Source organism: Pantoea sp. B566, from assembly GCF_024793925.1.
Lineage (GTDB): Bacteria > Pseudomonadota > Gammaproteobacteria > Enterobacterales > Enterobacteriaceae > Pantoea > Pantoea ananatis.
On the sequence record NZ_JANUQL010000003.1, the window covers coordinates 4251852 to 4308756 of the forward strand.

Below are 56905 nucleotides of genomic sequence, written 5' to 3' on the forward strand. Positions count from 1 at the left end.
TGCTGTCGTCACGTGAAGATCACATTGTCGATTACACCTATTCCAAATCTTATATCGAAAACAAGATCAAGCAGGAGTTACCGCACCTGCCGCTGGTCATTGCCCGTCCGTCCATCGTTGTTGGCCATTCTCAGGAAGGTTGTACGCCGTCAGGCAGCATTTTCTGGGTATTTAAAATGGTGATGAAGCTGGAGAAATTCCTCTGCTCGCTTGATGATCGTGTCGATGTTATCCCGGTGGACTACTGTGCAAAATCCCTGGTATTTCTGATGGATCACGGCTGCACCAAAGAGATGGTCTACCATATTTCTGCCGGTGAGCGCAGCAGCAACACCTTCTCTGAGATCGATTCGGCCTTTGCCACCGCAGAAAAAAGTGCACCGCTGGCACCTAACTATCTGCAAGTTGATTTCAGCGAAATCGTTAAAGAGCGTAAGAACTTTAAAAAGATTTACGGGCCTTGCAACGAACGCCTGATGCTGCGCGCGATGCGTCTGTACGGCGAGTTTGCCCGTCTGAATGTCGTGTTCTCTAATGATAAGTTGCTGCGTCTGGGAATGAGTTCGCCCCCGGGCTTTACCAGCTATATCGATCGTTGTGTAGAAACGACGAAAGGGATGCCCATCCAGGATTTAATGCGCGTCGATTTTAAATAATCCCGCATTCGTACGTCGCGCCGCCAGCATGATGACTGGCGGCGCGCATTTTGCTCTCCGCTCATGCTTTTCCCTTCTTCTGCCTTTTATTCGCTTTGCCAAACACCTTAAACAGCGATTCGCCTGCATAACGTCACCTGGCTTGCCCGCCATAAAGTCTGCTTTCAGCCGAGAATGCTGTTTATTTTCTGCCAGTCACAGCGTATTGTACGCGCGCCTGAAAACATGAGAGAAAGTATGAAAAAGTCTGCCAGCCCGTCGCTCTTCCACGCCCGAAACCGCCATCAGGGTGAATATGATTTTGCTGCCCTCACGGCGGCGCATCCACCGCTGGCAGCAAAGGTCCGGCCCAATGGTTATGGCGTCATGTCGGTTGATTTTGCCGATCCCGAGGCCGTGATGCTGCTTAACCAGGCGCTGCTTAAACTCTTCTACGGACTCGACTGGCAGCTGGCGCCGGGATCGCTGTGTCCGCCCGTGCCGGGGCGCGCCGACTACCTGCATTATCTGGCGGATCTCCTGGCGCTGGATAATCAGGGCAGGGTTCCCTCGGCCGACGTGCTGGATATTGGCTGCGGGGCAAACTGCATTTATCCCCTGATTGGAGCCGCAGAATACGGCTGGCGTTTCACCGGAACCGAAATCGACGACGCTGCCCTGAAAGCCGCAGGTAAAATTGTCGCCGCCAACGCCGGTATGTCGCGTCTGATCCGCTTACGTCGGCAAAAAAATCCTCAGGCGGTGCTGAACGGCGTTGTGAATAAAGATGCGTTTTTCCATGCGGTCATCTGCAATCCGCCATTTCATGCGTCGGCTGCAGAGGCGGCGGCGGGTTCACAGCGTAAATCACGGAATCTGGGCTTACAGCAGTCGGCGCCGCTCAACTTTGGCGGTCAGCATAATGAGCTCTGGTGCGAAGGCGGTGAAAAAGCGTTTGTGGGGAAAATGATTGCGGAAAGCGCCGGCCTGGCAAGTCAGGTGGTGTGGTTTACCTCACTGGTATCGCGAAAAGAGCATTTGCCTGCGCTGGAAAAACAGTTACAGGCACTGGATACCGCGGTGGTCCGGGTCGTCAATATGGCGCAGGGGAAGAAGCAGAGCCGTTTTCTGGCGTGGAGCTTTATGTCCGCCGGCCAACGCGCACAGCGTCTGTCACGATGAGACAGCAGCCCGTTATGGGCTGCTGTGTTAATCACTCAGGAGACGTGCTGTAAAAATTCGCGCAGACGTTCACTTGGCGGATGGCTGATCAGCGTGTCAGGATCGCCGTCTTCGGCAATGCGACCTTTATCAATAAAGATCAGCCTCGATGCGACTTTCTGTGCAAAGCCGACTTCATGGGTGACGATGACCATCGTCATGCCTTCTTCAGCCAGATCCTGCATCACCTTCAAGACTTCATGACGGAGTTCCGGGTCCAGCGCAGAGGTCGGCTCATCGAAAAGCATCATCTTGGGCTTAACCGCCAGCGCGCGGGCAATTGCGACGCGCTGCTGCTGGCCGCCGGACAGCTCAGAGGGAAAGTGACCGGCGCGTTCGGCCAGGCCCACTTTAGCCAGCAGGCTTTGCGCCAGTTGACGAGCCTCTTCTTTGCTGGCACCCCGTACCCGAATCGGACCAAAAGCCACGTTATCCAGGGCGCTCATCTGCGGGAAAAGGTGAAACTGCTGGAACACCATGCCCGCTTCCTGACGAATCAGGCGATCGTCTACTTTCGGATCGTTAACTTTCAATCCATCGACAATCAGCTCACCGCTGGTGATCTCTTCCAGCTTGTTAATACAGCGCAGCAGTGTGGATTTACCGGAGCCGGATGGGCCAATAATCACCACCACTTCTCCCTGCTTAATTTTCAGGTCGATATTGTGTAGCACCTGGGTTTTGCCAAAATGCTTTGAGACGTCTTTAAATTCAATCACAGGATTTTCACCCTTTTCTCAATGCGGCGCAGCACAAAGCTCAACACCAACGTAATCACAAGATAGATAATCGCTACCGCACTCCAGATTTCCAGCGCGCGAAAGTTACCGGCAATAATTTCCTGGCCCTGACGCGTCAGTTCGGCCACGCCAATCACGATAAACAGAGAGGTATCTTTGATACTGACGATCCACTGGTTACCAAGCGGAGGGAGCATACGGCGCAGCGCTAACGGCATAATCACATAGCGCAGGGTTTCACGGCTCGACAGGCCCAGCGCCAGGCCGGCTTCGCGAAAACCTTTATTAATTGACAGCACGGCGCCGCGCGTGATTTCCGCAATATAAGCGCCCGAGTTGATCATAATGGTCACCACGGCAGCGGTGAAAGGATCGATACGTAAATCCGGGAAAGCCATTGGCAGGGCGAAATAGATAAACATGACCTGCACAACGATTGGCGTGCCACGAATGATTTCAATAAAAACCAGGGCAATATGATTGCTTATCCAGCCGCCGTAAGCGCGCGCAAAACCCGCGACCAGCCCGATGATCAAACCGCCCACCAGGCCGATAATGGAAATAATTAAGGTCATTTTTGCGCCTTCGAGCAGCGCGGGCATGGCTGGCCAAATGACGCTCCAGTCAAACTCCATGGTGAAACTCCAGTTGTTGCGATGGAAAAAAGCAGGGAAATCTTCCCTGCTGAAAAAAGTAAAACCGTTTCAGTTATTATTTAGGATCGGTGCCGAACCATTTTTTGTAGAGCTGGTTATACGTACCGTTCTCTTTAAGCGTTTTCAGGGCGCCATTCACTTTTTCACGCAGGTCGTCACTGCCTTTCGGGAAGGCAATACCGTACTGTTGTGCTTCAATGGAATCACCTACTGCCTTAAAGCGGCCTTTGCCCGCAGTATTAATAAAGTAGAGGATGTTTGGCGTATCGTGCAGCACGGCGTCAGCACGGTTGGTGCCCAGTTCCATATAGGCGTTGTCGATGTTAGGGAACTGACGCAGATCTTTGGTTTTAATGTGGCTCTTGGCGTAATCCACCGAGCCGGTTCCGCTCTTCACCGCGACCACTTTGCCGTTCAGGTCATTGATGCTTTTGATGTCGTTTTCGTTATTACGCACCATCACCAGCAGACCACTTTTGTAATAGCCATCAGAAAATTCGATCGCTTTTTTACGTTCATCCGTAATGGTGATACCGGCTAAGGCCAGGTCAACGTTGCGCGTTTGCAGTGCAGGGATGATGCCACTGAAATCCATTGGCTTCAGGGTGTAATCCAGTTTTAATTCTTTGGCGATGGCGTCCCACAAATCCACATCAAACCCAACGTACTTATCACCCTGTTTAAATTCAAACGGGACAAAGGCGGTATCAGTGGCGACAATCAGTTTCTTTTCGGCTGCGGTAGCGGAGAGAGAGAAGGCCAGCGCCAGGGCGGCCACAGAGACGTTAAACAGCGATTTCATTATTTTTCCTTTTTACAACCGGGCTCAAAGCCAGGTTTGCGAGCTATCGTTTGCGGGCTATCATATGAAAAAATTATGCCAACTTTGCAAAAACCGCAGAATTCACCGCCTGTGACACAATCGCTGACACGATTCTGCACAGGTCAAACGGCGCGCACTGTTTTGGTGCTCTGTGTTGGTGCATCGTGCTACGGTGGTGCAGAGGTAGTGTGCATCAGACGGGAAAAACAGGAAGGGCAGGAAGTAAGAACTGTTAACAAAGTCATAAAATTATAATTACACAGACGTAAAAAAGGCGGGTTTCCCCGCCTGCTGACACCTCAGTGTCTGACTTTATTCGATATTGGATTCGATAAACCACAGGAATTTATCAAGGTCACGCGAGGCGGCAGTGAAAATATCTGCAGTATCTTCGTCTTTAACTTCCGAAATCGCTTTACGTGTATCGTTAGCGACAATGCCGTAACGATCGGCCAGCGCTTTCAGATGATCTTGTACGCTGTGAATATTTAACGGATAGCTTTTCAGCGGCGTTTTGTCGTTCACAACTTGGGTGGTACCCAGTGCCACACCGCCCAACTGCACAACACGTTCAGCGATAGTATCCTGGTGATCGGTAATCGCGGTGCGGAAGCCATCCAGCATCTCATGCACGCCGATGAAGTTTGCACCACGCATGTTCCAGTGGGCTTGCTTGGTGATCAACGACAGATCAATGAACTCCACTACCAGGCGGTTGAGCACCTCAATGGTGGCTCTCTTTTCGTCATCTGCCACATCATTACGGGTGTAAAGTAGATCAGAAGATTTTGTTTTAACCAGTTTAGCGGTACTCATTGTTTCAGTCCTCTCATTCAATGGTTGTCCTAATCAAGTACGAAACTAAGTATAGCAGCGATTCCAGGGTTTGCAGGATTGGCCTTATCAATGGCTGAAATAGCATCTGCCTTAGCTCTAACGACGTAAACACCGAAAGAGTTAATAATATGTTAAATTTACAGCGCTTTAAAGGTAATGAAAATCAGTTGGTTAGGTGGGAGTTCTGGAAAGAGGTTTTGTGTGTTTCAAAATATTAATTTTCAATGACATTTCTAATGAAATAATTATCAAGATGATTTTTATTGTTATTTAGCCTGTTTTTCAACAGGCTAAAGCGGATTATTTTTTTGTGTTGTCGGTCAATTCAACTTCATTTAACTGACTCTTTCTTGGACGCATCGTCAGTGTGGCGCCTGCGGAAGCCAGAATGATGGCCAGCAACGCCAGACATTGCTTACCCGAAAGGCTTTCATGCAGATACATCATCCCCGACAGGGCTGCCACTGCAGGCTCAAGGCTCATCAATGTGCCAAAGATGCGCGCCGGCAAACGCGTTAATGCCACCATTTCCAGCGAGTAGGGCAGTGCTGTAGAAAGAAACGCCACCAGAATCGCGACGGGAACCACGCTCCACTGCCAGATGCCACTGGCGGCAAACGTCAGACCCACGGGAACAAAAACCAGCGAGGCAATAAGCGATCCAATGGCCACGGTCGCAGCACCATGTTCTGCCCCTGCGCGCTGGCCCGATAAGATATATATCGCCCAACAGGCGCCGGCACCCAGCGCGAACAGCGCGCCGACCGGATCCACCGAGGCAATGCCGGTGCTAAACGGCAGCAGGAACCACAGCCCTGCCACGGCAAGCAGGACCCAGACAAAGTCCAGCGCGCGGCGCGAACCGAGCAGCGCCAGCGTCAGTGGACCGACAAACTCCAGGCCCACCGCAATGCCTAAGGGCACGGTACGGATAGAGAGGTAGAACAAGAAGTTCATCGCGCCCAGTGACAAACCATAAATCAGCAGCGGCGTACGTTGTTCCCGGCTAAAACGCAGTCGCCAGGGTTTGAAAATAATGCACAGGATCAGGGTGCCAAATCCCAGACGCAGCGCAGTAATGCCGGTTGCGCCCACGGTGGGAAACAGGGTTTTCGCCAGCGAGGCACCGCCCTGAAGTGACAACATTGAGACAAGCAGAACAATAACGGGAATAAAAACGGGTGTAATGGACTTTAATGAGGTGGCTGACATCCTGTAGGCACTTCCCAAACATGAGCTAAAGATGACCAGTGTAATGGAAGTGGCGGTCAAAAAGAGGACGTAAACCGATTTTAATTTTGTCTGTTTGCCTGGATTTTAGGCACATTTGCGGCTGCAAAAGTAAATTAATGTCAGGATTTTTTAGGAATTAACTTAAAGCATGAAAATTTATTAAGCAGGTTTGTTGCAATCATATGACGTATTTTATAAGAAAAAAGAATGACATACGAAACTTCATTAACTTCCTGTTACACCAAACTATGTGTTAGACAACAAAATGCGGGCAGAGTTTCTCGCTAATTTTTGTTATATTTTTAGCGTTGTCAGGAGAGAAGTACTTTCACATTTGAGGTGGTTATGAAAAAAATTGCATGTCTTTCAGCATTAGCCTGTGTGTTAGCAGTAGCGACAGGTTCCGCCATGGCACAAAGCACTGTAACCGGTGGCTACGCACAGAGCGACTACCAGGGCGTTGCTAACAAAGCAAACGGCTTCAACCTGAAATATCGTTATGAAGACGGTTCTAACCCACTGGGTTGGATCGGCTCATTCACCTACACCGAGAAAGATCGTACCGAAGATGGCATTTACAATAAAGGCCAGTACTACGGCATCACCGGTGGTCCAGCATTCCGTCTGAATGACTGGGCAAGCATCTATGGTGTAGTCGGTGTTGGCTACGGTAAATACCAGCAGAACGACACTGCTTCACGCGGCAAAACTGATACCAGCGATTACGGTTTCTCTTACGGCGCAGGTATGCAGTTCAACCCAATGGAAAACGTTGCACTGGACGTGGGCTATGAGCAGAGCCGCATCCGTAGCGTTGACGTTGGCACCTGGATTGCTGGCGTAGGTTACAGCTTCTAAGTGATCTTAGTCGAGTTTAAAAAAACGGCCCTGTTAAGGGCCGTTTTTATTGGTGACAAAAAAACAGCCCGCCAGAGAGCGTCAGCCTGGCCTTCACGCCTTCCCAATATCGTCCATTACCCTGACTCCCTGCCGGATGCGGCGCCGCAGCCTGTCTCCCTCTGAGCTTACCGGCTTGCTCGTGCTGAAAACGACGGCTGCACAATGAAAAAAGCGATCCGCCAGGCGATGCCGGAGACAGCCACGTGGTCGTGGGTGGCAAAATAAACGTGGGATTGCCACAGACAGGGTGATGCAAAAGTGTGAAGCGCTGGAGGTGTGTAAACGGGCGACAGCAAAAGGCAAATCGTGCGCGAATGGCACAGCCAGACAGCGAAAAAGAAGGCCGTGCAGCCTAAAGATGGCACCTTCAGGCTTGCAGCCAGAAGGCGGTATCAACGATTAGCCGCGCCAGATCAGTTTCTGGCAGTGGCGTTCTTCAGGTTCGTGACCCAGGAGTTTGTTGATCAACATCAGGCGCAGCGTAAAAGGGGAACGCGTCAGCAGGCACCACCAGGATTTCATACCTGATGTAGATTTTTCTGCCTGAAAGCATTTGCCGCAGTCGATGCAGCTTTTCAGGGTGCTCATAACATCACCTCCCAATTAATTTAACGCAACGGTAAGCAGACTGGCCTAATCGTGCTTTAATGCACCACTCTGTTTACATTATCAACAAATATAGCATTGGCTATATCGTTTAGCCAAGGCTAACGACGAAAAATTTGAGCTTATTTGCGCCTGGTTTACAATGAGCGCAGCTAAATCCATACGGCAGGGCTGGTGTGGAAAAAAATAAAGAGGAAGCTGAATGAGTCGTCGTGCCAAAAGCGTGGTTTCTGCCCCGCAAGGACCACTAAAAGATATTGAAGAGCATGTCGAAGGGTTTCGGCAGGTGCGCGAGGCGCATCGCCGTGAGCTGATTGATGATTATGTTGAGCTAATCTCTGATTTAATTGGTGAATTTGGTGAAGCACGTCAGGTCGATATGGCGGCGCGCCTGGGGGTTTCGCAACCCACCGTCGCAAAAATGTTAAAGCGATTAGGTACCGCCGGGCTGGTAGAGCAGGTCCCTTATCGTGGTGTCTTTTTGACTCGTGAAGGCGAAAAGCTGGCTGAAGAGAGCCGCGCCCGCCATCATATTGTTGAAACCTTTCTGTTAGCGCTTGGCATCAGTCCGGAGACGGCACGGCGCGATTCAGAAGGCATTGAACATCACGTGAGTGATGAAACCCTGGCTGTATTCCAGAAATTTTACGAAAACAATTAACCCTCAGGTAAGGCGCCGGACATCATGCCCATCGTGCTTCGCTCATTTTTGCATGACCATATATTGCACTTGTTAGTCGTTGTTGGGGTTGTTCTGCTGTTTCTTGCTGACTATCGCTGGCCGGATCTTCCCGCCGCGGTGGACTGGCATACCATCATTACCCTGAGTGGATTACTTATCCTCACAAAAGGGTTAGAAACCAGCGGGTATTTTGATGTTCTCGGGGCCAGGTTAATTGCGCGCTTCAAACACGAACGCACGCTGGCACTCTTTATGGTGCTGGCGGCGGCGCTGCTGTCGACCTTCTTAACCAACGATGTGGCGCTGTTTATTTTGGTGCCGCTGACGCTGACGTTACGCAAATTTTCGCATTTACCTATCTCGCGCCTTATTATCTTTGAAGCGCTGGCGGTTAATGCCGGTTCGCTACTCACCCCGGTGGGCAATCCACAAAATATTTTGTTGTGGAGCCACGGCTCTTTGAGCGTGGGCGGTTTTATCTTGCAAATGACGCCGCTGGCCGCCTGGCTGCTGCTGAGCCTGATGGTGGTGACCTGGTTCAGCTTTGCCAAACGCACGATTGACAAGCACGAGACCAGCGAAGAGCACAGCTGGCAGAAACCCCTTTTTGCCGTCAGTGTCGTGCTGTATCTGCTTTTTATTGCCGCGCTGGAATGGCATGTGACCGGTTGGGCCCTGTTGCTGATTATGGTGTGTTTCCTGATTATGGCGCGTCAGGTCTTGCTCAATATCGACTGGAGCCTGCTGGTGGTCTTCATCGTGATGTTCCTGGATGTCTTCTTGCTGACGCGTTTACCGGTCGTTCAGGCGCATTTCGATGCCATTACGCATCTGGGCAAAGGCGAGCTTTATCTGCTGGCCATCGGTCTGTCCCAGGTCATCAGTAATGTGCCGGCCACCATCCTGCTACTGCAAAAAGTGCAGCCGACAGAAGTGCTTGCCTGGGCGGTCAATATTGGTGGCTTTGGTTTGCTTCCCGGCTCGCTCGCTAACCTTATTGCGCTGCGAATGGCCAAAGATCGCGCCATCTGGTGGCGTTTTCATCTCTTCTCCGTGCCCTTACTCGCCTGGTCAATGCTCACGGGTTGGCTGTTGCTGAAACTGGTCGCCTGACTCAGACACATCCTGCCGCGGTGCAGGATGTGCTGCCTTTCTCAAGTTACGTAAAGTTGTACTGGATTTTGTCAGTTTTCGATCTAATGTTTAGTGGACTTTCTACGCCCAGGACAGAGGGCCTTAGCCAGCGACGGACACTATGAGCGAGAACAACAACCGCGATTCACATCAGGAAGACGCAGAAAACGCGCCAGATAAAAACAGCCAGCCACATGACAATCAGGATCATGACGACGAAAAGCCGCGCAAACGCCCCGGCAAAAAACCGTTAATCATCCTGGCCGTTGTCGTGGTTGTCATGCTAATCGTGGCCTTTTTCTTCTGGTTTACGACCCGTAACGAAGAAACCACTGACGACGCCTTTACTGAAGGCAATGCGGTCACCATTGCCGCAAAAGCGTCCGGCTATGTTGTTAAACTGCTGGTTAACGATAACCAACGCGTCAGGAAGGGCGATCTGCTGGTTGAAATCGATCCGAGTGACAATGAGGCCCAGCGTGCTCAGGCTAAAGCCCAGTTGGGTCTGGCCACGGCACAGCTGCATCAGGCGCAGGCGCAGTTAGCGCTCTCTCGTGTTCAGTATCCGGCCCAGCGCGATCAGGCGCTGGCCGACCAGGCGAAAGCCGAAGCCAACTACATGAACGCCCAGGCGGACTACCGGCGCCAGCGTGGCGTCGATCCGCGTGCCACCAGTCAGCGAAACATCGACTCGGCATCTGCACAGCTCCGTTCTGCGCAGGCACAGCTGCAAAGTGCAAAAGCCCAAGTGGAAGTGGCCTCGCAGGTTGCCCTGCAAATCCGTCAGCAGGAAACCAATGTTGAAGCGCGTCAGGAGCAGGTTGAGCAGGCTAAAGCGCAGCTCAACGTGGCTGAGCTAAACCTCTCTTACACTCAGGTTCGTGCGCCTTACGATGGCTTTGTCACGAAGCGCAATGTCCAGATGGGCACGCTGGTCCAGGCGGGAAGTGCTCTGTTCTCGCTGGTTTCTCCGGACATCTGGATCACCGCAAACTTTAAAGAGTCTCAGCTTGAGCGAATGAATCCCGGCGACAAAGTGGCAATCAGCGTAGATGCCTGGCCAGACATGAAGCTGGAAGGGCATGTCGACAGTATTCAGATGGGCACAGGATCGCGTTTCTCCACCTTCCCGTCTGAGAATGCCACGGGTAACTACGTGAAAATTGTCCAGCGTGTTCCGGTGAAAATCGTGATTGATAAAGGGCTGGATCCAAACCGACCGCTGCCACTGGGATTATCGGTTGAACCGAAGGTAACCGTGGAATGAGCGAATCGCAGAGCTGGAAACCCGCCAGTAACCCCTGGCTAGTGGCCATTACGGTCACGCTGGCGGTATTTATGGAAATCCTGGATACCACCATCGTTAACGTGGCCCTGCCGCACATCGCGGGTTCACTCTCTTCCAGTTACGATGAATCAACCTGGGTATTGACGTCGTATCTGGTAGCGAACGGTATCGTGCTGCCCATCTCTGCCTTTTTCAGCCGTCTGTTTGGCCGCAAACAGTTTTTTTTAATCTGCATTGTGATGTTTACCATCTGCTCCTTCCTGTGCGGTATTGCCACGGAACTCTGGCAAATTATTCTGTTTCGCGTCCTGCAGGGCTTTTTTGGCGGCGGGCTGCAGCCGGTACAACAGTCGGTGCTGCTCGACTATTTCAAACCCGAAGATCGGGGCAAAGCGTTTGGCCTTTCTTCCATCGCGATTATCGTTGCGCCGGTTATTGGCCCGACGCTGGGTGGCTGGATCACCGATAATTACAGCTGGCGCTGGGTATTCTTTATTAATATCCCGGTCGGCGTGCTGACCATCATGGCCATTTTACCCTTGCTGGAAGATCCGCCGTGGGAGCGTAAATGGGCCAAGGGCAAACTCAAGATCGACTATATCGGCATCAGCCTGATTACGCTCGGCCTGGGATGTTTGCAGGTCATGCTGGATCGTGGCGAGGATGAAGACTGGTTCGCCTCGCACTTTATCGTCCTGTTTGCCGTGCTGGCGCTGGTCGGGATCGTGGGGGCCATTTACTGGCTGATGTATGCCCGTAAACCGGTCGTTGACATTCTGGTCATGAAAGATCGCAATTTCTGGGTCGCCGGTTTATTAATGGCCGGCATGGCGATGATACTTTACGGCAGCTCGGTGGTTCTGCCCCAGCTGGCACAGCAGGATCTCGGCTACACGGCGACCTGGTCGGGACTGGTGCTGTCTCCCGGCGCGGTGTTGATCGTCTTGACCATCCCGCTGGTCTTGAAACTGATGCCGGTGGTGCAGACCCGCTACATTATTGCCTTTGGTTTTAGCTGCCTGGCGCTGGCCTTCTTCTATTCGGCGTCCTTAACGCCTGATGTCGATTTCACGACGCTGGTCATGATGCGCAGTGCGCAGTCAATTGGTTTGGGCTTCCTGTTCGTGCCGTTGACTACCATTGCCTTTATTACGATTCCCCAGCGCCTGAATGCGGACGCCTCAGCCCTGTTCACCATGTTCCGTAACGTAGCGGGTTCGATTGGTATCTCGTTGTCCACCGCGGCGATTACTGAACGGGAGCAGGCGCGTTCGGCCCATATGGTGCACAACATGACGCCGCTGAACGAACAGTTCAACATCACCGTTCAGCACTGGGCACAGGCGATTCGCGACTTCACTTCTGCGGTGGGCGATCCCGTTACGTTGGCAACGGGTCAGCTCTACAAAGAGATGATTGTCCAGTCCCGCATTCTGGCTTATATCGACGTCTTTTCAGGCTTGAGTATCGTTGCCCTGATTTTGATTCCATTTTGTTGGCTGCTGTCGCCTGTCAAGAGCGAAGGCAGTGCAGGAGCACACTGACATGAAAGTTATGACTACGCATCGCCTGAATCCACTCAACCTGATGCTGTTGTTCGCCCTGACGGGCTGTAGCGTTGGCCCGGACTACCAGGCGCCAAAGCCCCAGCTCCCGGGCAGCTATCACGCGCTGGATTCACAGGAAACCTCAAGGCCGCAAACGTCAGCGGTGGATTCGCGCTGGTGGCGCAATTTCGGGGATCCTCAGCTCGATAGCCTGATTGCGCGCGCCATCGAAGGTAACCTCTCATTACAACAGGCTGTATTGCGCATTGCCGGGGCGCGCGAGCAGTTATCACAGGCGCAGGGCGGGTTGTTTCCCAGCCTTAACGGTTCGGCCAAAGTCACCCGTCAGCAGCTTGGCCTGGAAGGGCTACTGAAAGCCAACGGTGCCGACCAGCTCGACAGTAATGTCGCCAGCCAGCTGAACGGCCTGACACAGCCCGTCACGCTGTATCAGGGCAGTTTCGATGCCAGCTGGGAACTGGATCTGTGGGGCAAGGTGCGCCGCCAGATCGAGTCAGCGAATGCCCAACAGCAGGCGGCGATTGAGCAGCGCAACGACGCGCTGGTGTCGCTTGAGGCCGAAGTGGTGCGCGCGTGGTTACAGCTGCGTGGCGCGCAGGCAACGGTAAAAACGTTACAACAACAGATTGCGGTGGCGGATCAGACCTGGCAACTGACGGAAAGCCAACAGCGCAACGGCTTAGCGCCAGTCACGAATGTCGAAAATGCCCGCGCGCAGTTAAGCAGTCTGCAGGCGCAGTTGCCGCAGTATCAGGCACAAACGCGCCAGGCGATGAACGGGCTGGCCGTGCTGTTGGGCAAAACGCCGGGCGCGCTGGATGCCGAGTTAAGCGAGCCGAAAGCGCTGCCTGCACTGCCTGCGTTTGTTTCTGTGGGCATTCCTTCCACACTGGCGCGACGTCGTCCGGATATTCGTCAGGCAGAAGCCACACTGCATGCACAGACCGCCGAGATTGGCGTGTCTGTTGCGCAGCTGTTCCCCAGCCTGTCGCTGACCGGTCAGTTGGGCGTGCGTAACACTGACGTCAGCTATCTTGATAACTGGAGCAGTCATTTCTACAGCGTGGGACCGTCGTTATCTATTCCCATCTTCCAGGGGGGAAGGCTGGTTTCCAGCGTCAGGCTGGCGCGGGCGCAACAGGCCAGCGCGGCACTGAACTACCGTCAGACGGTGCTGACTGCCCTGCAGGATGTGGAAAATGCCCTGGTCAGTTACCGTGCCGATCAGCAACGGGTAACGGCACTGGATGAAACGACTGGCGCGCTGCAGCGTACCTTCGATCTGGCCAGTGACAGTTATCGTCAGGGATTATCCACTTTCCTCGAGGTGCTGGATGCACAGCGCCAGCTGGCGCAGGCCCAGGAACAGGCGACCCAGGCGCGCATGCAAAGCGGGCTGGATCTCGTCGCCCTGTATAAAGCCTTAGGGGGCGGCTGGGAGACCTACCAGAACGTGCAGTTGCCGCAGTACGATGTATTTGGTCCCGCCACGCCGGTGAACTAAGCGTTCAGGCCGTGCCCCCTGTTAAAAGGGCGCGGCCTGACAATCCGCTCTACTGATACCCATGATTTATTATTTATGCGTTTTATCGTCAAATAAAAATCATCAAACGCCTCATGTTACTCTGTCGAACTCGCCGCCCAACGACGCTCCGCTATTTATCTTTTACGCCCGACGTTAAGAGAAGGAATCACGTCCTCGCCGAAGTAGCACTCACCGGGTCTGTAAACGCGCGCGTATTTTTTTACGTCAGAGAAACGCAGGAACGCGCGATACAAACGCCGGAATGATAAAAAAGCATCCCGATATTGTCCCGGGTAACCGGATAACTTTGCCGTTATATGCAGGTTAATTTTGTGAGCGGCAGAGCGGCCGTGGTGAGAAAAACAGACGGGAAGGCAGCGAATTTAATGCAAATTCTTTAAAGACGATAAAATAATCGACCGGAGCGTTATAAAGTTTTGGGGGGGATTCATGCAGCGTGCGTAATCAATGAAATCGTTTACATTGTGCAAGGATAGCAGGCGTTTAGTGTTAATTCGTGGTTAATAATCTCTCCACATAAGGATTCTGAATACTTCACGGCCATTTAAAAAAACACTCGGAATTATCTGTAGTAATAAATTAATTTATTTTTTTATTTGAATTAGGTAGTCTTGTCGCTACAGTTTAATTAAACCCCCTTAATCAAGGATATTGTGATGAGTGACGCATTTAAAGTTCTAAACAACATTCGCACATTACGTGCCCAGGCTCGTGAACTGCCACTGAGCGATCTGGAAGAGATTCTTGAGAAATTGACCGTCGTTGTGACTGAACGCCGTGAAGAAGCTCACGCTGAAGAGCAGCAGAATCGTGAAAAAGAAGAGAAGTTATCTAAATATCGCGAAATGTTGCTGGCTGACGGCATCGATCCTAATGAATTATTAGGTGCCCTGGAGCAGGGTAAAAAACGCACTAAGCGTGCGCCGCGTCCGGCTAAATATTCTTACACCGATGAAAACGGCGAGAAAAAATCATGGACCGGCCAGGGCCGCACCCCAGCAGCTATTAAAAAAGCGCTGGATGAAGGTAAAAGCCTGGACAGTTTCCTGATCGATTAATCGACACAATCCTTGTAAGCGGTAGCCGGGTGCATTTATGTTCCCGGCTTTTTTTATTTAAAAAACCCTGCGTGCCGTTTCCCTGTTTACGATCTCCACACGTTAATTAATCTCGTCGTGCGTGACGGCAACGTCTGTGGCATGCGTGGCAACCCGATGCGACCTGCGCGCCAGCTGCAGGAAACCGTGCAGGACGATAATTAAAAGTTGCGCGTTTTCAAGGGACACTCAGGCAATCCTTGCCGGAGACTGGCGTGCGCTACGTCACATCTGGCATAATAGCCGCCGTTTTTCCATCCACTCTCTTCACTAAGGTCAACGCCGTGTTAGTTAGCAGCAATATCACCATGCAGTTTGGCAGCAAGCCACTGTTCGAAAATATCTCCGTAAAATTTGGCGGCGGTAATCGTTACGGTTTAATCGGTGCGAACGGCAGCGGAAAATCCACCTTCATGAAGATTTTGGGTGGCGATTTGGTGCCATCAGGCGGCAATGTCTCTTACGATCCTAATGAACGTATTGGTAAATTACGTCAGGATCAGTTCGCCTTCGAAGAATATAGCGTGTTAGATACGGTCATCATGGGGCACCATGAATTATGGGAAGTGAAGCAGGAACGTGACCGTATTTATTCCTTACCTGAAATGACAGAAGAGGAAGGCTACAAAGTCGCCGACCTTGAAGTGCTGTATGGTGAAATGGATGGCTACAGCGCTGAACCGCGCGCCGGTGAATTATTACTGGGCGTCGGTATTCCGGTAGAGCAGCATTATGGCCCAATGAGCGAAATTGCCCCGGGTTTTAAATTACGTGTTCTCCTGGCTCAGGCATTGTTTTCCAACCCGGATATTTTGCTGCTGGACGAACCGACTAACAACCTGGATATCGATACTATTCGCTGGCTGGAGCAGGTCCTCAACGAACGCGACAGCACCATGATTATCATTTCGCACGACCGTCACTTCCTCAATATGGTCTGTACCCACATGGCTGATTTGGACTACGGCGAACTGCGTGTTTATTCTGGTAATTATGATGAATATATGACCGCTGCCACCCAGGCGCGTGAGCGACTGTTATCGGATAACGCCAAGAAAAAAGCACAAATTGCCGATCTGCAATCCTTTGTCAGCCGTTTTAGTGCTAATGCCTCTAAATCACGTCAGGCGACATCGCGTGCGAAACAGATGGACAAAATAAAGCTGGAAGAGGTAAAAGCCTCCAGTCGTCAGAACCCGTATATTCGATTCGAACAGGATAAGAAACTGTTCCGTAATGCGCTGGAAGTCGAAGCGTTGACGAAAGGGTTTGATAACGGTCCGCTGTTTAAAAATTTAAATCTGTTGCTGGAAGTGGGCGAAAAACTGGCGATCCTCGGCGCTAACGGTATTGGTAAATCCACGCTGTTAAAAACGCTGGTCGGTGAACTGACGCCGGAAAGCGGCAGCGTTAAATGGTCTGAAAACGCGAAGATTGGTTATTATGCCCAGGATCATGCAGACGATTTTGCTAACGACCTGACGGTATTTGACTGGATGAGCCAGTGGAAACAGCAGGGCGATGATGAACAGGCCGTGCGTGGGATTCTTGGCCGCCTCCTGTTTTCACAGGACGATATTAAAAAACCGGCTAAGGTGCTGTCGGGTGGGGAAAAAGGTCGGATGCTGTTTGGCAAGCTGATGATGGAAAAGCCCAACATCCTGATTATGGATGAGCCGACAAACCACCTTGATATGGAATCCATTGAGTCATTAAACATGGCGCTGGAAATGTATGAAGGTACGCTGATTTTTGTATCTCATGACCGTGAGTTCGTCAGTTCACTGGCGACGCGAGTGATGGAAATCAAAGCCGATCGCATTGTGGACTTTACCGGTAATTATGAAGATTACCTGCGTAGCCAGGGCATCGTCTAACGATAACGGGGTAGCGATGGCTACCCCGTTATCGTTTGGGTCCGTGCGTCAGGGTGGATTGCCTGCGGCGATCCGGCTTAAAGTCCTTTCTTTACCTGACCTGTAGCCCCCTCCGCTTTACGCATGAACCCTATCAATTAACGGCTCAGTCATGATGTCCGCAGACTTCACAATGGGGATCCTGCGCGACCTTCAGGGTACGAAACTCCGCGCTCAGCGCATCGTACATCAGCAAACGTGAGCGCGCAGGTGAGCCGAAGTGCGTCAGCAGCTTCAGGGTTTCCATCGCCTGCATGGCGCCGACGACGCCCACCAGCGGTGCCATTACGCCGGCCTCCACACAGCTCAGAACCTGGGCGCCAAACAGCCGGCTGATGCAGCGATAACAGGGCGTATCGGGTTGCCAGTCAAATACGCTGAGCTGGCCTTCCATACGAATCGCCGCGCCTGAGACCAGCGGCACTTTCAACTGGTAGCATAACCGGTTAATTTGCTCGCGCACCGCCACATTGTCCGTGCAGTCCACCACCACCTGCTGCCGGGCAATCAGGGCGTTGAGCGCCTCATCGTCCAGTTGACCCTGCACAGCCTGTAACTGGCAGTGAGGATTAATGGCGGCCAGCGTTTCCCGGGCGGATTCCACCTTGGCGCGGCCAATATCGGCATCGTAATGCAAAATCTGTCGCTGCAGATTAGAAAGTGAGACCGTATCAAAGTCCACTAGCGTAAGATTGCCTACGCCCGCTGCCGCCAGATAGGGCGAGGCCGCACAGCCTAAACCGCCCAGCCCGACAATCAGCACATGACTGGCTTTTAATCGTTCCTGACCGTCAAAGTCAAAACCACGCAATACAATCTGTCGGTTGTAGCGCAGCATCTCTTCGTGGCTCAGTTCGGGCAGCATTTACCCCTCCAGCAGCGTATTAAAGGGTTCGACATCCACCCATTCACCTGCTTCAACAGGGCCGCGATCGCGTTCCAGCACAATAAAGCAGTTGGCCTGAGAAAAAGAGCTGTAGACATGGGAGCCCTGCGCGCCGGTGCTGACAACCTCTGGTTCACCCTGGCTGTTTTGCCGCAGAACGCCACGCTGGAAATCCAGCCGGCCAGGCGATTTTTTCAACGCGGTTGCCGTGCGTACGCGCTGGCGGGGCGGCAGCGCGGCAGCCGTTTGTCCCGTCAGGGTGGACAGCAGCGGCTGCACCAGTTGATAGAAGGTCACTACGGCAGAAACCGGATTTCCGGGTAAGCCGCAGAACCAGCTGTTCGCCAGACGACCAAAAGCAAAAGGTTTACCGGGTTTCATCGCCAGCTTCCAGAAGCGAATCACGCCGAGTTCTTCCAGCATCGTTTTGGTGAAATCGGCTTCGCCCACCGAAACGCCGCCGGTACTGATGACCACATCAGCCTGGCGATCGGCTTCGGTAAAGGCCGCACGCAGTGCAGCAGGATCGTCTTTGATAATGCCCAGATCGATAACCTCGCATCCCAGCTTGTGCAGCATCAGCGAAATCGCAAAACGGTTGGTGTCATAGATTTGCCCCGCCGCTAACGGCTGGCCCACAGGCTGAAGTTCGTCGCCGGTGGAAAAAATCGCGACGCGCAGTTTACGCAGCACCCGCACGGTCGCGATCCCCAGCGAGGCCAGTAAGGGCAGTTCGGCAGCACCCAGACGCACGCCCGCCGCCAGCACCTGATGGCCGGCCCGAATATCGTCACCCGTCAGCCGGATATTTTGTCCGGCGTTGACCGGGGCGGTGATAATCACCTTCTCATCCTGCAGACGGGTTTCCTCCTGCATAACGACCGCGTCACAACCGGCAGGTACAGGGGCGCCCGTCATTATTCTGATCACGCTACCCGCCGGCCATTCACCGCTAAACGGGGCCCCGGCAAAGGCTTTACCCGCAACCGGCAGAGGCTGGTTACTCTCAATATCAGCCAGCCTGACGGCGTAACCATCCATCGCCGAGTTGTTGAAAGGGGGAACATCGATCGGTGACGTGACCGCGCAGGCAGTAATGCGCCCGGCCGCGTCTGGCAGGCTCAGCTCAAGCGAGTCTGTGATGGGCGTTAGCGACGCCAGCATCTTTTGTTGCGCGTCCTCAAGGGAAATCAGTCCGGCAGTAAAGCTTTCCATTCTATTCTCAGCTTGTCTGTTGCAAGGGCTGTCTATTATGGTGACTTTTCCCTTCAGAGTCACATCGGCATAAGGCACAACGAAAGGTTATTAGCGCATTGTCAGTTTCCGCTTTACAACCTATAGCGGGCTTTCTATATTCAAAAATGGTCCAAACCGAGTTAAAACCATTCAAAATCAGTGTTTTTCCTTCTGATGCAACCACAGGGTAACGCAGTATGGCTAAAGCAGCGATCGCCATTCATGGCGGTGCGGGGGCAATTACCCGCGCCGCCATGAGCGCAGAAAAAGAGCAGGCATACCGACAGGCGCTTTACGACATTGTGACGCACGGGCAGAGCATGCTGGCTCAGGGGGCTTCTGCGCTGGATACGGTGACTGAGGCGGTGCGCAGGCTTGAGGAGTGCCCGTTATTCAATGCGGGTAAAGGCGCGGTGTTTACGCGGCAGGGCACCCATGAACTGGATGCCTGCATCATGGATGGCCGGACGTTACAGGCCGGCGCAGTGGCGGGCGTATCCCGTATACGCAATCCGGTGCTGGCGGCCCGCGCGCTATTGGAAAACAGCCCGCACGTGTTGTTGGCGGGCGAGGGCGCTGAAGCGTTTGCCCGGGCACAAGGCCTTGAGCAGGTTGAGCCTGATTTCTTTTCTACGCCTGAACGTTGGGAGCAACTGCAGCGCGCGCTCGGCAGCGATACCGCGCTGTTGGACCATGATGGTGCGGCCCAGGGCGGCGATCCCCTTGATCCGGACCGTAAGTTCGGCACGGTGGGCGCGGTTGCGCTGGACAACGACGGCAATCTCGCCGCCGCGACCTCTACCGGCGGGATGACCAATAAACAGGTTGGCCGCATTGGCGACTCGCCCTTACCCGGTGCGGGTTGCTATGCCAGCAACGACAGCGTTGCGGTGTCCTGTACCGGCACCGGAGAAGTGTTTATCCGCACGCTGGCCGCTTACGATGTGGCGGCGCAGATGCGATACGGTGGACGCACGTTACAACAGGCCAGCGTAAATGTTATTCACGACAGCGTGCTGGAGTTAGGCGGCAGCGGCGGGCTGATTGCGGTTGATCGTGAGGGCAACGTCGCGCTGCCTTTCAACAGCGAAGGCATGTACCGGGCTTATGCCCGCACAGATGAGGCCGCAGAGGTGGCAATTTACCGTGAAAGCTAATCGTGAGGCCCTCCACAACAGCCTGTCTGGCACAACAGTATTGACCGACGAGCAGGTGCTGGCCGTACGCGATCTCAACGTGCGTTTTGAAAACGACGGCGTAGTCACCCAGGCTGTACGCCATCTTTCCCTTGACGTCTACCGGGGTAAAACCCTGGCCCTGGTGGGCGAGTCTGGTTCGGGCAAGTCAGTGACCTCGCTGGCGTTGATGCGCCTGATTGAGCAGGCCGGCGGAGACGTCAGCGGCGAGATCCTGTTGCGCGGTCGTAACGGCGAGGTACGGGATCTGATGCGCATGCCGCGCGGTCAGATGCGGCAGGTGCGCGGGGCCGATATGGCGATGATCTTCCAGGAACCTATGACGTCGCTTAATCCGGTGTTCTCTGTTGGTGAGCAGATTGCCGAATCCATTCGTCTTCATCAGGGCCAATCCCACGCGGGGGCGCTGGCAGAAGCGCGTCGAATGCTCGACAGGGTACGTATTCCCGATGCGCAAAAGATCCTGCGCCGCTTTCCCCACCAGCTCTCGGGCGGCATGCGTCAGCGCGTAATGATTGCCATGGCGCTGTCATGTCAACCTGCGCTGCTGATTGCAGATGAACCCACCACCGCGCTTGACGTGACGATTCAGGCGCAGATTCTGCAACTGATTCGCGAACTGCAAAAAGAGATGCGGATGGGGGTGATTTTTATCACTCACGATATGGGCGTTGTGGCTGAAATGGCTGACCGGGTACAGGTGATGTACCGTGGCGAAGTGGTGGAAAATGCCGAAACGGCTCAGCTGTTCAGTGCGCCCTGCCAGGCTTACACGCGCGCCCTACTGGCCGCCGTACCGGCGCTGGGTGCCATGCGGGGCCAGCCGCTGCCCGCCAGGTTCCCGCTGATTGGCAGCGACGACGAACCGGCAGTACCACAGAATACCGTACGCCACGATCGGCCACCGATTTTACAGGTACGCAATCTGGTCACGCGGTTTGATATCCGCTCAGGGTTATTTAACCGGGTGAAAAGTCGGGTACACGCGGTCGAGAATGTCAGTTTTGATCTCTACGCAGGTGAAACGCTGGCGCTGGTGGGGGAGTCCGGATGCGGAAAATCCACCACCGGACGCTCCCTGCTAAAGCTGGTTGCCAGCCAGGGCGGCAGTATCACCTTTAACGGTCAGCGCATAAACGATCTCTCCGGTCCTGCCCTGGCCCATCTGCGGCGCGATATTCAGTTTATTTTTCAGGATCCCTATGCGTCGCTGGATCCTCGCCTGACCGTCGGCTTCTCTGTTATGGAGCCACTGCTGGTCCACAAGGTGATGCCGCGCCATGAAGCAGAGCAGCGCGTCGCGTGGTTGCTGGAAAAGGTCGGGTTATTGCCGGAGCATGCAAGGCGCTATCCCCATGAGTTCTCCGGCGGCCAGCGGCAGCGTATTTGCATTGCGCGGGCGCTGGCGCTGAACCCGAAAGTGGTGATTGCCGATGAGTCGGTTTCGGCGCTGGATGTGTCTATTCAGGCACAGATTATTAACCTGATGCTGGATTTACAGCGCGAGTTTGGCATCGCATTTTTGTTTATTTCCCATGACATGGCGGTCGTTGAGCGCATCAGCCATCGTGTTGCGGTGATGTATCTTGGACAAATCGTCGAGATGGGGCCGCGTCAGGCGGTGTTTGAACGCCCGCAGCATCCTTACACCAAAAAGCTTATGGCCGCCGTGCCGATTGCCGATCCGTCGCAGCGGCAGCGCGAGCGCAGTTTATTGGTCGATGAGATCCTCAGCCCAATTCGTTTACTGGGCGATGAACCCGAAACGGTTTCGCTGATGGAAGTCGCGCCCGGCCATTTTGTGGCACGTCACGCCAGCGCGCGACCCGAATAACTAAGCCGTCGCTACGGCGACAAATCAGACAGGGATAACAAGGAGAAGACAATGCAGATAACGATGCGAAAAGGCTTACTGGCAGCGGGCGTACTCAGCAGTGCAATGGCGTTACCCGCCTGGGCCGCACAGGATGCGGTCATTGCCGTGGCCTCTAATTTCACCACCCTCGATCCCTACGACGCCAACGATACGCTGTCGCAGGCGGTCGCAAAGTCGTTCTATCAGGGGCTGTTCGGCTTTGATAAAGACATGAAGCGCATCAACGTGCTGGCCGACAGCTACCAGGTGAGCGAGGATGGTCTGACCTATACGATTAAACTGCACTCCGGCGTGAAGTTTCAGGATGGCACCGACTTTAATGCCGAGGCGGTGAAGGCCAACCTCGACCGTGCCAGTAATCCCAATAATCATCTGAAACGCTATAACCTGTTCAAATATATCGCCAGCACGGAAGCCGTCGATCCTGTGACGGTAAAAATCACGCTCAAACAGCCTTTCTCGGCCTTTATCAATATTCTGGCGCACCCGGCCGCCGCGATGATCTCGCCCGCTGCGTTGAAAAAATATGGTAAGGAGATTGGGTTCCATCCGGTGGGAACCGGGCCGTTTGAATTCGTCACCTGGAACCAGACCGACTTTGTTAAGGTAAAAAAATGGGATGGCTACTGGAAGAAGGGCTATCCAAAACTCGACAGTATCACGTGGCGTCCGGTGGTGGATAACAACACCCGTGCGGCCATGCTGCAAACGGGCGAGGCGAACTTTGCATTCCCGGTGCCCTACGAGCAGGCCAAACTGCTGGAGAAAAACAGCAAGCTTGACGTGGTGGTCTCGCCCTCGATCATGCAGCGCTATATCAGCCTGAACGTGACACAAAAGCCTTTCGATAATCCCAAGGTGCGTGAGGCGCTGGAATACGCGATTAATCGTCAGGCCCTGGTCAAAGTCGCGTTTGCCGGTTATGCCACACCGGCTACGGGTATTGTGCCGCCATCGATTGAGTACGCTCAAACCTATCCGCCCATTCCCTATGATCCTGCCAAAGCAAAAGCGTTGCTGAAAGAAGCCGGCTATCCGAACGGGTTTGAAACCACGCTCTGGTCCTCTCACAACCACAGTACGGCACAGAAAGTTCTGCAGTTTGTGCAGCAGCAGCTGGCACAGGTGGGCGTTAAGGTGAAGGTTACCGCCATGGATGCGGGACAGCGCGCGGCGGAAGTGGAAGGCAAAGGTCAGAAAGAGAGCGGCGTACGCATGTTTTATACCGGCTGGTCTGCCTCCACCGGGGAAGCTGACTGGGCATTAACGCCGCTGTTTGCCACCACCGCCTGGCCGCCAGCGATCTTTAATACTGCCTTCTACAGCAATCCGAAAGTCGATAAGGATCTGGCCGATGCGTTGAAAACCACCGACAGCAAGCAAAAAGCCGAACTCTACAAAGATGCGCAGGATACGATCTGGAACGATCATCCCTGGATTCCACTGGTGGTGGAGCAGTTGGTTTCAGCCCACAGCAAAAACCTGAGTGGCTTTTATATGATGCCGGATACCTCATTTAGTTTTGACGATGCCGAGCTGAAGTAACCCGGCGGACCCGTTCAGGTTGACGCGAGGGGGCACAGCCCACAGCCAAACCTGAGCGGTTCGTGTAATGCCCGCTTTTGCCGTGTGTGCTGAAGCGGGCGGGCAGGCCAGCCGCGACGGCTGGCGGCTGTGTAGGATCTGACATGTTTAACTATTTTCTGAAACGACTGCTGGGCCTGATTCCCACGCTGTTTATCGTGGCGGTGCTGGTGTTTATGTTTGTGCACTTACTGCCGGGGGATCCCGCACGCCTGATTGCCGGCCAGGAAGCCGATGCCTCCGTCGTCGCGCTGGTACGCCAGGAGTTGGGGCTGGATCAACCGCTGCCACTGCAGTTCTGGCACTTTGTCGTCAATGCCCTACAGGGGGATTTTGGCCAGTCGCTGGTGTCGAGGCGGCCGGTTTCACAGGAAATCGCCACCCGCTTTATGCCAACCTTGTGGCTGACCTTAGTTAGTATGGTATGGGCGGTGATCCTGGGAATGGCGATTGGCATTGTTTCTGCGGTGTGGCGCAATCGCTGGCCGGACCGCCTGGGCATGACGCTGGCGGTTTCGGGCATTTCCTTTCCGGCGTTTGCCCTTGGCATGCTGCTGATGCAGGTGTTTTCTGTCCAGCTGGGCTGGCTACCCACGGTGGGAGCCGATAGCTGGCAGCACTACATTTTGCCTTCCGTTACCCTGGGGGCGGCCGTCGCCGCCGTCATGGCGCGTTTTACCCGGGCCTCTTTTGTTGAGGTGATGCAGGAAGATTACATGCGCACCGCGCGCGCGAAAGGGGTGCGTGAATCCGGAGTGGTGATTAAACACGGATTACGGAATGCCATGATTCCGGTAGTGACCATGATGGGCCTGCAGTTTGGTTTCCTGCTGGGCGGGTCGATTGTGGTGGAGGTGGTTTTCAACTGGCCGGGGTTGGGGCGTCTGCTGGTGGATTCAGTGCAGATGCGTGACTATCCGGTCATTCAGGCGGAGGTGCTGCTGTTTTCGCTGGAGTTTATCCTGATTAACCTGTTTGTCGATATGTTATATGCCGTCATTAACCCGGCGATTCGCTTTAAGGACACCTGATGAAAAACTGGCGACGGGAAGCGGCATTAAAAAGTATGCCGCTGTTAAACGGCAACCGGGTGAGAACACCGTGGCGCGAGTTCTGGCGGCGCTTTCGCCATCAGCCCGTGGCGTTGCTGGCCGGTCTCTTCGTGCTGGTGCTGATTGTGTTGGCATTCACGGCACCGGCCATTGCGCCGTTCGACGCTGAAAATTATTTTGACTATGACCGCCTGAATGACGGGCCGTCCCTGATGCACTGGTTTGGCGTGGACTCACTGGGCCGCGATATTTTCAGCCGCGTACTCGTGGGCACCCGAATTTCGCTGATTGCCGGTTTTGTCTCCGTGGCAATAGGCGCGTTTATCGGCACCCTGGCGGGCCTGCTGGCGGGCTACTACGAAGGCTGGTGGGACAGGATAACCATGCGCGTTTGTGACGTCCTGTTTGCCTTTCCCGGTATTCTGCTCGCCATTGCCGTGGTGGCCATTATGGGCACCGGTATCAGCAACGTGATTATCGCCGTGGCGATCTTCAGTATTCCAGCGTTTGCCCGTCTGGTGCGCGGCAATACGCTGGTGCTGAAACATCAAACCTATATCGAGTCTGCACGCAGCATCGGGGCATCCGACTGGACGATTATCCTGCGCCACCTGTTGCCAGGGACGGTATCGTCCATTGTGGTGTACTTCACTATGCGCATCGGTACCTCGATTATCACGGCGGCAAGCCTGTCATTTTTGGGACTGGGCGCGCAACCGCCCACGCCGGAGTGGGGTGCCATGCTCAACGAAGCGCGGGCCGATATGGTCATTGCGCCGCATGTGGCGATTTTTCCGGCGCTGGCCATTTTTTTTACGGTTTTAGCCTTTAATTTGCTTGGCGACGGGCTACGTGACGCACTTGATCCTAAACTTAAGACATGAAACCTTTTGATTATGACCAGGACTTCAGCACCATCGATTTTCGCAAGCAGCCTGAGCGTTACCAGGTGGGGCGCGGAGAGCAGGGCGTGCTCATGGTCCAGCCTTATAAGGGCGAGATCTTACCGCACTGGCGTTTTCGTACCGTTGAGGTTGCCAAAGCTTCGGCAGAAGAAATCATGGCGCTGTTCGAAGCCTATCGCCAGCAGGATGATTTTGTCGGCATGGACATGGCACGCAAATTTATCCAGATGGGTTATACACGCGCGCGTCGCTACAGCAACCACAAGGGCGGACGGAAATACGATGCCCAGGGGAAGGAATTGCCCTGGGGCAGGGACGAAGAAAAGGCCGCTGCGGCGGCCATTTTCAAAGCATACTGGGACAAGCTACGTGCTGATGATGACTACCTGGCGCGCAAAAAAGCGCACCAGCAGAAGTACGGTTAAGCGCGGCTGGCCCACAAATCGTATTCGTCTGCGTGTTCCACCTTCACGCGCAGGACATCACCCGGCTTAACGTTGCTCTCGCCGTTCAGGTAAACGGCGCCGTCGATTTCCGGCGCATCAGCCATGCTACGACCAATCGCTCCTTCTTCATCGACCTCATCAATGATGACCATAATCTCGCGTCCCACTTTTTCCTGCAGGCGTTCAGCAGAGATCTGCTGCTGCAACTGCATAAAGCGGTCGTAACGCTCTTGCTTAACAGCTTCATCAACCGGATCGGGCAACTGGTTCGCCGTTGCGCCTTCGACCGGGCTGTACTGGAAACAGCCTACGCGATCCAGACGGGCTTCTTTAATGAAGTCCAGCAGCATCTGGAAGTCTTCTTCGGTTTCTCCGGGGAAGCCAACGATAAAGGTTGAGCGCAGGGTTAACTCAGGGCAGATTTCACGCCAGCGCTTAATGCGCTCCAGCGTCCGTTCTACTGCGCCAGGACGTTTCATCAGTTTAAGAATGCGTGGGCTGGCATGCTGTAACGGAATATCGAGATACGGCAGAATTTTGCCTTCAGCCATCAGCGGAATAACGTCATCAACGTGGGGATACGGATAGACATAATGCAGGCGGACCCAGACGCCGAGTTTGGCTAACTGCTCACACAGGCTGACCATGCTGGTTTTTACCGGCGCACCGTTCCAGAAGCCCGTCCGGTGCTTCACGTCCACGCCATAGGCCGAGGTATCCTGTGAAATCACCAGCAACTCTTTCACTCCAGCTTCAACCAGACGTTTCGCTTCATCCAGTACTTCACCAATGGCACGGCTGTCGAGATCGCCACGCATCGAAGGAATAATGCAGAAGGTGCAGCGATGGTTACAGCCTTCAGAAATCTTCAGGTAGGCGTAATGGCGCGGCGTCAGCTTCACGCCCTGTTCCGGCACCAGGCTCAGGAACGGGTTGTGCTGCGGCTTAGGCACGTAGCGATGCACATGCGACAGCACCTGTTCATAGCTGTGTGGACCTGTAATCTCCAGCACCTTCGGATGCACCTCACGAATTTGATCGACTTTGGCGCCCAGACAGCCGGTCACGATGACCTTACCGTTTTCGTTCAGGGCTTCACCGATCGCTTCCAGAGATTCCTGGACGGCGCTGTCGATAAATCCGCAGGTGTTAACAATAACGATTTCAGCATCGTCATAGCGTGGTACCACCTCATAACCCTCGGTGCGCAGTTCCGTCAGGATGCGCTCTGAGTCGACAAGGTTTTTTGGACAGCCGAGCGAGACAAATCCGACGCGCGGCGGCAGTGTATTGGTAGTGGACATAAGGTGGTTTCCGGTTCAGCACAGCAATGGCGCGCGATTTTACCTGTGTTGTGATGAAAATTGTAGCGTTATCTGTAAGGGATTAGTTAAGCGTAAAGTAACGCAAAAACCCGTAAAGGTCTGCACCCATCGCCCGGGGGCGGACGGCAGAACACGAGGGCAACCGAAAGTCAGTAACTCACCGTTGTGTAAAAGAATTTCTAATAAACACCGAATAAACAGGTGGATAAATATTAAACATCTTTAACTTTACGACAGCGATTTTGGTCACATTCTAAGTTGATATTTGCTTGTTTTCATTAATAATGAATCGCTTAACCAGTACTGAAGGCGTCGTTTCTTCAGATCATGACGTGGACAATGTGAGAGCAAAATAATGAAAGAGATCATCAACGGGTTTCTGAGTTTTCAGCAGACAGTCTTTCCCGAAAGAAAGGCGCTTTTTAAAAGTCTGGCATCTAATCAGAATCCAAAAGCGCTGTTTATCTCTTGCTCAGACAGCCGTCTGGTGCCGGAACTCGTTACTCAGCAGGAACCCGGACAGCTGTTCGTCATCCGTAATGCGGGCAACATTGTGCCCTCTTTTGGTCCGGAACCGGGCGGCGTGTCAGCGACAATTGAGTATGCCGTAATGGCGCTGGGGGTTTCTGACATCATTATCTGTGGTCACTCAAACTGTGGCGCGATGAACGCTATCGCCTCCTGTGCCTGTATGGATTCTATGCCAGCCGTCGAGCACTGGCTGCATTATGCCGATGCGGCAAAAGCGGTGGTTGAGCAGCGTGAATACGATTCGCCTGAGAAGAAGCTCAACGAAATGGTGCAGGAAAACGTGATTGCCCAGCTGAACAACATGAAAACCCACCCGTCAGTCTCGGTCGGGTTACGTCAGGGCAAGCTGCGCCTGCACGGCTGGGTGTACGATATTGAAAGCGGTACGATTCTGGCGCTGACGCCGGGCGGTAAAGAGTTTATCTCACTGGCGGAAAATCCCGATACCTGTTTCGAATAACCGCTTCCGCCCGCTATCTTACTGCGGGCGGTCTCTTCTCTTCACGATCCCTTTTCGGTCGGTTTTCCCAGCGCATGCCATTGCCCATCCTGCTGCCAACGCCTTGTTTAATCTTTTGTAAATCCTTTACTGCATTCCAGACGGTCTGACTACGCTTAACAGCACTGCACGCTGTCAGGACAAGACTATGGTTCGTATTCCGACCCCGTTGTTATTGAGTGGCGCATTACTCTTTTCCAGCCCGCTGTGGGCGAGTGACCTTAAGGTTGAGGTGCTTCAGGATAAGCTGGATCACCCCTGGTCTGTGGCGTTTTTGCCCGATAATCAGACGTTGCTGATTACTGAACGATCCGGCCAACTGCGCAGCTGGCGGCCTGACAGCGGCATGTCCGAACCGATTCAGGGCGTGCCAAAGGTCTGGGCGCAGCGTCAGAGCGGACTGCTGGACGTGGTGCTGGCGCCTGATTTTGCCCAGAGCCGCCGTGTCTGGCTCAGCTATACCGAAGCGGACGGCAACGGCAAGGCCGGCGCCGTGGTGGGCTACGGCAAACTCAGCCCTGATAACCGCCAGTTAACCGATTTTCATGAGGTGATTCAGCAAACGCCGCGCCTCTCAAGTGGCAATAATATCGGCACCCGGCTGGCCTTCGATCGTCAGGGCTTTTTATGGATTGCCTTTGGCGACAACTTTGTCAGCAGTGCCGCACAGGACCTCGATAAACTTCAGGGCAAGCTGCTGCGTTTGAACGCGGACGGCAGCGTGCCAAACGATAATCCCTTCGTCAATAAACCCGGCGCGCGCCCCGAAATCTGGGCCTATGGTTTACGCAATCCTCAGGGGCTGGCACTGAATCCCTGGACTCAGGTGATGTGGGAAAGTGAGCATGGTCCCCGCGGTGGCGATGAGGTAAATATTATTCAGAAGGGCAAAAATTATGGCTGGCCGCTGGCAACCTACGGCATTGATTACAACGGCAGTAAGGTGCCGGAATCCAAAGGCACGCATGTGGCAGGCACGGAACAGCCGGCGTTTTACTGGAAAGTCTCGCCAGCGATCAGCGGTATGGCGTTTTATAACAGCGCACGTTTTCCACAGTGGAAAAATTCGCTGTTTATTGGCGCGCTGAAAGAGAAGAACCTGATTCGGTTGCATATCAATGGCGAGAAGGTCGTCGAAGAACAACGGTTGCTGGACGGGCGCAATGAGCGTATCCGCGATGTCCGTCAGGGGCCCGATGGCTATCTCTATTTACTGACGGATGAGGCTAACGGTAAATTGCTCAGGGTTGGGTTGACGCAGGACGCCAGCGCGTCCCGCGGTTAACTCAGCGAGCCCAGTGGCAGACCTGCCAGCCGCGCTTTTCGGCTTCCTGTAACAGCGGTTCCGCCGGATTAATTACGTGTGCATAGTCGGCCTGCGCCAGCATGGGCAGGTCGTTCATGGAATCACTGTAAGCCCAGGTGTGCGCGTAGGTTTCGGCAGGGCGCGCGGCTTTCCATTCTTCTACCCGCTTCACTTTGCCATGCTGAAACGTCAGGGTGCCGTAGGTGTTGCCGCTATAACGTTCGTCCACCACTTCGACACCAATGGCCAGGGCCCCGCAGGCACCGAGCTGGCTGGCGATAGGATTCACCAGATGTTCGCCGCTGGCGGAGATCACGATAATTCTGTCACCGCGCGCCTGATGCCAGTCAAGCCGCGCCCGGGCTTCCGGGTAAACGCGCGGCATGATATCACGGTGGATAAAGCGTCGAACCCATCCTTCCACCGTCATCGTCGCCATGCCGGTCAGCGGGGAAAGGGTTTTATGCATGTACTCATCAATCGACAGCGTCCCGGCATAATATTGACGCATTAATTCCTGTTCTTCATCAATCAGGTCACTGGAGGCAAAGCCTTGTGAGACCAGCCAGCGTAGCCACAGGCCGGTACTGTCCTCACTAATCAGCGTTTCGTCCAGATCAAACAGGGCTAGATCCATAGGGGTTCTCCTCAATTGAATAAAGTCAGGGTAACCCAGTTTTGTGACGGCCTTAACTTTCTGATTAAAAAATCAGAATTTAGCGCATTTTTATGTGCGACATTCGTGAGGGAAAATGGCACGCGCGCGGCACGCTTGCCAGGGTTAATCTACTAAAATCTATAAAACTTTACGATTAAGCGGTTTTTTTCATTGACGCCAGCGGGTAGCGTTCTCACAGAAGGTGTTAAGCCTTTGACTCTCGTTTTACTAAGGACAATCCGGCCAAGCCCATGACAAATACTTGCTTTTCATCTCACCTGCGGCGTATTGCTGCAACCTCTTTGCTACTCGTTGCGCCAATGGCTGTTTTCGCGGAACAGGCACCGGCCGCCCCTCAAATTGACGCCAAAGCCTGGATTTTAATTGACTACGCCAGCGGCAAAGTGCTGACCGAATCCAATGCCGATCAGCGACTCGATCCCGCCAGCCTGACAAAAATGATGACCAGCTATGTGGTTGGCCAGGCAATCAAATCCGGCAAAATTAAACCTGACGATATGGTAACAGTGGGGCAGGATGCCTGGGCTACCGGCAATCCTAAACTGCGGGGCTCTTCTCTGATGTTTCTGAAGCCCGGCGATCGTATCCCGGTGCATGAGCTGAACAAAGGGATTGTGATCCAGTCCGGGAACGATGCCTGCATCGCGCTGGCGGACTATGTTGCCGGCAGTCAGGATTCCTTTATCGGTCTGATGAATAACTATGTGAAAGCGCTTGGCCTGAAAAACACCCACTTTATGACGGTGCATGGTCTGGATGCCGACGGACAGTACAGCACCGCGCGGGACATGGCGCTGATTGGTCAGGCACTGATTCGGGATGTGCCGGAAGAGTACGCCCTGAACAAGGAAAAAGAGTTTACCTTTAACAATATTCGTCAGATGAACCGCAACCGTCTGCTCTGGAGCAGCAATCTGAAGGTGGATGGGATTAAAACCGGCCACACTTCTGGCGCGGGAAATAATCTGGTCGCTTCAGCCACCGAAGGCGATATGCGACTGATCTCGGTTGTGCTGGGCACCGCCAGTGATGCCATTCGCTTCCGGGAAAGTGAAAAATTACTGACGTGGGGCTTCCGCTTCTTTGAAACCGTGACCCCAATTAAAGCGGGTGCGCCTTTTGCCCAGCAGCGCGTCTGGTTTGGCGAACATAATCAGGTCAACCTGGGTGTGGAAAAAGACGCGGCGCTGACCATTCCCAAAGGGCAGATGAAAAACCTTAAAGCCAGCTACAGCCTGACATCGCCGCAGCTAGAGGCGCCGTTGAAGAAAAACCAGGTCGTGGGCACTATTGATTTTCAACTGGACGGCAAAACGATTGAACAGCGTCCGCTGGTGGTGTTGCAGGATGTGCCGGAAGGCGGCTTCTTCAGCCGCATCATTGATTTTGTGATGATGAAGTTTAATGGCTGGTTCGGAAAGTGGTTCAGCTAAAAACAGGGGACGCCGCGGCGTCCCTTTTTTTAACCTTGTGTCCAGCCTTTACGAATCGGTAAAGCGAACAGCGCCCGATAGAGCGGGTTGATGATATTGAGCAGGCGTTCGCCATACAGTTGCCAGGCAAGGTGTGACGCCAGGCAACCCAGCATTCCCACCAGAAAACCGCCCAGCATATCCATTGGCCAGTGAACCCCAAGGTAAACACGGGACCAGGCGATTGCGGTGGCGACCACCATCAGAATGATGCCCGACCAGAGCCGATGCCAGAACAGGAAAGCCAGCGCAAAGGTGAAAATCGTGGTGCCGTGATCGCTGGGATAGGAGTCATCGGCCGCGTGCGCAAGAAACTGATGACCAAAATTGATCGCGAAAGGGCGCGGATGCGGTAACAGCTGCCCAACGCACCAGGAGATGGCGAGCGCGTACAGCAGCGCAATGCCGGTTTTTAATACCAGCACACGTTGTGAGGCAACCCGATCGCGCGGTCCCCACAGCCACAGTGCCACAATCAGCAGCGGAACGATGGCGATTAAGTCTCTGGCGATGAAGATGGCAAGCTGCAATAACCAGTGAGGCGAATCCGGTGTTGCGTTAATTGCCATAAACAGGGTGCGGTTCAATTCTTCCATTACGGGATCGGTTCCTCTTACTGATGTTCAGATTCTCTCAATCCGGGAAAAAGGGCTTAAGCCAACGAGCGAAACCGGATTGAGTCTGTCGCATCTGCTAGCACATACTGCTAACAAAATAAGCTGCCTATCCTGCGTGCAGACGGTCAGAGAGTCCATCACAAGGTTCTTAATCTGCGTTAAGGTTGCAAAACGGTTTAAGTTTAATGATGTTTTAGTGTCCAGGCAGGGCGGGCAGGAGAAAGGCATAAAAAAACCCGCTGGGAAAAAGACCAGCGGGCTCCACAATTTGGGGATTTCAAAGAAAAGCAGTGGCACTTATTCAGACTGTGGTCGGGAAAAAAAGTTCTGGACGTCAGTAAAAAAATTTTATAAGGGCAATAACGGCCAGATAATAACGATTAATGTTCCCGCCAGCGTCAGCAAAACGTTCGCGATAGCATAGGTCCCGGCGTAGCCGAGTGCCGGGATGTTACTGCGAGCTGTGTCGCTGATTATCTCCATGGCTGGCGCGCAGGTGCGTGCACCCATAATGGCGCCAAACATCAGCGCGCGGTTCATGCGCAGAACATAGGCGCCAAACAGGTAGCAAATCACCACCGGTAACAGGCTGACCAGCAGGCCGCACAAGAGCATCAGTGCGCCGTTACCCGATATACCGTGGTCGATACCGCTGCCGGCGCTCAGCCCGACGCCCGCCATGAATACCATCAGCCCGAACTCTTTCACCATCGTCAGCGCACCCTGCGGAATATAGCCAAAGGTAGGATGGTTAGCGCGCAGGAAGCCCAGCATAATGCCGGCAAACAACAACCCTGCGGCATTACCGATGCCAAAGCTAAAGTTGCTGAACTGGAACGTAATTAACCCGACCATCAGACCGATGATAAAAAAAGCACAGAATGCCAGCAGGTCGGTCATCTGACTGTGAATCGCCACAAAGCCGATGCGATCCGCTACGCTCTTCACCCGTCGCGCCTCGCCGCTGACCTGCAACACATCACCTTTGTTCAGCATGATGTTGTCATCAATAGGCATCTCGATCTGGCTGCGAATCACGCGGTTGAGAAAGCAGCCGTGATCGGTAAGGTTGAGTTTGCTTAGCCGTTTGTTGACGGCATTGTGGTTTTTCACCACGATCTCTTCCGTCACAATCCGCATATCCAGCAGATCGCGGTCAAAAACTTCTTTGCCGTTACGAAAGCTGGCATCCAGGCGCGCGTGGGCATCCGGATAGCCCACCAGGGAAATATCGTCCCCCAGTTGCAGCACCGCATCACCATCCGGGCTGGCAAGGATGCCATTGCGGCGAATTCGTTCGATATAGCAGCCGGTCTGCCGGTAAATACCGAGCTCGCGCAAGTTTTTGCCGCCGCTCCACGCCACCAGTTCCGGGCCAACGCGGTAAGCGCGAATCACCGGCAGAAACACTTTGCGCTGGCTGTCAGCGTCAAGACCGCGTTCGCGCGCAATCTGCTGGGCGCAGGTGGGTAAGTCCTGATGTTGTAAACGGGGCAGATAGCGTGCGCCGAAAATCAGGCTGACTAACCCGACAAGATAGGTTACGGCATAACCCAGGCTGAGTTGATCCTGCATGATGCTCAGCTGTCTGGGATCGCTGATGCTCTGGCGCAGCGTATCACCCGCGCCAACCAGGACCGGCGTGGACGTCATGGAGCCGGCCAATACGCCTGCGGTCAGGCCGATGTCCCAGCCAAAGAGCTTGCCAAATCCCAGGGCCAGCAGCAGGGCGCTGACCACCATCACAATGGCGAGCATGAAATAATTTTTGCCATCCCGAAAGAAAATGGAAAAAAAGTTGGGGCCTGCTTCAATGCCGACGCAGAAAATAAACAACATGAAACCCAGGCTCAGGGCATCCGTATTCATCGAGAAGTGTTGCTGACCTAATAATAATGAAACCACTAATACGCCAATGGAATTTCCGAGTTGTATCGAGCCAAAACGTAATTTTCCCAGGCAAAGTCCCAGTGCCAGTACGAAAAATAATAACAGAATGTCATTACCTCTTAACAATTCTGCGATGTTAACATTCAACATTTTAACTTCTTGTTTACTTGTAACCTATTGAAGAGAGGCCTGTTTTTCGCTATCTTGAGCAGGCCGTAAGATTACCTCCAGCTATCACTGATGTCTGAAAAGGTAACGCGGCCAATATTCTAATCAGAAAAATCATTCTCAGCCATTGGCGACTTTCATTCGTTCTCAAAACGACTGTTTCTTTTTATTTCCACCAGGCTCGGCAAGGTCAAAGGCGAAGTTTTGGCATGTTTTTAATGAGTGGGGAGTTATGCCGCAGCGTTATTATTTCTGGGCAACCTGCGTATCAGGTGGCGTGTTTTATTGTGTCGTGTTTATGTTTACCCAGGATTTCCGGCTGTCAGGCACGCAGACGCTACACAGCCAGCCTGAATTGCTGCTTTTTTTACTGCCGGGTGCCGTCATGGCGCTCATGCAGCGGGAGGCGCCGCTAAAAAGCACGCTGGTGATGGCGTTTACTGGAACGGTGCTGGCTGCGCTGCTGCTACATAGCGTGTTTGCCGGGAGTACCAGCTGGAATTATATTGCTGTCTGGAGCATGAGCGGTATGTTCTGGGCGGGATGCGGGGCATTGCTGGTGCGGTTGCTGCGACTGATCGCGGCGTCAAAGCGTTAGGCTACTGTGTTGAGCTGCATCCTGCCGTTGTCGCGTTATCGCACGCGGAGCTGGCTTAACCGATCATCAAGGCGCGGCTGGCATCACGCCAGCGCGCACTTTTCAGGACGTCAGTTCTGATACATCCGTTGCTCAGGCAACAAATCCCAGATTCTCTTTTGTCCAGGCGGCGAATTCGGTGTAGCCACCAATATGCTGCTCATCCAGAAAAATCTGCGGTACGGTGCTGACAGGTTTACCTGCACTGGCTTCCAGATCGGCTTTAGTGATGCCTTCCGCCTGAATATCAACATACTGGTAATTGAAATCGTCACGCCCGGCCTGCAGCTTATCCGCCAGTTCTTTCGCCCGAACACAGTAAGGGCAGCCGGGACGACCAAAAATAACAGCAATCATTGAGAACTCCTTGCGAGGTCAGTGTGTGATGACGATCACACGACAAAGTCTGGAAAGCCGGTAATGATGCCCGCTCGTCGTGCTTAAAGAAAGCAGGATTTACCTGTTAGTCTGATGCCCGCATCCTATGACGTCGCAAAGCCGGGCCCGGTGCTCTGCAATGGCACTCTCCGAAACCGCTGATGGGCAATTTTAAGGATCTTATCCATAATTGAGACTCAGTCAGCCCTGAGGCAGGAGGAAACCATGCGGAATGTCGCAAAATTGCCCAAGACCATACTGGCAATGGAGGCGCTGGGCGGCGTACTTATCGCGAGCGCGCTGCTGGTCGTTAACCAGTGGTTACCCGCACTGCCTGCCGGTGCCGGGAGCACGCGCCTGGCGACCGCACTGTTTATTATTGGCATTCTGCTGATGTTACCTGCCGCCTGGCTATTGATGTGGCGCTGTGCCAAAGCACTTGCGGCGCAGTTGTTCAACCTTTCTGAAAAAAAAGATAATTAGCTGGAGATTTTATGACACCGACTATCGATTTATTATGCAGCCACCGTTCCATCCGTTCTTTTACGGATCAAAAGGTGAGTGCTGAACAGCGTGAGGCGATTATTGCTGCGGCGCAATCGGCGTCCACATCCAGCTTTTTGCAGTGCTCATCTATTGTACGCATCACCGATCCGGCTTTGCGTGACCAACTGGTTACCCTGACGGGCGGTCAGACATGGGTGGCCGAGGCGGCGGAGTTTTGGGTATTTTGCGCTGACTTTAATCGTCACCTGCAAATCTGCTCTGATGCCCAGTTAGGCCGGGCAGAACAGCTGCTGCTGGGCTGTGTGGATACGGCGCTGATGGCGCAAAATGCCATGGTGGCAGCGGAATCCCTGGGGCTGGGCGGCGTCTTTATTGGCGGCATTCGTAATAATATCGCTCAGGTTACCGAACTGCTGGGCCTGCCAAAATTTGTGCTGCCGCTGTTTGGTTTCTGTCTTGGCTATCCTGAATCCATACCGGATGTTAAACCGCGCATCCCGCAGTCGATGCTGGTGCACGAAAATCGTTATCAACCAGTGGATCCTGCGGTGCTGGCTGATTACGATAGCCGCACGGCGATTTACTATGAACAACGCGACAGCAACCAGCGTAGCGAAACCTGGAGCCAGTTGATTCAGCGCCTGATCATCAAAGAGACGCGCCCGTTTATGCTGGATTACCTGCATCAGCAGGGCTGGGCAACACGCTAATTTAACGCAAGGATTTTGATTGATGAAAATGGCCATTCTGTCGCGCGATGGAACGCTCTATTCCTGTCGCCGTTTACGTGACGTCGCCGAACAGCGCGGTCATTTTGTTCAAATCATCGATCCGCTCTCGTGTTACATGAACATCAACCCCGCCTCGCCCGGTATTCACTACCGTGGCGAGCCGCTGGGGCACTTCGATGCCGTTATTCCGCGCATTGGCACCGGGATTACCTTCTACGGCACGGCGGTACTACGCCAGTTCGAAATGTGCGGCAGTTATCCTTTAAATGAATCCGCCGCCGTGACCCGCGCGCGTGACAAATTGCGTTCCCTGCAGCTGCTGGCGCGGGACGGGATTGATATGCCGGTAACGGGGTTTGCCTCTTCTCCTGACGACACGCAGGATCTGATCGCCATGGTAGGCGGCGCGCCGCTGGTGGTGAAACTGGTCGAAGGCACGCAGGGGATAGGCGTGGTATTGGCAGAGACGCGCCAGGCGGCAGAAAGCGTTATCGATGCCTTTCGTGGGCTAAATGCACACATTTTAGTGCAGGAGTTTATTCAGGAAGCGCGCGGACGCGATGTGCGCTGTCTGGTCATTGGCGATCGGGTCGTGGCGGCCATTGAGCGCCAGGCGAAAGAGGGCGATTTTCGCTCGAATTTACATCGCGGCGGCAAAGCCTGCACGGTTGACATTAGCGAGCAGGAGCGCGAGATGGCCGTCAAAGCCGCCGCGGTTCTGGGGCTGGATGTCGCGGGGGTGGATATTCTGCGCTCGGCGCGCGGCCCGCTGGTGATGGAGGTGAATGCTTCACCAGGTCTGGAAGGGATTGAAACCACAAGCGGTCTTGACATCGCCGGCATGATGATTGACCACATTGAACGGCATGCTACCCCCGGGCTCCGTCCTAAAACCACGGGTTGACCCGCGCTTTTCAGTGGTTTTCGTGGAATCTCACCACGTTTTTCCGTAAGCTAGGTCGCTTATTTATCACCCCATGGGATTTTACAATGGATTCTCTTGTCGTTCCGGATATCGACCTGCTGCGTCGTTGGCTGGATCAGCAAAATATCACTTGGTTTGAATGTGATGCTTGTCAGGCACTTCATTTGCCGCACATGCAAAACTTCGACGGGGTGTTTGACGCTAAAATCGACCTGGTCGATAACGTCATTCTGTTTTCGGCACTGGCCGAAGTAAAACCGACTGCGCTTATTCCGCTGGTGGGTGACTTATCGCAAATTAACGCCAGTTCGCTCACGGTGAAGGCGTTCATCGATATACAGGATGACAACCTGCCTAAGCTTATTGTTTGTCAGTCAATGATGACCACTGCCGGGTTAACCTTCGGGCAGTTTGCACATTTTATGAAGCAGAGCGAAGAAGAAATTTCCATGGTCATTATGGAAGCCTTTGCCAATAATCTGCTGATGATAGGTGAAGACGAAGAGCACGTCTCAAGCAGCAGCATCCATTCTGTTCTGCACTAAGTACAGGATCTGATTAAGCCGTCACCCGTGACGGCTTTTTTTATTCCCGGCGAATGTCTACTTGCTGACCCGCGCTATTTCCCGCCCCGCCGATGCAGCCGCAAAGATCCCTGTCTCCGGCACGCGTAATTCTTAATGTTATCAATTGTGAACGACATAGATTAATTTATAACCGTAATGTTTTATTCTGCATTAAGCCCTTAATTGCCAGATTTATGACGTTCTTTATGCCATAAAAGCCGAACCTCATAGCTTAAACATGCCTAAAATATTGAGTTCAGGCGTTTTTTACGCTGAGGTCTGGTGAACCCTCAACGGGGGGGCTATGCTTGCGGGGCGGCGACAGGCCTTAGATTGCCGCGCAGGTATAGGTTTTTACTATTAAACGTCCACTGAATAATGATTCATTGTGTCACTGAATTTTAATCACAAAACGCAAAACTGAATCACTGATGTGCAGCGTTGTTATAACCCGCTCAGGAGGATTAAAAGCATGTTCAACCAACGTCAAAAATGGTTGTCAGGTGTGGTTGCTGGGGTGCTGATGGCTGCTTCAGCCAGTACCATGGCGGAAGATAAGACGCTGCACGTTTATAACTGGTCGGATTATATTTCGCCAGATACCGTGCCTAATTTCGAAAAGCAGACCGGCATTAAAGTCGTCTACGACGTGTTTGATTCCAACGAAGTGCTGGAAGGCAAACTGATGGCCGGCAGTACGGGTTACGATGTCGTGGTGCCTTCTTCCAGTTTCCTGGCGCGTCAGCTTCAGTCCGGCGTGTTTCAGCCGCTGGATAAAAGCAAACTGCCAAACTATAAAAATCTGGATCCCGCGTTAATGGCGAAAGTGGCGCAACACGATCCGGGTAACAAATATGCGATTCCTTATTTGTGGGGCACCACCGGCATTGGCTATAACGTCGAAAAAGTGAAAGCTGCGCTGGGCGCGGATGCGCCGGTAAACAGTTGGGATCTGGTCTTGAAGCCGGAAAACCTGGAAAAACTGAAAAGCTGTGGCGTGTCTTTCCTGGATGCGCCTGAAGAGATCTTCGCAACCGTACTTAATTATTTGGGCAAAGATCCTAACAGCAGCGATGCGAAAGATTATTCTGGCGCCGCGACGGATCTGCTACTCAAGCTGCGTCCGAATATTCGTTACTTCCACTCTTCGCAATATATTAACGATCTGGCGAACGGCAATATCTGTGTGGCTATTGGCTGGTCAGGCGATATTCTTCAGGCGAAAAACCGTGCGGAGAAAGCAAAGAATGGCGTCAACATTGGTTACAGCGTACCGAAAGAGGGCGCACTGGCCTTCTTCGATATGATGGCGATTCCAAAAGACGCGAAAGATGTGGATGCCGCTTACACCTGGCTGAACTACATCATGGATCCGAAAGTGATTGCTGACATCTCCAATAAAATGAATTACGCCAACGGCAATAAAGCGTCACTGCCGCTGATTAATGCCGATATCCGTAATAACCCGGGTATTTACCCGACGCCGGATGCCATGGCCAAACTGTTTGTGCTGAAGGTCCAGGATCCAAAACTGGATCGTGTGCGTACGCGTGCATGGACTAAGGTTAAAAGCGGTAAGTAATTCGACAGCATATGTTTTGTGACAGCAACAGAGGCGCAGTGCAGGCCTCTGTTGTGCCATTTTTAGCGGCACTGTTTGCCGCGTTGTTCCGCCTGGCTCCGGAGAACTACATTCGTGAACGATGCCATCCCTCGCCCGCAAAATAAAACCGCAAAAGCGTTAACGCCGCTGCTGGAAATTCGCAACCTGACCAAATCGTTTGACGGCCAGCATGCCGTGGATGATGTCAGCCTGACCATTTACAAAGGGGAGATTTTCGCTCTGCTCGGCGCGTCCGGCTGTGGCAAATCTACCCTGTTACGCATGCTGGCGGGTTTTGAACAGCCCACCAGCGGACAGATTGTGCTGGATGGGCACGATCTCTCCCATGTCGCGCCCTATCAGCGGCCGATCAATATGATGTTTCAGAGCTATGCGCTGTTCCCCCATATGACGGTGGAGCAGAACATCGCCTTTGGCCTAAAGCAAGATAAACTGGCAAAGGGCGAAATCGCCAGCCGCGTGGAAGAAATGCTGTCACTGGTGCACATGCAGGAATTTGCCAAACGTAAGCCGCACCAGCTTTCAGGGGGACAACGGCAGCGCGTGGCGCTGGCGCGTAGCCTGGCAAAGCGGCCTAAACTGCTGCTGCTGGATGAACCCATGGGGGCGCTGGACAAAAAGTTACGCGACCGTATGCAACTGGAAGTGGTCGATATTCTGGAGCGGGTCGGGGCGACCTGCGTGATGGTGACGCACGATCAGGAAGAGGCCATGACGATGGCGGGGCGAATTGCCATCATGAACCGGGGCAAATTCGTGCAAATTGGTGAGCCGGAAGAGATTTACGAGCATCCTACCAGCCGCTACAGCGCCGAGTTTATCGGTTCAGTTAACGTGTTCGACGGTCTGCTGCGTGAACGTCAGGAAGACGGCCTGGTGATTGACAGTCCGGGCCTCAAGCATCCTCTGAAAGTGGATTCCGATGTGTCGGTCGTCGATAACGTGCCGGTTCACGTTGCCCTGCGCCCGGAAAAGGTGATGCTGTGTGAAGAGATCCCTGCCGATGGCTGTAACGTCGCGGACGGTGAGGTGGTACACATCGCGTATCTGGGCGATCTCTCCATTTACCATGTTCGCCTGCACAGCGGTCAGATGCTCAGTGCCCAGCTGCAAAATGAACATCGCTACCGCAAAGGTATGCCGACCTGGGGCGACCAGGTGCGCCTGTGCTGGGACAGTGACAGCTGCGTGGTTTTGACAGTTTAAGGAGGCGCGATGAGCCAGATTTTTCAACGCACGAAAGCCCCGGCTAAGCTGCTCGGTACACCCTTGCAGCGCTGGGCAACGCGCATAAAAATGCAGCACGGGCGCAAGCTCGTCATTGCATTGCCTTACCTGTGGCTGATTCTGTTTTTTCTGTTGCCGTTCCTGATTGTTTTAAAAATCAGCTTTGCGGATATTGCCCGTGCCATTCCGCCTTACACCGAGTTGGTCACCTGGGCTGACGATCAACTGAGTCTGGTGTTGAATCTGGGCAACTATGTCACGCTCAGTGAGGATCCGCTGTATATCGACGCCTATTTGCAGTCGTTAAAAGTGGCCGCGATCTCCACTGTCATCTGTCTGCTGATTGGTTATCCGCTGGCCTGGGCCGTCGCGCACAGTAAGCCCTCGATGCGGTCTGTCCTGCTGCTGCTGGTCATATTGCCGTCGTGGACGTCGTTCCTGGTGCGGGTTTACGCCTGGATGGGGCTGCTGAACAATAACGGTATTCTTAATCGTTTTCTGATGTGGACAGGCGTGATCGATCATCCACTGGTGATCCTCTACACCAATACGGCGGTCTATATCGGGATTGTGTACTGCTATCTGCCGTTTATGGTCTTGCCCATCTATACCGCGCTGACTCGTATCGATTACTCGCTGGTGGAAGCCTCGCTGGACCTGGGCGCGCGCCCGCTGAAAACCTTCTTCAGCGTGATCGTGCCTCTGACCAAAGGCGGCATCATTGCCGGTTCCATGCTGGTGTTTATCCCGGCGGTCGGCGAGTACGTGATTCCCGAACTGCTGGGCGGACCGGACAGCATCATGATTGGTCGTATTCTCTGGCAGGAGTTCTTTAACAACCGCGACTGGCCGGTGGCCTCCGCGCTGGCGGTGATCATTTTGCTGATTTTGATTCTGCCGATTATCTGGTTCCATAAACATCAAAACCGAGAAATGGGAGAGAAGGGATGAATAATCTGCCAACGATCCGCTCTCCCTGGCGCACGGCGATTTTGGCCTGCTGCTTTATGTTTCTGTACGCGCCCATGCTGCTGCTGGTGGTTTACTCCTTTAACAGTTCCCAGCTGGTTACGGTCTGGGAAGGGTTTTCATTTCACTGGTATCAGGTGCTGTTTCAGGACGATGCCATGATCGATGCGGTGCTGCTGAGCCTCACCATTGCCGCGCTTTCCGCCACCATGGCGGTGGTGCTGGGTACCATGGCGGCGGTGATCATCGTGCGGTTTGGGCGTTTTCGCGGCCATAACGGCTTTGCCTTTATGCTCACTGCACCGCTGGTCATGCCCGATGTGATTACCGGCCTGTCGCTGCTGTTGCTGTTTGTCGGGCTCGGCAATGCGCTGGGCTGGCCGACAGAACGCGGTACGCTCACCATCTGGCTGGCGCACGTGACCTTCTGTACCGCTTACGTGGCGGTGGTGATCAATTCGCGCCTGCGCGAGTTGGACCGGTCAATTGAGGAAGCCGCAATGGATCTTGGCGCGACGCCGTTGAAGGTCTTCTTTGTGATCACGGTGCCGATGATTGCGCCGGCCATCGTGACCGGCTGGCTGCTGGCCTTTACCCTGTCACTGGATGACCTGGTGATTGCCAGCTTTGTGACCGGCCCGGGTGCCACCACCTTACCGATGGCGATTTTTGCCACGGTACGACGTGGCGTTAATCCGGAGATCAACGCGCTGGCTTCCCTGATCCTGTTCGTTGTGGGCATCGTGGGCTTTATTGCCTGGCGCGTCATGGCACATGAAGAAAAACAGCGTTTAAGCGATATTCAGAAAGCGAAACGTGGCTGAAATCCCCGACTTTTGCCATTCTATAGAAGGGCTGGTTAATCCAGCCTTTTTATCGTCATGGTGGAGTGAAAGACATGTCGGAAATGCTTAAACACGGCGCTGTTTTACCGGCTGCCCCGGTCCCCGTCACGGTGGCGGGCGTGGCGATTATCGCGACGCGCTGCCTGAGCGTGTTGATGCTGGCGAATGAACTGGGTTATACCGAGCTGGCCAACTTTGTCCATCGCAGTGCGCAGTCATGGGATTCCACGCTGATCTTCATCGCCAGCCAGGTCATTTTCTTATTTGAATTGCGCTGTGCCTTTACGCTGATGCGCGGAAGCAACCGGGGACGCTGGGGATTCGTGGCGGCGCAAATTGTGGTGCTGTTATATATGTTGATGGCCTCCACAGGCGGGATCTATCCGGAAATCTACAGTATTGCAGGTGAAAATAATCTGCAGATTATTCACCGCACGCTGCTGCAAAAACTGCCCGATCTGATGGTGTTATTACTGCTTTTTCTGCCCGCCAGCAGCCGCGCATTTTTCCGCAAGCGGTGATACAATCGCGCTCCGCCAACCTTCCCGACAGTTAATACAGGCTTTACCATGCACTGCGCGCTCTATGACGCTCACCGTTGCCGCTCTTGCCAGTGGCTTGAAAAACCCTATCCCCAGCAGCTTGATGATAAAGGGGCCCGGCTGAACCAACTGCTGGCCGCGTTTCCGGTTAAACAGTGGCTGCCGCCGGTAACCTCAGCGCAGCAAGGGTTCCGCAATAAAGCAAAGATGGTGGTAAGCGGCAGCGTTGAGCGTCCGGTTTTCGGCATGGTGCAGCGCAACGGCGAGGCGACAGATCTTTGCGCATGTCCGCTCTATCCCGACAGCTTTTCCCCGGTACTGGCGACCTTAAAACCCTTTATCGCGCGTGCCGGTTTAACGCCGTATAACATTGAACGTCAGCGCGGTGAACTGAAGTATTTGCTGCTCACCGAAAGTACCCAGGGCGGCATGATGCTGCGTTTTGTCCTGCGGTCGCACACCAAACTGACACAGCTGCGTAACGCCCTGCCGTGGCTACAGCAGCAACTCCCACAGCTAAAGGTCATTTCAGCCAACATACAGCCGGTGCATATGGCTATTCTGGAAGGGGACGAGGAGGTCGCATTGACATCCACTCAGGCGCTGGCGGACGAGTTTAACGGCGTGCCGTTGTGGATTCGGCCACAAAGCTTTTTCCAGACCAATCCTCAGGTCGCCAGTGCGCTGTATGCGACGGCGCGCGACTGGGTACGTCAACTGCCGGTGACCAGCATGTGGGATCTGTTTTGCGGCGTGGGCGGATTTGGCCTGCATTGTGCCTCACCCACGTTAGCGCTTACCGGTATTGAGATCAGTCCCGAAGCCATCCAGTGCGCGCAGCGCTCTGCGCAGATGCTGGGTCTGAACAACGTCAGTTTTGCCGCACTGGATTCCACCGCGTTTGCCACTGAGCGGGATAGTGTGCCACAGCTGGTGCTGGTGAATCCGCCGCGTCGCGGGATTGGGGAAGCGCTGTGTGATTATCTGAGCGCCATGGCGCCTGACTATGTGCTCTATTCAAGCTGCAATCCGCAGACCATGGCACAGGATATTGCCCGGCTGAAGGATTACGAGGTTACCCAGGTACAGCTGTTCGATATGTTTCCGCACACGGCGCATTTTGAAGTGCTGACGCTACTGACGCGTCAACGGTCAGGCGGGCCAGCCTGATCCTCTGCTGAACGGAGAAGAGTGCAGAACCGATCAGCAGATACGCCGCTGGCCCATGAGCGTTATTCAGGGAACCATTTCTGATTGATTTTCTGCCAACTGCCGTTGGCTTTCAGGGCCGCCAGCGCCTGATTAAATTTATCCCGCAGTGGGGCGTTACCTTTGCGCACCGCAATCCCCAGGCCGGTACCAAAGTACGCCGGGTCCGTAACGTGTTCACCGACGCTGGCCAGATCGTTGTTGGTTTTTAACCACTGATTGACAACTGCGCTGTCGCCAAATACGCCGTCAAGACGTCCGTTTTTCATGTCCAGAATCGCATTCTGATAGCTGTCATACGCGACGACGTTGATTTCCGGATGCTTGTCCTGCAGATATTTCTGGTGCGTTGTACCGTTCTCAACGCCGATGCGTTTGCCCTTCAGCGCATCAATAGCGGTAAATTTCCCTTTAGGCGCAATCACAATGGCGGAGTTCGCGTAATAGGGCTGAGTGAAGTCAACCTGCTTACTGCGTTCAGCGGTGATATCCATACCGGCAATCACGGCGTCATAGCGGCGGAACTTAAGTGAGGGGATCAGGCTGTCAAAGGCCGTGTTGGTAAACGAGCATTCCGCTTTCATCTGTTCGCACAGCGCTTTCGCCAGATCGATGTCGAAACCGACAATCTGATTATCGCTGTTCAGCGATTCGAAAGGTGGGTAGGTGGCAGAGGTCGCGAAGCGAATTTTCTCAGCAGCCTGAGCGCTTACGGCCAGGCTTACCAGTGCAGCGGCAATCATCCATTTTTTCATTACAGGCTCCCGTTAGCCATCAATAACACAGCAAGTGAATGCGCCACACGATGCCAGTAAATGAATTTTTATGCAATAAATATGATTATAAAATTAATCAGGCAGGCTGCCCTGCCTGCGGGTTAATTTCGCCGTTCGAACGCCAGGGCGCGTTTCTCGATCAGGCGCATCATAATGGTGAGCAGCCCGTTGACACAGAGGTAAATCAGCCCGGCAGCCGCGTAGACCGTGACGTCATAGGTCCGGCCATACAGCAGTTGACCATGGCCCATGACCTCCATCAGCGTAATGGTAAACGCCAAGGATGTGCCCTTAAACACCAGCACCACTTCGTTGGAGTAAGAAGACAGGGCGCGCTTAAACGCATAAGGCAGCAAAATACGCAGGGTTTGCCGGGGCGTCATGCCCAGGGCTTCACAGGACTGCCACTGACCAGCGGGAATGGCACGAACGGCGCCGTAAAACAGCTGAGTCGTGTAGGCCGCGCTGTTAAGCGACAGGGCCAGCATGGCGCAGAGCCAGGGCTGTGATAACAGATGCCATAACCAGGGCAGCGTTTGCAGGCTGGGAAACTGGCCCGGCCCGTAGTAGATCAGGAAGATCTGCACCAGCAGCGGCGTGCCGGTAAACAGGGTAATAAAGCCTTTTACCAGCGGAGAAAACAGCGGGGTTTTCAAGGCCAGTACAATGGTAAAGAGCAGCGACAGCAGCAGCGCGGTTACGAGCGAGGCCGCGGTCAGGCTCAGGCTGGTGTTAAGCCCTTTAAGCAGTTCGGGTAGATAGCTCAGCATCAGCTGTTCCCCCGCTCAAAACGCGTGGTGCGCAGTTCAATTCGGCGCAGTACGGCCTGACTGAAAAGCGTGATCGCCAGATAAATGGCCGCCGCCACTAAAAACCAGGTGAAAGGCTCCTGGGTGCGGGTCGCGATACTTTTCGTCTGCAACATAAGATCGTTAACGCTAATCAGCGACACCAGCGCCGTATCCTTTAGCAAAACCAGCCACTGGTTTCCCAGGCCTGGCAAGGCATGGCGCCACATTTGCGGCATAATCAGACGGAAAAAAATCGCTGACTTTTTCATGCCGAGCGCCTGGCCGGATTCCCACTGTCCAATCGGGACGGCTTTCAGCGCGCCGCGCAGGGTTTGCGAAGCATAGGCCGCATAAAGCATGGCCAGAGCAATAACACCACAGAGGAACGGGCTAACGTCAAAGTTTTCAATGTGCATCTGAACCGGCAGCGTAAACAGGCCGAAGTTCAGCGTAAAGCCGTCGGATAAGGTCAGCAGCAGCTGTGATGCGCCGAAGTAGATAAACAGCACGACCAGGATTTCCGGCAGGCCGCGAATCAGCGTGACGAGCGTGGTTCCGATCCACGCCAGCGGTTTCAGTCGCAGTGACTCCCAGCCGGCAAAGATCATCGCCAGCACCAGGCCAGCGATGAGGGCACAAACAGCAAGGCCGACGGTCATGCCGGCGGCGCTTGCAAGCGGGATTATTTCATTCATCAGAAATTACTGCTGGAACCATTTGCTGTAGATGGTTTTGTAGGTGCCATCGGCTTTGATTTTGTCCAGTGCCGTGTTGAATTTGCTTTGCAGCTCGGTATTTCCCTGACGCACAGCAATGCCCAGACCGGTACCGAAATACGCTTTATCCGTTACTTTCTCACCCACCGGGGCCAGGTTAGCGTTCTGCTTCAGCCACTCGTTGACTACGGCGCTGTCACCAAAGACGGCATCGATGCGGCCATTTTTCAGATCCAGTACCGCATTCTGGTAGCTGTCGTAAGGCACCACGGTAATATCCGCGTGCTTGTCCGTCAGGTATTTTTGATGCGTGGTGCCATTCTGCACGCCGACGCGCTTGCCTTTCAGCGCCTCTACGCTCGCCACTTTGCCTTTCTGCGCAACGAAGATCGCCGAGTTGTCATAGTAAGGTTTGCTGAACAGGACCTGCTTTTCACGTTCAGGGGTGATGTCCATGCCTGCCATCACCGCATCAAAGCGGCGGAATTTCAGGCTGGGGATCAGGCTGTCAAAGGCCTGGTTGGTGAATGTACAGGTCGCATCCATCTCTTTACACAGCGCATTAGCCAGATCGACATCAAAGCCCTGAATTTTGTTATTCGCATCAACAAATTCAAAAGGAGGATAGGAAGCCTCAGTAGCAATACGAATGGTTTCGGCAGCGGAAGCGCTCAGACTTAATCCGGCAAGCAGTGCAGCAAGTACGACTTTTTTCATTTTTAGCATCCTGACTTAGTGCGAAAGATAATGTGCAAACGCCTCGGTTTGCGGCTGTGTAAAGCGGCTGGCATCGCCCTGTTCCACAATATGACCGTTTTCCATGTACACCACACGGCTGGCCGTTTTACGCGCCACTTCCACCTCATGGGTCACGATCACCTGGGTAATCTGGGTCTGGGCCAGTTCGCGAATGATACTGACAATCTGTGCGGTGATTTCGGGGTCGAGCGCAGCGGTCGGTTCATCAAATAACAGGATCTGCGGCTCCATCATCAGCGCGCGGGCAATCGCAACACGTTGCTGCTGTCCGCCAGAGAGGTGCAGGGGAAAGCGGTCGCTGTAGCTGGTGAGACGCAGACGATCGAGCAGCTTGTCGGCTCGGGCCCGGGCATCGGCTTTGCTTAAGCCCAGTACACGGCAGGGCGCTTCCATCAGGTTTTGCAGTACCGTCAGATGGGGCCAGAGATTGTACTGCTGAAAAACCATGCCTACGTTTTGGCGCAGCTCGCGTATTGCTGCCGTCGAAGGCGTTTTGCTGAAGTCGAAATCGTGACCTGCAATGTGCAACTGACCAGAGCGCGGGTGCTCAAGCAGATTCAGCACACGCAACAGCGAGCTTTTCCCTGCACCGCTTGGGCCAAGCAGCACCAGGGTTTCGCCTTGCGGACATTCCAGGTTAATGTCAAACAGCGCCTGATGAGCACCGTAGAAACAGTTAATCGCGTTTAGTTGAATACTCATGCGCCAATTTTGAATAGCTATTAGTTTTGCGGATTTTAACGTCACCAAAATAGTTATGCAATTAAGGTGGCTTAAAATTTACGAATAAGCGGTAAACACCCAAAAGATTAGCACAAGATGTTGTGAGGCGAACGGCGGGCATTTCTGGAAAGGCAGGCGGAATGCCGTCTGAACGCGTCCGGCGGTTAAGCCCGCGCGTTCAGACGTGGAGGTAAAGGTTATTTATTTTTTCGCCTTTTCAAGCATCTGGCTCAGAGAACCGCCTGCCGGGTGAGGCACGTCTGCGACGTAGCGGACATCGTCCACCACCCAGCAACTGCCCTGATGGATCATCAACACTTCATCCTGCCACTGCTTATCGTCACGGCTCATGTTTACCCGCAGCGGGATATTGCGGGCATCCCGGTTTGGAATGGTCGACGCATCAGCAACATCAGCCTGAGTTGGCCCCTGTGCCAGGCTTGAGAACAGATCGCCGCTGTGCCATTGCGTTGCGTTCTGGCTTTGGCTTGCTTCCTGAAGGGCGTGATAGAGGCCTTCGCTCAGGTAAGGACGATAGTTTGCCAGCGTGGTGGTATCAGGCAGACCGGCGGTGGGATGTGCGATCCGCATATCGTAGAACTTTTGTGCCACGGTGTCGGGGCCGCCTTCAACGCAAGGGGCGAGTCGTGGGCCGTTATCCTTAATTACCGGCTCTACTGTCGTACAGGCACTCAGCAGTAGCGCGGCCGGGAGCAAAAGCGCAAAACCTTTGTTTCTCATCTCGATTTCCTTGTTGTTCTCTGGCAAGGTGCCTTTTTAACATAGAGTATAGTTCTGCTTTTAGGTGAAAGAGCCTTTGGCCGGTTTACGTAACAGGAGAAAACGATGAAATTTTCGACGACGCCAACCCTGGAAGGACACAGTATTACGGATTACTGTGGCGTGGTCACCGGGGAAGCCATTCTCGGTGCCAACATCTTCCGCGATTTTTTCGCCGGCATTCGCGATATTGTCGGTGGCCGCTCGGGCGCGTATGAAAAGGAACTGCGCAAAGCGCGCGAGATTGCCTTTAAAGAGCTGGAAGAGCAGGCCAGCGCGCTGGGTGCCAATGCGGTCGTCGGCATTGATATCGATTACGAAACCGTGGGTAAAGACAGCAGCATGCTGATGGTGAGCGTGACCGGCACGGCGGTTGTGATTCGTTGAAACGTATTCTGCTGCTGTTGGCGCTCTGGGTGCTGGTGGGCTGCCAGTCGGGCATAGAATCACGACCGGGCTATTGGGTCGATCTGCGTCATCCCGCTCAGGGCGCGCGACCGCGCGTAAAAGTGGTGGTGATTCACTATACCGCAGAAGACTTTTCCTCTTCCCTGGCCACGTTGACCGATCGTGACGTCAGCGTCCATTATCTTATTCCTCGCCAGCCGCCGCAGCGCAAGGGGCAGGGCATTATCTGGCAACTGGTACCGGAGCAGGATCTGGCCTGGCATGCCGGGCCGAGCTTCTGGCGCGGCGCAACCCGTATCAACGATACGTCAGTCGGCATTGAGCTGGTGAACAACGGCTATCGCCGTACCCTGACCGGCCTGGAATGGCAGCCTTTTCCTCCCGAACAAATCCGTGTGCTCGGCGCGCTCATCAAGGATATCGCCCGCCGGTATGGTATCGCGCCGGAAAATATCGTGGGCCACAGCGATATCGCCCCTCAGCGTAAACAGGATCCTGGCCCGCGATTCCCTTGGCGGCAGCTGGCTGAGCAGGGCATTGGCGCCTGGCCCGATCCGCAGCGCGTCGCTTTTTACTTAGCCGGGCAGCATCGAGATGCCGCCGTACCGGTTGCCACAGTGCTTGATCGCCTGCAGCGCTACGGCTATGAGGTCACGGAAGGGATGAGCGCGAACCAGCAACGGAATTTGATTGCGGCGTTTCAGATGCATTTCCGTCCAGCGAATTATCAGGGTTTAGCGGATGCTGAAACCCTGGCGATTGCAGAGGCGTTGCTGGAAAAATACGGGGAAGCGCAATAACCGGTGGTTACCGCGCTCAACATCTAGCGACTCGCGTAAGGTGACGCGGCAAGGGAAGACGGCGTGACGGGAGCTCCGGGACGATGCTGTGCCAAAAACGCCCGCCAGTGCGACAGCACCTTTTCCAGCGCCGGGCGCTCAGCATCCAGATGGGTGACGATTCGGGTCACGGGACCCACGCTCATCAGCACATCATGGGATCTCATCCACTGACTCAGCGCGTCAATCTGGTCTGCCGGGACGCGCACGAACAGCATATTCGTCTGCTGCTCCGTGACCTCAATGCCGATCTTCTGCAGCGCCTCTCCTAGCCAGGCCGCATTCTCGTGATCGGTCTGTAACCGTGCGACGTTGTGTTGCAACGCATACAGCCCCGCCGCTGCCAGCACCCCCGCCTGACGCATACCGCCGCCAGTCATCTTGCGCCAGCGACGCGCGCGTTCAATATAATCTGTATCGCCGCAGAGCAGTGAACCCACGGGCGCGCCCAGTCCTTTTGACAAGCAGATAGTTAAGGTATCGCAATAACGGGCAAGGTTTTCCAACGTGGTTTGCTGCGCCACGACGGCATTAAAAATACGTGCGCCGTCAATGTGCAGCGCCAGCTTATGCTTGCGGGTAAAATGCCACGCCTGCTCCAGATAGCCCGCGGGCAGGACTTTGCCATGATGGGTATTCTCCAGGCTCAGGAGCCGGGTCGGGGCGAAATGAATATCGTCAGGTTTGATGAAGTCGGCCACCACATCCAGCGGCAGGCTGCCGTCGGCCGCCGCCAGAATCGGCTGGGGTTGGATGCTCCCCAGTACCGCCGCGCCGCCTGCTTCGTACTTATAGTTATGCGCCTGCTGGCCCACAATGTACTCTTCACCACGCTGACAGTGGCTCAGCAACGCCACCAGATTGGCCTGGGTGCCAGTGGGCAGAAACAGCGCAGCGGCTTTACCACTCAGCCTCGCCGCTTCGGCTTCCAGTGCGTTAACGGTAGGATCGTCCCGATAAACATCATCCCCGGTTTCAGCAGCCATCATCGCCTCTAACATGGCGGCACTGGGACGGGTCACGGTATCACTGCGTAGATCAATCACATTGTGCTCCTGGGCAGCAAAATGCCAGGCGGGCGGAGAACCCGCCTGTAACATCCGTCTGTTTTACCGCAGCCAGTTGGTTTTTGCCAGTTCAAGCACTTCATCACCGCGGCCATTAATAACGGCGCGTAGCATATAGAGGCTAAAGCCTTTGGCCTGTTCCAGCTTAATTTCCGGCGGCATCGCCAGTTCTTCTTTTGCGGTAATCACATCGACCAGGACCGGGCCATCATGGGCAAAGGCCTGTTCCAGCGCGCCATTCAGTTCAGAGGCTTTCTCAACGCGAATGCCTTTAACACCACAGGCCTGAGCAATGGCGGCAAAATCAGGATTGTGCAGATCGGTGCCGTCGGTGAGATAACCGCCGGCCTTCATCTCCATGGCAACAAAGCCCAGCGAGCTGTTGTTGAAAATCACCAGTTTTACCGGCAGCTTCAACTGGGCGACGGTCAGGAAATCGCCCATCAGCATACTGAATCCGCCGTCACCGCATAGCGCCACGACCTGACGGTCACGGTTGAGTGATTGCGCGCCCATGGCCTGCGGCATCGCGTTCGCCATTGAACCGTGGTTAAAGGAGCCAAGCAGGCGGCGTTTACCGTTCATTTTCAGGTAGCGAGCCGCCCAGACGGTTGGCGTGCCCACGTCGCAGGTAAAGATCGCGTCGTCGTCGGCAAGTTGACTGATTTGCTGGGCCACATATTGCGGATGAATCGGCTGGTTATCATTGGCGGTTGCCAGCGAATCCAGATCTTTACGCGCCTCGGCATAATGCTTCAGTGCGCTGTCCAGGTGACGCTGCTCGGTTTTGACCTGCAGCTTTGGCAGCAGCGCGCGCAGCGTGGTTTTGACATCGCCGATATAAGCCTGATCTACATGGCAGTGCGAGCCCAGGCTGCCCGGATTAATGTCGAGTTGGATAATTTTCGCTTTTTCCGGGTAGAAGGCGCGATAGGGGAACTGGGTGCCAAGCAGGACCAGGGTGTCGGCATTCATCATGGCATGATAGCCCGAGGAAAAACCGATCAGTCCGGTCATGCCCACATCGTACGGGTTATCGTATTCAATGTGCTCTTTGCCGCGCAGGGCATGGACCACCGGCGCTTTCAGCGTCGCCGCCAGCTCCACGACTTCCCGTTGCGCGCCTGCGCAGCCGCTGCCGCACATCAGCGTAATATTTTTCGCGTCGTTCAGGGTTTGCGCCAGGGTAGTCAGCTCATCGGCGGACGGCAGCACCAGCGGCAACTGCGGTGGATACCAGTCAGCGCGGGCGGATTCCGGTGCGGCCTGCAGCGCGACATCGCCCGGCAGGACAACCACCGATACGCCACGATTCAGGATGGCTTTACGCATCGCAATGCCCAGCACCTGCGGCAACTGCTCGGGGTTCGATACCAGCTCACAGTAGTGGCTGCATTCGCGGAACAGCTCCTGAGGATGGGTTTCCTGAAAGTAACCACTGCCGATTTCGCTGGAAGGAATATGGGCCGCAATCGCCAGGACCGGCACGCGGTTGCGATGGCAGTCAAAAAGGCCGTTAATCAAGTGCAGGTTACCGGGTCCGCATGAACCCGCACATACTGCCAGTTCCCCACTGACATGCGCTTCTGCACCAGCAGAAAAGGCGGCCACTTCCTCATGGCGGGTGGGCATCCACTCAATGGTGCCCATTCGGTTCAGGCTGTCGCTCAGGCCGTTTAATGAGTCACCCGTGACGCCCCAAATACGTTTTACACCGGCGTTTTCCAGCGTTTTGGCCACCAGCGCCGCTACGGTTTGTTTCATCTTCTTCTCCTTGGTCATCCGTCGCCATCCACCGGATAGCAGAATCAAACAGCTCACAAGAAGCGTAGACGACGCTGATTCAACTCAACCGTAAAAAATTGCATCAAAAGTTGAATTCAGCACTCAGGCAGAGAACAGCGCGATCAAGACCGGCGCAAGCAGGCTCATGACAAAACCGTGCACAATCGCAGCCGGAACGATTTCTGAACCGCCCGCCCGTTGCAATACCGGTAAGGTAAAATCCATCGAGGTGGCGCCGCATAAGCCCAGCGCTGTGCTGCGGTGGCGGGCAATCAGCGCGGGCACCAGCATGATGGCGATAAGCTCTCGCAACAGATCGTTAAAGAATGCCGCGCTGCCGATCACCGGGCCAAAGGCTTCCGTCATCAGAATCCCCGAAAGCGAGTACCAGCCGAAGCCGCTGGCTAAGGCCAGACCGGTTTTCAGCGGCAGCCCCAGTATCAGCGCCGCGATCATTCCGCCCAGCAGCGCGCTCAACAGCACCGCGCCCGCCACCATCATGCCACGGCGGTTTAACACAATCTGCCGCAGCGTCATCCCACTGCCGCGCAGCTGAATCCCCACCAGCAGAAGCAAAAAGAGTAATGCATATTCACTGGCGGCTGACGCATGATGCAGCCAGGGCCACTGGGTCAGGCCCAGCACAAAGCCGGCGATCACGACGCCGCATAACGTCAGCGATTCCAGCGCCATATGCAAACGTGAGGGCAGCTTTTGTTGTTTGTGACTGTGCTGCCAGGGCAGGCGATGCTCAAGCCAGCGTAGCGCCAGCAGGTTACACAGTAGAATGCAAGCCGTTGCCACGGCGGCGGTATAAAACACCGTCACCAGATTGCTGCTGAGATTATCGAGAAAGGCCAGGCTGATGCCCATAAAAAACAGGATGACGTAGACCATCCAACCCAGCAGCCGGTTTACAGCCTTCAGGAACGCAACGTGCCGAAGCGGTAACAGCCAGCCTGCCAGCAGAGGCAGAAGAATAATTAAGAGTCCGGAATACATAATGAAAGGTTCGTCCATGTCGAAAGTCACGACACGCTAGCGAAAAAGCGTAGGGGAGTAAACCTTTGTCATAAAGTCACTTGACCCCCTGATGAAGCCGCTCCATTCTTCGGAAAGCAAAGAGGATAAAAACGCTATGATTCTGGAACATATCGATATCCGGGGATTTCGCGGCATCAATCAACTCTCTTTACCGCTGACGCGCATCAACCTGTTGATTGGTGAAAACGCCTGGGGGAAATCCAGCCTGCTCGACGCGCTCAGCTTGCTGCTCTCTCCCCGCACGCGCGACTATGCGTTCTCCCTTGATGATTTTCATTTTACGCCGGGTGAGGTTAAGGATCGGGTGCATCGGTTGTCGGTTGTTTTCCACTTTGCGGATGACGAAGCGGACACCAGCGAGCTGCTGCAGCCATTCTGGCAACCCGGCGAGCAGGGAAAGCGCCGCCTGAGCTATAGCGTGCAGGCCAGACGGCGTGACGATCAGATTACCTCGACGCGCCGCTTTATCGACGGGAATGGGCAGGTATTACCGGAAGCGGGAAGCGCGGCGGCGATAGATTACCTGCTGCGCATGAACCCGGTATTACGGCTGCGCGATGCCCGCTTCAGCCGCCGCATCCGACCGGTTGAGAGCGGTATTGATGCCCGCCTCTCTACCTTAAACCAACTGGCGAAAGAGCTGGATACCCTCACGCGAGATCTGGAGCAGCACCCGCAGCAGATGAGTAATGCCATGCTGCGGCAAGGATTGCAGACGATGCAGCAGCTCGTAGAACACTATTTCCTGATCCAGCATCCTGAGCGGGGCAGCGAGCCGCACCGCGTTGAGCCGCAGTCCCGTGAAGGTGCCCGGGGCTGGCATTCGCTGGATCAGCTCAATCATCTGATTGCCGCCACCGACGTTCGCAGCCGTCAGCTTATTTTGTTGCGCATGTTTACCCTGCTGGTGCAGGCACGGGGAAGCGAACCTCTGGCGCCGGGCGCACGGCCGCTGCTGCTGATTGAGGATCCGGAGACCCGCCTGCATCCCATTATGCTGTCCGTGGCGTGGAATCTGCTGACGCTGCTGCCGCTACAGAAGATCGCGACAACCAATTCCGGAGAGCTGCTTTCTCAGGTCGCGATCGAGCATGTTTGCCGGCTGGTTCGCGAGCCCGCGCGCGTGGCCGCATGGCGCGTCGGTCCCGAAGGGCTGAGTGCTGAAGAGAGCCGGCGAATCGGCTTCCATATTAAAGTTAACCGGCCTTCGGCGCTGTTTGCCCGCTGCTGGCTCCTGGTTGAAGGCGAAACCGAAGTCTGGATCATTAACGAGATGGCGCGACAATGCGGCTTTCACTTTGCCGCGGAAGGCATAAAGGTGATTGAGTTCGCCCAGTCAGGATTAAAACCGCTGTTAAAATTTGCCCGGCGTATGGGCATTGCCTGGCATGTGCTGACTGACGGCGATATGGCAGGGAAAAAATATGCGGCCACGGCGCGCAGTCAGCTGCTGCCGCCTGACGTTGAGAAGCATCACTTAACGGCGCTACCGGCGGCGGATATAGAGCACTTCCTTTATCAGCATGGCTTTAGCGATATTTATCAACAAGCAGCGCACCTGCCGTTAAACGTGCCGATGAAACCCAGGCGTATTATTACCAAAGCGATTCATCGTGCATCTAAACCTGAACTGGCCATTATGGTCGCGATGGCGGCAGCCGAACGCGGCACCGAGGCCATACCGGAACGCCTGCGGGACATGTTTGCACGCGTTATCAGACTGGCGCAGGGTAAAGCGGGTTAGCGATTCGCAAGTAAAAATGCCAGCACGGCAGGCTGGCATTTTCAACGGAGCGGTCCAACGTTGGGGTGATCTCAGGCGACAGCCTGTTGCGCTTCAACGGGTACTATCAGACTGGCATGGTTGCCCTTAGGGCCCTGATGAACGTCAAAATGGACCTGCTGGCCCGCCTTTAGCGTTCTGTAACCATCCATCTGTATCGTTGAGTAGTGTGCGAAGATATCTTCTCCGCCCCCGATTGGACAGATAAAGCCGAAACCTTTGGCGTTATTGAACCATTTAACGGTACCTGTCTCCATGCTTTTACTTCCCTCGCAAGACATTTTATAAGTAGGTGAGGTCACTGAAGCCGTGAGTCGGGTTTGATTAAAACTCAATCAGCTTGTGAAGGTAGAATGTAGAGAAACTGGCGTGGTCGTCAAGCAAACCACCGGGCAAGGCGGGGAAAAAATCATCAAAATTTGAGGTAGTTAACGCTATTTGAAATTTTGTGATACAGGTCGCGTGTGGCATTTTTAGCGGAATGATTCATTAGCGACTGTGCACTTGACACACGTGTTAAACTCTACAGATGAACCGGGTTTATGACGATGTACAGAATCACAACGGAACACTATGGCAAACACAAATGACTGGCTAAATTTTGAACAATTAGCTGACGATAAAGTACGCGAAGGGTTAAAGCCGCCTTCCATGTATAAAGTCATTCTGAATAATGACGATTATACACCTATGGAATTTGTTATTGACGTTCTGCAAAAGTTCT

At 54.1% G+C, this 56905-nt stretch carries 58 protein-coding genes (2 of these 58 only partly in view); 34 read left to right on the forward strand and 24 right to left on the reverse strand.

The window, feature by feature from the left end; translation table 11 throughout:
- On the forward strand, positions 1-656 hold the 3' portion of the coding sequence (locus NYE92_RS21490; RefSeq protein WP_014593269.1) for an SDR family oxidoreductase. The gene continues 451 nt to the left of window position 1, outside the view; 656 of the gene's 1107 nt are visible here — the last part of the coding sequence; its start codon lies beyond the left edge, outside the window; the stop codon is at positions 654-656.
- A gap of 237 nt (positions 657-893) precedes the next feature.
- On the forward strand, positions 894-1817 hold the full coding sequence (gene rlmF, locus NYE92_RS21495) for a 23S rRNA (adenine(1618)-N(6))-methyltransferase RlmF (protein ID WP_259019422.1): 924 nt from the start codon (positions 894-896) through the stop codon (positions 1815-1817).
- A gap of 35 nt (positions 1818-1852) precedes the next feature.
- Here the strand turns inward: rlmF and glnQ are convergent, their stop codons facing one another.
- The 5 genes from glnQ to rhtA form a co-directional block, all read right to left on the reverse strand.
- Positions 1853-2575, reverse strand: a complete 723-nt coding sequence (gene glnQ, locus NYE92_RS21500; RefSeq protein ID WP_014606242.1) for a glutamine ABC transporter ATP-binding protein GlnQ — start codon at positions 2573-2575, stop codon at positions 1853-1855.
- Positions 2572-3231, reverse strand: coding sequence for a glutamine ABC transporter permease GlnP (glnP, locus tag NYE92_RS21505; protein WP_014593272.1), 660 nt, complete (start codon positions 3229-3231; stop codon positions 2572-2574). Before glnP ends, glnQ begins: the two co-directional genes overlap by 4 nt.
- 76 nt (positions 3232-3307) lie before the next feature.
- Entirely contained in the window at positions 3308-4054 is a 747-nt protein-coding gene (gene glnH, locus NYE92_RS21510) for a glutamine ABC transporter substrate-binding protein GlnH (protein ID WP_014593273.1), read from the reverse strand.
- Positions 4055-4387: 333 nt separating this feature from the next.
- The gene (dps, locus tag NYE92_RS21515; protein ID WP_014593274.1) at positions 4388-4891 is read right to left on the reverse strand and encodes a DNA starvation/stationary phase protection protein Dps; all 504 of its coding nucleotides are present in this window, start codon (positions 4889-4891) and stop codon (positions 4388-4390) included.
- A 321-nt stretch (positions 4892-5212) separates the two neighbouring features.
- Complete coding sequence (rhtA, locus tag NYE92_RS21520; protein WP_029569837.1) at positions 5213-6124, reverse strand: threonine/homoserine exporter RhtA; 912 nt, start codon at positions 6122-6124, stop codon at positions 5213-5215.
- Positions 6125-6490: 366 nt separating this feature from the next.
- On the opposite strand from rhtA, the gene ompX reads away from it, so the two are divergent.
- Positions 6491-7003, forward strand: a complete 513-nt coding sequence (ompX, locus tag NYE92_RS21525; RefSeq protein WP_014606239.1) for an outer membrane protein OmpX — start codon at positions 6491-6493, stop codon at positions 7001-7003.
- Positions 7004-7444: 441 nt separating this feature from the next.
- Here ompX and NYE92_RS21530 read toward each other — a convergent pair whose 3' ends face one another.
- A complete protein-coding gene (locus tag NYE92_RS21530; protein WP_014606238.1) occupies positions 7445-7633 on the reverse strand; it encodes a hypothetical protein in 189 nt (62 codons plus the stop codon).
- Positions 7634-7853: 220 nt separating this feature from the next.
- Here NYE92_RS21530 and mntR point away from each other — a divergent pair, with 220 nt between their 5' ends.
- From mntR to NYE92_RS21560, 6 genes are all read left to right on the forward strand, one after another.
- On the forward strand, positions 7854-8312 hold the full coding sequence (mntR, locus tag NYE92_RS21535) for a manganese-binding transcriptional regulator MntR (protein ID WP_013025174.1): 459 nt from the start codon (positions 7854-7856) through the stop codon (positions 8310-8312).
- Positions 8313-8336: 24 nt separating this feature from the next.
- Positions 8337-9446, forward strand: a complete 1110-nt coding sequence (locus NYE92_RS21540; RefSeq protein WP_014593277.1) for an SLC13 family permease — start codon at positions 8337-8339, stop codon at positions 9444-9446.
- A gap of 142 nt (positions 9447-9588) precedes the next feature.
- Positions 9589-10734, forward strand: a complete 1146-nt coding sequence (locus tag NYE92_RS21545; RefSeq protein WP_015700686.1) for an HlyD family secretion protein — start codon at positions 9589-9591, stop codon at positions 10732-10734.
- Positions 10731-12299 (forward strand): DHA2 family efflux MFS transporter permease subunit, encoded by a 1569-nt coding sequence (locus NYE92_RS21550; RefSeq protein ID WP_013025177.1) that lies wholly within the window; start codon positions 10731-10733, stop codon positions 12297-12299. Before NYE92_RS21545 ends, NYE92_RS21550 begins: the two co-directional genes overlap by 4 nt.
- Before the next feature lies 1 nt (position 12300).
- Positions 12301-13827, forward strand: coding sequence for an efflux transporter outer membrane subunit (locus NYE92_RS21555; protein ID WP_015700684.1), 1527 nt, complete (start codon positions 12301-12303; stop codon positions 13825-13827).
- Between the two features lie 698 nt (positions 13828-14525).
- Positions 14526-14927: an H-NS family nucleoid-associated regulatory protein gene (locus NYE92_RS21560; RefSeq protein WP_014606234.1), complete on the forward strand. Its 402-nt coding sequence runs from the start codon at positions 14526-14528 to the stop codon at positions 14925-14927.
- A 102-nt stretch (positions 14928-15029) separates the two neighbouring features.
- Here NYE92_RS21560 and NYE92_RS21565 read toward each other — a convergent pair whose 3' ends face one another.
- Entirely contained in the window at positions 15030-15155 is a 126-nt protein-coding gene (locus NYE92_RS21565) for a hypothetical protein (protein ID WP_015700682.1), read from the reverse strand.
- A gap of 95 nt (positions 15156-15250) precedes the next feature.
- Between NYE92_RS21565 and NYE92_RS21570 the strand changes: the two genes are divergently transcribed.
- Positions 15251-16843: an ABC-F family ATPase gene (locus tag NYE92_RS21570; RefSeq protein ID WP_014606233.1), complete on the forward strand. Its 1593-nt coding sequence runs from the start codon at positions 15251-15253 to the stop codon at positions 16841-16843.
- Positions 16844-16988: 145 nt separating this feature from the next.
- Here NYE92_RS21570 and moeB read toward each other — a convergent pair whose 3' ends face one another.
- Both moeB and moeA read right to left on the reverse strand, forming a co-directional pair.
- Complete coding sequence (moeB, locus tag NYE92_RS21575; protein ID WP_013025181.1) at positions 16989-17747, reverse strand: molybdopterin-synthase adenylyltransferase MoeB; 759 nt, start codon at positions 17745-17747, stop codon at positions 16989-16991.
- A complete protein-coding gene (gene moeA, locus NYE92_RS21580; RefSeq protein WP_014606232.1) occupies positions 17748-18983 on the reverse strand; it encodes a molybdopterin molybdotransferase MoeA in 1236 nt (411 codons plus the stop codon).
- Between the two features lie 218 nt (positions 18984-19201).
- Here moeA and NYE92_RS21585 point away from each other — a divergent pair, with 218 nt between their 5' ends.
- From NYE92_RS21585 to NYE92_RS21610, 6 genes are all read left to right on the forward strand, one after another.
- Positions 19202-20161, forward strand: coding sequence for an isoaspartyl peptidase/L-asparaginase family protein (locus tag NYE92_RS21585; protein WP_013025183.1), 960 nt, complete (start codon positions 19202-19204; stop codon positions 20159-20161).
- Entirely contained in the window at positions 20112-22034 is a 1923-nt protein-coding gene (locus NYE92_RS21590) for a dipeptide ABC transporter ATP-binding protein (RefSeq protein WP_259019423.1), read from the forward strand. Before NYE92_RS21585 ends, NYE92_RS21590 begins: the two co-directional genes overlap by 50 nt.
- A gap of 51 nt (positions 22035-22085) precedes the next feature.
- Positions 22086-23621, forward strand: a complete 1536-nt coding sequence (gsiB, locus tag NYE92_RS21595; protein WP_259019424.1) for a glutathione ABC transporter substrate-binding protein GsiB — start codon at positions 22086-22088, stop codon at positions 23619-23621.
- 143 nt (positions 23622-23764) lie between these two features.
- Complete coding sequence (gsiC, locus tag NYE92_RS21600; RefSeq protein ID WP_014606229.1) at positions 23765-24691, forward strand: glutathione ABC transporter permease GsiC; 927 nt, start codon at positions 23765-23767, stop codon at positions 24689-24691.
- Positions 24691-25596, forward strand: a complete 906-nt coding sequence (gene gsiD / locus NYE92_RS21605) for a glutathione ABC transporter permease GsiD (protein ID WP_013025187.1) — start codon at positions 24691-24693, stop codon at positions 25594-25596. Before gsiC ends, gsiD begins: the two co-directional genes overlap by 1 nt.
- The gene (locus NYE92_RS21610; protein ID WP_014593286.1) at positions 25593-26042 is read left to right on the forward strand and encodes a DUF4385 domain-containing protein; all 450 of its coding nucleotides are present in this window, start codon (positions 25593-25595) and stop codon (positions 26040-26042) included. Before gsiD ends, NYE92_RS21610 begins: the two co-directional genes overlap by 4 nt.
- Here the strand turns inward: NYE92_RS21610 and rimO are convergent.
- The gene (gene rimO / locus NYE92_RS21615; RefSeq protein WP_013025189.1) at positions 26039-27367 is read right to left on the reverse strand and encodes a 30S ribosomal protein S12 methylthiotransferase RimO; all 1329 of its coding nucleotides are present in this window, start codon (positions 27365-27367) and stop codon (positions 26039-26041) included. The two genes, NYE92_RS21610 and rimO, sit on opposite strands and share 4 nt — an antisense overlap.
- A gap of 376 nt (positions 27368-27743) precedes the next feature.
- Here rimO and NYE92_RS21620 point away from each other — a divergent pair, with 376 nt between their 5' ends.
- The gene (locus NYE92_RS21620) at positions 27744-28379 is read left to right on the forward strand and encodes a carbonic anhydrase (protein ID WP_259019425.1); all 636 of its coding nucleotides are present in this window, start codon (positions 27744-27746) and stop codon (positions 28377-28379) included.
- 187 nt (positions 28380-28566) lie between these two features.
- Positions 28567-29703 (forward strand): PQQ-dependent sugar dehydrogenase, encoded by a 1137-nt coding sequence (locus tag NYE92_RS21625; protein ID WP_210449848.1) that lies wholly within the window; start codon positions 28567-28569, stop codon positions 29701-29703.
- 1 nt (position 29704) lies between these two features.
- Here NYE92_RS21625 and NYE92_RS21630 read toward each other — a convergent pair whose 3' ends face one another.
- Entirely contained in the window at positions 29705-30361 is a 657-nt protein-coding gene (locus NYE92_RS21630) for an HAD family phosphatase (protein ID WP_014593287.1), read from the reverse strand.
- Between the two features lie 272 nt (positions 30362-30633).
- Between NYE92_RS21630 and NYE92_RS21635 the strand changes: the two genes are divergently transcribed.
- On the forward strand, positions 30634-31836 hold the full coding sequence (locus NYE92_RS21635; protein WP_013025193.1) for a serine hydrolase: 1203 nt from the start codon (positions 30634-30636) through the stop codon (positions 31834-31836).
- Between the two features lie 29 nt (positions 31837-31865).
- Here NYE92_RS21635 and ybjG read toward each other — a convergent pair whose 3' ends face one another.
- A complete protein-coding gene (gene ybjG / locus NYE92_RS21640; protein WP_013025194.1) occupies positions 31866-32471 on the reverse strand; it encodes an undecaprenyl-diphosphate phosphatase in 606 nt (201 codons plus the stop codon).
- A gap of 369 nt (positions 32472-32840) precedes the next feature.
- Positions 32841-34529 (reverse strand): aspartate:alanine antiporter, encoded by a 1689-nt coding sequence (locus NYE92_RS21645; protein WP_259019515.1) that lies wholly within the window; start codon positions 34527-34529, stop codon positions 32841-32843.
- 253 nt (positions 34530-34782) lie between these two features.
- Here NYE92_RS21645 and ybjM point away from each other — a divergent pair, with 253 nt between their 5' ends.
- Entirely contained in the window at positions 34783-35148 is a 366-nt protein-coding gene (gene ybjM / locus NYE92_RS21650) for an inner membrane protein YbjM (protein ID WP_029568555.1), read from the forward strand.
- A gap of 132 nt (positions 35149-35280) precedes the next feature.
- On the opposite strand, the gene NYE92_RS21655 is transcribed toward ybjM, so the two are convergent.
- Positions 35281-35544, reverse strand: a complete 264-nt coding sequence (locus NYE92_RS21655; RefSeq protein WP_013025197.1) for a GrxA family glutaredoxin — start codon at positions 35542-35544, stop codon at positions 35281-35283.
- 246 nt (positions 35545-35790) lie between these two features.
- On the opposite strand from NYE92_RS21655, the gene NYE92_RS21660 reads away from it, so the two are divergent.
- The 10 genes from NYE92_RS21660 to rlmC all read left to right on the forward strand — a co-directional run bounded on the left by NYE92_RS21660 (position 35791) and on the right by rlmC (position 44671).
- The gene (locus tag NYE92_RS21660; RefSeq protein ID WP_259019426.1) at positions 35791-36048 is read left to right on the forward strand and encodes a DUF1418 family protein; all 258 of its coding nucleotides are present in this window, start codon (positions 35791-35793) and stop codon (positions 36046-36048) included.
- Between the two features lie 11 nt (positions 36049-36059).
- Positions 36060-36782 (forward strand): oxygen-insensitive NADPH nitroreductase, encoded by a 723-nt coding sequence (gene nfsA, locus NYE92_RS21665; protein WP_029568556.1) that lies wholly within the window; start codon positions 36060-36062, stop codon positions 36780-36782.
- A gap of 22 nt (positions 36783-36804) precedes the next feature.
- Complete coding sequence (rimK, locus tag NYE92_RS21670) at positions 36805-37707, forward strand: 30S ribosomal protein S6--L-glutamate ligase (protein WP_014593292.1); 903 nt, start codon at positions 36805-36807, stop codon at positions 37705-37707.
- 86 nt (positions 37708-37793) lie between these two features.
- Positions 37794-38273, forward strand: coding sequence for a YbjN domain-containing protein (locus NYE92_RS21675; RefSeq protein ID WP_014593293.1), 480 nt, complete (start codon positions 37794-37796; stop codon positions 38271-38273).
- Positions 38274-38766: 493 nt separating this feature from the next.
- Positions 38767-39876, forward strand: coding sequence for a spermidine/putrescine ABC transporter substrate-binding protein PotF (potF, locus tag NYE92_RS21680; protein WP_014593294.1), 1110 nt, complete (start codon positions 38767-38769; stop codon positions 39874-39876).
- Positions 39877-39990: 114 nt separating this feature from the next.
- Positions 39991-41124 carry a putrescine ABC transporter ATP-binding subunit PotG gene (gene potG / locus NYE92_RS21685; protein WP_014606214.1) on the forward strand — a complete coding sequence of 378 codons (1134 nt, stop codon included), beginning with the start codon at positions 39991-39993 and terminating at the stop codon, positions 41122-41124.
- A gap of 9 nt (positions 41125-41133) precedes the next feature.
- On the forward strand, positions 41134-42096 hold the full coding sequence (gene potH, locus NYE92_RS21690; RefSeq protein ID WP_013025204.1) for a putrescine ABC transporter permease PotH: 963 nt from the start codon (positions 41134-41136) through the stop codon (positions 42094-42096).
- Positions 42093-42938 carry a putrescine ABC transporter permease PotI gene (potI, locus tag NYE92_RS21695; RefSeq protein ID WP_013025205.1) on the forward strand — a complete coding sequence of 282 codons (846 nt, stop codon included), beginning with the start codon at positions 42093-42095 and terminating at the stop codon, positions 42936-42938. Before potH ends, potI begins: the two co-directional genes overlap by 4 nt.
- 74 nt (positions 42939-43012) lie before the next feature.
- Positions 43013-43480, forward strand: a complete 468-nt coding sequence (locus tag NYE92_RS21700) for a YbjO family protein (protein WP_014593297.1) — start codon at positions 43013-43015, stop codon at positions 43478-43480.
- Positions 43481-43528: 48 nt separating this feature from the next.
- A complete protein-coding gene (rlmC, locus tag NYE92_RS21705) occupies positions 43529-44671 on the forward strand; it encodes a 23S rRNA (uracil(747)-C(5))-methyltransferase RlmC (protein ID WP_022623648.1) in 1143 nt (380 codons plus the stop codon).
- A 62-nt stretch (positions 44672-44733) separates the two neighbouring features.
- Here the strand turns inward: rlmC and artJ (NYE92_RS21710) are convergent, their stop codons facing one another.
- The 6 genes from artJ (NYE92_RS21710) to NYE92_RS21735 form a co-directional block, all read right to left on the reverse strand.
- Positions 44734-45465 (reverse strand): arginine ABC transporter substrate-binding protein, encoded by a 732-nt coding sequence (artJ, locus tag NYE92_RS21710; protein ID WP_015700668.1) that lies wholly within the window; start codon positions 45463-45465, stop codon positions 44734-44736.
- 122 nt (positions 45466-45587) lie between these two features.
- The gene (artM, locus tag NYE92_RS21715) at positions 45588-46256 is read right to left on the reverse strand and encodes an arginine ABC transporter permease ArtM (RefSeq protein ID WP_013025209.1); all 669 of its coding nucleotides are present in this window, start codon (positions 46254-46256) and stop codon (positions 45588-45590) included.
- Positions 46256-46972 carry an arginine ABC transporter permease ArtQ gene (artQ, locus tag NYE92_RS21720; RefSeq protein ID WP_015700667.1) on the reverse strand — a complete coding sequence of 239 codons (717 nt, stop codon included), beginning with the start codon at positions 46970-46972 and terminating at the stop codon, positions 46256-46258. Before artQ ends, artM begins: the two co-directional genes overlap by 1 nt.
- 6 nt (positions 46973-46978) lie before the next feature.
- Entirely contained in the window at positions 46979-47710 is a 732-nt protein-coding gene (gene artJ / locus NYE92_RS21725) for an arginine ABC transporter substrate-binding protein (RefSeq protein ID WP_014606210.1), read from the reverse strand.
- Positions 47711-47725: 15 nt separating this feature from the next.
- A complete protein-coding gene (gene artP / locus NYE92_RS21730; protein WP_014606209.1) occupies positions 47726-48454 on the reverse strand; it encodes an arginine ABC transporter ATP-binding protein ArtP in 729 nt (242 codons plus the stop codon).
- Between the two features lie 222 nt (positions 48455-48676).
- On the reverse strand, positions 48677-49216 hold the full coding sequence (locus NYE92_RS21735; protein ID WP_014593303.1) for a lipoprotein: 540 nt from the start codon (positions 49214-49216) through the stop codon (positions 48677-48679).
- A gap of 105 nt (positions 49217-49321) precedes the next feature.
- Between NYE92_RS21735 and NYE92_RS21740 the strand changes: the two genes are divergently transcribed.
- Complete coding sequence (locus NYE92_RS21740) at positions 49322-49642, forward strand: heavy metal-binding domain-containing protein (RefSeq protein ID WP_013025214.1); 321 nt, start codon at positions 49322-49324, stop codon at positions 49640-49642.
- The gene (locus tag NYE92_RS21745) at positions 49639-50463 is read left to right on the forward strand and encodes an N-acetylmuramoyl-L-alanine amidase (RefSeq protein ID WP_015700665.1); all 825 of its coding nucleotides are present in this window, start codon (positions 49639-49641) and stop codon (positions 50461-50463) included. The genes NYE92_RS21740 and NYE92_RS21745 overlap by 4 nt, the downstream gene beginning before the upstream one ends.
- Positions 50464-50486: 23 nt before the next feature.
- Here NYE92_RS21745 and ltaE read toward each other — a convergent pair whose 3' ends face one another.
- The 3 genes from ltaE to NYE92_RS21760 all read right to left on the reverse strand — a co-directional run bounded on the left by ltaE (position 50487) and on the right by NYE92_RS21760 (position 54356).
- Complete coding sequence (gene ltaE / locus NYE92_RS21750) at positions 50487-51548, reverse strand: low-specificity L-threonine aldolase (RefSeq protein ID WP_231858589.1); 1062 nt, start codon at positions 51546-51548, stop codon at positions 50487-50489.
- A 63-nt stretch (positions 51549-51611) separates the two neighbouring features.
- Complete coding sequence (poxB, locus tag NYE92_RS21755; RefSeq protein WP_259019427.1) at positions 51612-53333, reverse strand: ubiquinone-dependent pyruvate dehydrogenase; 1722 nt, start codon at positions 53331-53333, stop codon at positions 51612-51614.
- A 123-nt stretch (positions 53334-53456) separates the two neighbouring features.
- A complete protein-coding gene (locus NYE92_RS21760) occupies positions 53457-54356 on the reverse strand; it encodes a lysine exporter LysO family protein (protein ID WP_024470921.1) in 900 nt (299 codons plus the stop codon).
- 136 nt (positions 54357-54492) lie between these two features.
- Here NYE92_RS21760 and NYE92_RS21765 point away from each other — a divergent pair, with 136 nt between their 5' ends.
- Complete coding sequence (locus tag NYE92_RS21765; RefSeq protein ID WP_015700662.1) at positions 54493-56142, forward strand: ATP-dependent endonuclease; 1650 nt, start codon at positions 54493-54495, stop codon at positions 56140-56142.
- Between the two features lie 71 nt (positions 56143-56213).
- Here NYE92_RS21765 and cspD read toward each other — a convergent pair whose 3' ends face one another.
- Positions 56214-56438, reverse strand: a complete 225-nt coding sequence (gene cspD, locus NYE92_RS21770; RefSeq protein ID WP_006118603.1) for a cold shock-like protein CspD — start codon at positions 56436-56438, stop codon at positions 56214-56216.
- Between the two features lie 316 nt (positions 56439-56754).
- Here cspD and clpS point away from each other — a divergent pair, with 316 nt between their 5' ends.
- Positions 56755-56905: the start of an ATP-dependent Clp protease adapter ClpS gene (clpS, locus tag NYE92_RS21775; RefSeq protein WP_013025221.1), read on the forward strand. It continues 170 nt past the right edge of the window; the window shows 151 of its 321 coding nt (coding positions 1-151); it begins with the start codon at positions 56755-56757; its stop codon lies off the right edge, out of view.

Bases quoted from the DNA above. Each gene is read 5' to 3' on its own strand.
- NYE92_RS21700 (WP_014593297.1), top strand. From the start codon at position 43,013: ATGTCGGAAATGCTTAAACACGGCGCTGTTTTACCGGCTGCCCCGGTC.
- glnP (WP_014593272.1), bottom strand. From the start codon at position 3,231: ATGGAGTTTGACTGGAGCGTCATTTGGCCAGCCATGCCCGCGCTGCTC.
- NYE92_RS21655 (WP_013025197.1), bottom strand. From the start codon at position 35,544: ATGATTGCTGTTATTTTTGGTCGTCCCGGCTGCCCTTACTGTGTTCGG.
- NYE92_RS21660 (WP_259019426.1), top strand. From the start codon at position 35,791: ATGCGGAATGTCGCAAAATTGCCCAAGACCATACTGGCAATGGAGGCG.
- NYE92_RS21590 (WP_259019423.1), top strand. From the start codon at position 20,112: ATGCCCGCACAGATGAGGCCGCAGAGGTGGCAATTTACCGTGAAAGCT.
- NYE92_RS21740 (WP_013025214.1), top strand. From the start codon at position 49,322: ATGAAATTTTCGACGACGCCAACCCTGGAAGGACACAGTATTACGGAT.
- rlmF (WP_259019422.1), top strand. From the start codon at position 894: ATGAAAAAGTCTGCCAGCCCGTCGCTCTTCCACGCCCGAAACCGCCAT.
- cspD (WP_006118603.1), bottom strand. From the start codon at position 56,438: ATGGAGACAGGTACCGTTAAATGGTTCAATAACGCCAAAGGTTTCGGC.
- potI (WP_013025205.1), top strand. From the start codon at position 42,093: ATGAATAATCTGCCAACGATCCGCTCTCCCTGGCGCACGGCGATTTTG.
- artJ (WP_015700668.1), bottom strand. From the start codon at position 45,465: ATGAAAAAATGGATGATTGCCGCTGCACTGGTAAGCCTGGCCGTAAGC.
- NYE92_RS21625 (WP_210449848.1), top strand. From the start codon at position 28,567: ATGGTTCGTATTCCGACCCCGTTGTTATTGAGTGGCGCATTACTCTTT.
- NYE92_RS21555 (WP_015700684.1), top strand. From the start codon at position 12,301: ATGAAAGTTATGACTACGCATCGCCTGAATCCACTCAACCTGATGCTG.
- rimO (WP_013025189.1), bottom strand. From the start codon at position 27,367: ATGTCCACTACCAATACACTGCCGCCGCGCGTCGGATTTGTCTCGCTC.
- rhtA (WP_029569837.1), bottom strand. From the start codon at position 6,124: ATGTCAGCCACCTCATTAAAGTCCATTACACCCGTTTTTATTCCCGTT.
- poxB (WP_259019427.1), bottom strand. From the start codon at position 53,333: ATGAAACAAACCGTAGCGGCGCTGGTGGCCAAAACGCTGGAAAACGCC.
- ybjG (WP_013025194.1), bottom strand. From the start codon at position 32,471: ATGGAAGAATTGAACCGCACCCTGTTTATGGCAATTAACGCAACACCG.
- artJ (WP_014606210.1), bottom strand. From the start codon at position 47,710: ATGAAAAAAGTCGTACTTGCTGCACTGCTTGCCGGATTAAGTCTGAGC.
- NYE92_RS21675 (WP_014593293.1), top strand. From the start codon at position 37,794: ATGGATTCTCTTGTCGTTCCGGATATCGACCTGCTGCGTCGTTGGCTG.
- gsiB (WP_259019424.1), top strand. From the start codon at position 22,086: ATGCAGATAACGATGCGAAAAGGCTTACTGGCAGCGGGCGTACTCAGC.
- moeA (WP_014606232.1), bottom strand. From the start codon at position 18,983: ATGGAAAGCTTTACTGCCGGACTGATTTCCCTTGAGGACGCGCAACAA.
- NYE92_RS21545 (WP_015700686.1), top strand. From the start codon at position 9,589: ATGAGCGAGAACAACAACCGCGATTCACATCAGGAAGACGCAGAAAAC.
- NYE92_RS21620 (WP_259019425.1), top strand. From the start codon at position 27,744: ATGAAAGAGATCATCAACGGGTTTCTGAGTTTTCAGCAGACAGTCTTT.
- NYE92_RS21550 (WP_013025177.1), top strand. From the start codon at position 10,731: ATGAGCGAATCGCAGAGCTGGAAACCCGCCAGTAACCCCTGGCTAGTG.
- NYE92_RS21585 (WP_013025183.1), top strand. From the start codon at position 19,202: ATGGCTAAAGCAGCGATCGCCATTCATGGCGGTGCGGGGGCAATTACC.
- NYE92_RS21610 (WP_014593286.1), top strand. From the start codon at position 25,593: ATGAAACCTTTTGATTATGACCAGGACTTCAGCACCATCGATTTTCGC.
- NYE92_RS21540 (WP_014593277.1), top strand. From the start codon at position 8,337: ATGCCCATCGTGCTTCGCTCATTTTTGCATGACCATATATTGCACTTG.
- gsiC (WP_014606229.1), top strand. From the start codon at position 23,765: ATGTTTAACTATTTTCTGAAACGACTGCTGGGCCTGATTCCCACGCTG.
- mntR (WP_013025174.1), top strand. From the start codon at position 7,854: ATGAGTCGTCGTGCCAAAAGCGTGGTTTCTGCCCCGCAAGGACCACTA.
- ompX (WP_014606239.1), top strand. From the start codon at position 6,491: ATGAAAAAAATTGCATGTCTTTCAGCATTAGCCTGTGTGTTAGCAGTA.
- artQ (WP_015700667.1), bottom strand. From the start codon at position 46,972: ATGAATGAAATAATCCCGCTTGCAAGCGCCGCCGGCATGACCGTCGGC.
- potF (WP_014593294.1), top strand. From the start codon at position 38,767: ATGTTCAACCAACGTCAAAAATGGTTGTCAGGTGTGGTTGCTGGGGTG.
- NYE92_RS21760 (WP_024470921.1), bottom strand. From the start codon at position 54,356: ATGTATTCCGGACTCTTAATTATTCTTCTGCCTCTGCTGGCAGGCTGG.
- dps (WP_014593274.1), bottom strand. From the start codon at position 4,891: ATGAGTACCGCTAAACTGGTTAAAACAAAATCTTCTGATCTACTTTAC.
- artP (WP_014606209.1), bottom strand. From the start codon at position 48,454: ATGAGTATTCAACTAAACGCGATTAACTGTTTCTACGGTGCTCATCAG.
- moeB (WP_013025181.1), bottom strand. From the start codon at position 17,747: ATGCTGCCCGAACTGAGCCACGAAGAGATGCTGCGCTACAACCGACAG.
- artM (WP_013025209.1), bottom strand. From the start codon at position 46,256: ATGCTGAGCTATCTACCCGAACTGCTTAAAGGGCTTAACACCAGCCTG.
- nfsA (WP_029568556.1), top strand. From the start codon at position 36,060: ATGACACCGACTATCGATTTATTATGCAGCCACCGTTCCATCCGTTCT.
- potH (WP_013025204.1), top strand. From the start codon at position 41,134: ATGAGCCAGATTTTTCAACGCACGAAAGCCCCGGCTAAGCTGCTCGGT.
- glnH (WP_014593273.1), bottom strand. From the start codon at position 4,054: ATGAAATCGCTGTTTAACGTCTCTGTGGCCGCCCTGGCGCTGGCCTTC.
- NYE92_RS21630 (WP_014593287.1), bottom strand. From the start codon at position 30,361: ATGGATCTAGCCCTGTTTGATCTGGACGAAACGCTGATTAGTGAGGAC.
- rlmC (WP_022623648.1), top strand. From the start codon at position 43,529: ATGCACTGCGCGCTCTATGACGCTCACCGTTGCCGCTCTTGCCAGTGG.
- gsiD (WP_013025187.1), top strand. From the start codon at position 24,691: ATGAAAAACTGGCGACGGGAAGCGGCATTAAAAAGTATGCCGCTGTTA.
- ybjM (WP_029568555.1), top strand. From the start codon at position 34,783: ATGCCGCAGCGTTATTATTTCTGGGCAACCTGCGTATCAGGTGGCGTG.
- rimK (WP_014593292.1), top strand. From the start codon at position 36,805: ATGAAAATGGCCATTCTGTCGCGCGATGGAACGCTCTATTCCTGTCGC.
- NYE92_RS21560 (WP_014606234.1), top strand. From the start codon at position 14,526: ATGAGTGACGCATTTAAAGTTCTAAACAACATTCGCACATTACGTGCC.
- NYE92_RS21530 (WP_014606238.1), bottom strand. From the start codon at position 7,633: ATGAGCACCCTGAAAAGCTGCATCGACTGCGGCAAATGCTTTCAGGCA.
- NYE92_RS21635 (WP_013025193.1), top strand. From the start codon at position 30,634: ATGACAAATACTTGCTTTTCATCTCACCTGCGGCGTATTGCTGCAACC.
- NYE92_RS21765 (WP_015700662.1), top strand. From the start codon at position 54,493: ATGATTCTGGAACATATCGATATCCGGGGATTTCGCGGCATCAATCAA.
- NYE92_RS21735 (WP_014593303.1), bottom strand. From the start codon at position 49,216: ATGAGAAACAAAGGTTTTGCGCTTTTGCTCCCGGCCGCGCTACTGCTG.